This window comes from Fibrella aquatilis (genome assembly GCF_017353255.1).
Classification (GTDB): domain Bacteria; phylum Bacteroidota; class Bacteroidia; order Cytophagales; family Spirosomataceae; genus Fibrella; species Fibrella aquatilis.
On record NZ_JAFMYU010000002.1, the window covers coordinates 1 to 55,982 of the forward strand.

Annotated in this window: 59 protein-coding genes (1 of these 59 running past the window's edge); 33 read left to right on the forward strand and 26 right to left on the reverse strand. The window is 53.6% G+C overall.

Translation table 11 applies throughout. The features are described from left to right. Nucleotides 1–38: 38 nt before the first annotated feature. Both J2I48_RS02305 and J2I48_RS02310 read right to left on the reverse strand, forming a co-directional pair. Nucleotides 39–1,070: an NADP-dependent oxidoreductase gene (locus J2I48_RS02305; RefSeq protein WP_207333775.1), complete on the reverse strand. Its 1,032-nt coding sequence runs from the start codon at nt 1,068–1,070 to the stop codon at nt 39–41. Nucleotides 1,071–1,095: 25 nt separating this feature from the next. Further along, nucleotides 1,096–1,335: a hypothetical protein gene (locus tag J2I48_RS02310; RefSeq protein ID WP_207333776.1), complete on the reverse strand. Its 240-nt coding sequence runs from the start codon at nt 1,333–1,335 to the stop codon at nt 1,096–1,098. A gap of 100 nt (nt 1,336–1,435) precedes the next feature. Here J2I48_RS02310 and J2I48_RS02315 point away from each other — a divergent pair, with 100 nt between their 5' ends. Then, on the forward strand, nt 1,436–3,013 hold the full coding sequence (locus J2I48_RS02315; protein WP_207333777.1) for a S53 family peptidase: 1,578 nt from the start codon (nt 1,436–1,438) through the stop codon (nt 3,011–3,013). Between the two features lie 103 nt (nt 3,014–3,116). Here the strand turns inward: J2I48_RS02315 and J2I48_RS02320 are convergent, their stop codons facing one another. The 5 genes from J2I48_RS02320 to J2I48_RS02340 all read right to left on the reverse strand — a co-directional run bounded on the left by J2I48_RS02320 (nt 3,117) and on the right by J2I48_RS02340 (nt 9,007). Then, nucleotides 3,117–3,677 (reverse strand): acyl-CoA thioesterase, encoded by a 561-nt coding sequence (locus J2I48_RS02320; protein ID WP_207333778.1) that lies wholly within the window; start codon nt 3,675–3,677, stop codon nt 3,117–3,119. Nucleotides 3,678–3,748: 71 nt separating this feature from the next. After that, the gene (locus J2I48_RS02325; protein WP_207333779.1) at nt 3,749–4,540 is read right to left on the reverse strand and encodes a response regulator transcription factor; all 792 of its coding nucleotides are present in this window, start codon (nt 4,538–4,540) and stop codon (nt 3,749–3,751) included. Continuing rightward, the gene (locus tag J2I48_RS02330) at nt 4,537–6,213 is read right to left on the reverse strand and encodes a sensor histidine kinase (RefSeq protein WP_207333780.1); all 1,677 of its coding nucleotides are present in this window, start codon (nt 6,211–6,213) and stop codon (nt 4,537–4,539) included. The genes J2I48_RS02325 and J2I48_RS02330 overlap by 4 nt, the downstream gene beginning before the upstream one ends. Before the next feature lie 115 nt (nt 6,214–6,328). Beyond that, nucleotides 6,329–7,144 carry a LytR/AlgR family response regulator transcription factor gene (locus tag J2I48_RS02335; RefSeq protein WP_207333781.1) on the reverse strand — a complete coding sequence of 272 codons (816 nt, stop codon included), beginning with the start codon at nt 7,142–7,144 and terminating at the stop codon, nt 6,329–6,331. Between the two features lie 12 nt (nt 7,145–7,156). Next, entirely contained in the window at nt 7,157–9,007 is a 1,851-nt protein-coding gene (locus J2I48_RS02340) for a tetratricopeptide repeat-containing sensor histidine kinase (protein WP_207333782.1), read from the reverse strand. A 205-nt stretch (nt 9,008–9,212) separates the two neighbouring features. Between J2I48_RS02340 and J2I48_RS02345 the strand changes: the two genes are divergently transcribed. The 7 genes from J2I48_RS02345 to J2I48_RS02375 all read left to right on the forward strand — a co-directional run bounded on the left by J2I48_RS02345 (nt 9,213) and on the right by J2I48_RS02375 (nt 15,714). Beyond that, nucleotides 9,213–9,401, forward strand: coding sequence for a hypothetical protein (locus J2I48_RS02345; RefSeq protein ID WP_207333783.1), 189 nt, complete (start codon nt 9,213–9,215; stop codon nt 9,399–9,401). A 308-nt stretch (nt 9,402–9,709) separates the two neighbouring features. Then, on the forward strand, nt 9,710–10,093 hold the full coding sequence (locus J2I48_RS02350; protein ID WP_207333784.1) for a hypothetical protein: 384 nt from the start codon (nt 9,710–9,712) through the stop codon (nt 10,091–10,093). A 105-nt stretch (nt 10,094–10,198) separates the two neighbouring features. After that, complete coding sequence (locus J2I48_RS02355; RefSeq protein ID WP_207333785.1) at nt 10,199–10,582, forward strand: hypothetical protein; 384 nt, start codon at nt 10,199–10,201, stop codon at nt 10,580–10,582. Between the two features lie 231 nt (nt 10,583–10,813). Beyond that, complete coding sequence (locus J2I48_RS02360) at nt 10,814–11,899, forward strand: hypothetical protein (RefSeq protein WP_207333786.1); 1,086 nt, start codon at nt 10,814–10,816, stop codon at nt 11,897–11,899. Between the two features lie 78 nt (nt 11,900–11,977). Continuing rightward, entirely contained in the window at nt 11,978–12,685 is a 708-nt protein-coding gene (locus tag J2I48_RS02365) for an outer membrane beta-barrel protein (protein WP_207333787.1), read from the forward strand. Between the two features lie 56 nt (nt 12,686–12,741). Further along, the gene (locus tag J2I48_RS02370; protein WP_229375756.1) at nt 12,742–13,203 is read left to right on the forward strand and encodes a hypothetical protein; all 462 of its coding nucleotides are present in this window, start codon (nt 12,742–12,744) and stop codon (nt 13,201–13,203) included. 18 nt (nt 13,204–13,221) lie between these two features. After that, on the forward strand, nt 13,222–15,714 hold the full coding sequence (locus tag J2I48_RS02375) for a T9SS type A sorting domain-containing protein (protein ID WP_207333788.1): 2,493 nt from the start codon (nt 13,222–13,224) through the stop codon (nt 15,712–15,714). A gap of 350 nt (nt 15,715–16,064) precedes the next feature. Here the strand turns inward: J2I48_RS02375 and J2I48_RS02380 are convergent, their stop codons facing one another. Genes J2I48_RS02380 through J2I48_RS02390 form a run of 3 tightly spaced genes read right to left on the reverse strand, consistent with a single transcriptional unit; the run spans nt 16,065 to nt 19,318 of the window. After that, nucleotides 16,065–16,979, reverse strand: a complete 915-nt coding sequence (locus J2I48_RS02380; RefSeq protein WP_207333789.1) for a WD40 repeat domain-containing protein — start codon at nt 16,977–16,979, stop codon at nt 16,065–16,067. Nucleotides 16,980–17,001: 22 nt separating this feature from the next. Beyond that, a complete protein-coding gene (locus J2I48_RS02385; RefSeq protein WP_207333790.1) occupies nt 17,002–18,387 on the reverse strand; it encodes a WD40 repeat domain-containing protein in 1,386 nt (461 codons plus the stop codon). A 31-nt stretch (nt 18,388–18,418) separates the two neighbouring features. After that, nucleotides 18,419–19,318: a cytochrome-c peroxidase gene (locus J2I48_RS02390; protein WP_207333791.1), complete on the reverse strand. Its 900-nt coding sequence runs from the start codon at nt 19,316–19,318 to the stop codon at nt 18,419–18,421. A gap of 138 nt (nt 19,319–19,456) precedes the next feature. Here J2I48_RS02390 and J2I48_RS02395 point away from each other — a divergent pair, with 138 nt between their 5' ends. The 6 genes from J2I48_RS02395 (at nt 19,457) to J2I48_RS02420 (ending at nt 25,392) form a co-directional block, all read left to right on the forward strand. Continuing rightward, a complete protein-coding gene (locus J2I48_RS02395) occupies nt 19,457–19,924 on the forward strand; it encodes a DinB family protein (protein WP_207333792.1) in 468 nt (155 codons plus the stop codon). A 59-nt stretch (nt 19,925–19,983) separates the two neighbouring features. Beyond that, nucleotides 19,984–21,021, forward strand: a complete 1,038-nt coding sequence (locus J2I48_RS02400) for a methionine synthase (protein ID WP_207333793.1) — start codon at nt 19,984–19,986, stop codon at nt 21,019–21,021. Between the two features lie 352 nt (nt 21,022–21,373). Beyond that, a complete protein-coding gene (locus J2I48_RS02405) occupies nt 21,374–21,871 on the forward strand; it encodes a peptidylprolyl isomerase (protein ID WP_207333794.1) in 498 nt (165 codons plus the stop codon). Nucleotides 21,872–22,019: 148 nt separating this feature from the next. After that, nucleotides 22,020–24,650, forward strand: a complete 2,631-nt coding sequence (gene clpB, locus J2I48_RS02410) for an ATP-dependent chaperone ClpB (protein ID WP_207333795.1) — start codon at nt 22,020–22,022, stop codon at nt 24,648–24,650. Nucleotides 24,651–24,751: 101 nt separating this feature from the next. Further along, a complete protein-coding gene (locus tag J2I48_RS02415; protein ID WP_207333796.1) occupies nt 24,752–24,976 on the forward strand; it encodes a DUF8507 family protein in 225 nt (74 codons plus the stop codon). Continuing rightward, nucleotides 24,973–25,392, forward strand: a complete 420-nt coding sequence (locus J2I48_RS02420; RefSeq protein WP_207333797.1) for a putative toxin-antitoxin system toxin component, PIN family — start codon at nt 24,973–24,975, stop codon at nt 25,390–25,392. The genes J2I48_RS02415 and J2I48_RS02420 overlap by 4 nt, the downstream gene beginning before the upstream one ends. An 83-nt stretch (nt 25,393–25,475) precedes the next feature. Here J2I48_RS02420 and J2I48_RS02425 read toward each other — a convergent pair whose 3' ends face one another. After that, nucleotides 25,476–26,279: an alpha/beta hydrolase gene (locus J2I48_RS02425; protein WP_207333798.1), complete on the reverse strand. Its 804-nt coding sequence runs from the start codon at nt 26,277–26,279 to the stop codon at nt 25,476–25,478. Between the two features lie 10 nt (nt 26,280–26,289). Further along, nucleotides 26,290–27,396, reverse strand: coding sequence for an alcohol dehydrogenase catalytic domain-containing protein (locus tag J2I48_RS02430; RefSeq protein ID WP_207333799.1), 1,107 nt, complete (start codon nt 27,394–27,396; stop codon nt 26,290–26,292). Between the two features lie 352 nt (nt 27,397–27,748). Between J2I48_RS02430 and J2I48_RS02435 the strand changes: the two genes are divergently transcribed. Further along, nucleotides 27,749–28,051 (forward strand): hypothetical protein, encoded by a 303-nt coding sequence (locus tag J2I48_RS02435; RefSeq protein WP_207333800.1) that lies wholly within the window; start codon nt 27,749–27,751, stop codon nt 28,049–28,051. Between the two features lie 108 nt (nt 28,052–28,159). Here the strand turns inward: J2I48_RS02435 and ypfJ are convergent, their stop codons facing one another. Continuing rightward, nucleotides 28,160–29,017 (reverse strand): KPN_02809 family neutral zinc metallopeptidase, encoded by an 858-nt coding sequence (gene ypfJ, locus J2I48_RS02440; RefSeq protein WP_207333801.1) that lies wholly within the window; start codon nt 29,015–29,017, stop codon nt 28,160–28,162. 112 nt (nt 29,018–29,129) lie between these two features. Further along, entirely contained in the window at nt 29,130–30,161 is a 1,032-nt protein-coding gene (locus J2I48_RS02445; RefSeq protein ID WP_207333802.1) for a S66 peptidase family protein, read from the reverse strand. A gap of 275 nt (nt 30,162–30,436) precedes the next feature. On the opposite strand from J2I48_RS02445, the gene J2I48_RS02450 reads away from it, so the two are divergent. The 3 genes from J2I48_RS02450 (at nt 30,437) to J2I48_RS02460 (ending at nt 33,541) form a co-directional block, all read left to right on the forward strand. After that, nucleotides 30,437–31,249 (forward strand): FecR domain-containing protein, encoded by an 813-nt coding sequence (locus tag J2I48_RS02450; RefSeq protein ID WP_207333803.1) that lies wholly within the window; start codon nt 30,437–30,439, stop codon nt 31,247–31,249. A gap of 27 nt (nt 31,250–31,276) precedes the next feature. Beyond that, on the forward strand, nt 31,277–32,692 hold the full coding sequence (locus J2I48_RS02455) for an APC family permease (protein WP_207333804.1): 1,416 nt from the start codon (nt 31,277–31,279) through the stop codon (nt 32,690–32,692). Nucleotides 32,693–32,830: 138 nt separating this feature from the next. Then, nucleotides 32,831–33,541: a hypothetical protein gene (locus J2I48_RS02460; RefSeq protein WP_207333805.1), complete on the forward strand. Its 711-nt coding sequence runs from the start codon at nt 32,831–32,833 to the stop codon at nt 33,539–33,541. 80 nt (nt 33,542–33,621) lie between these two features. Here J2I48_RS02460 and J2I48_RS02465 read toward each other — a convergent pair whose 3' ends face one another. Together J2I48_RS02465 and J2I48_RS02470 are read right to left on the reverse strand one after the other, a co-directional pair. Beyond that, the gene (locus tag J2I48_RS02465; RefSeq protein ID WP_207333806.1) at nt 33,622–33,978 is read right to left on the reverse strand and encodes a DUF5615 family PIN-like protein; all 357 of its coding nucleotides are present in this window, start codon (nt 33,976–33,978) and stop codon (nt 33,622–33,624) included. A gap of 6 nt (nt 33,979–33,984) precedes the next feature. Next, nucleotides 33,985–34,224, reverse strand: a complete 240-nt coding sequence (locus J2I48_RS02470) for a DUF433 domain-containing protein (RefSeq protein WP_207333807.1) — start codon at nt 34,222–34,224, stop codon at nt 33,985–33,987. Nucleotides 34,225–34,468: 244 nt separating this feature from the next. Between J2I48_RS02470 and J2I48_RS02475 the strand changes: the two genes are divergently transcribed. Next, a complete protein-coding gene (locus tag J2I48_RS02475; RefSeq protein ID WP_207333808.1) occupies nt 34,469–34,972 on the forward strand; it encodes a hypothetical protein in 504 nt (167 codons plus the stop codon). 230 nt (nt 34,973–35,202) lie between these two features. Here the strand turns inward: J2I48_RS02475 and J2I48_RS02480 are convergent, their stop codons facing one another. Both J2I48_RS02480 and J2I48_RS02485 read right to left on the reverse strand, forming a co-directional pair. Next, nucleotides 35,203–35,529 carry a nucleotide pyrophosphohydrolase gene (locus J2I48_RS02480; RefSeq protein ID WP_207333809.1) on the reverse strand — a complete coding sequence of 109 codons (327 nt, stop codon included), beginning with the start codon at nt 35,527–35,529 and terminating at the stop codon, nt 35,203–35,205. A gap of 11 nt (nt 35,530–35,540) precedes the next feature. Further along, nucleotides 35,541–36,776 carry a M16 family metallopeptidase gene (locus tag J2I48_RS02485; RefSeq protein WP_207333810.1) on the reverse strand — a complete coding sequence of 412 codons (1,236 nt, stop codon included), beginning with the start codon at nt 36,774–36,776 and terminating at the stop codon, nt 35,541–35,543. Between the two features lie 62 nt (nt 36,777–36,838). On the opposite strand from J2I48_RS02485, the gene J2I48_RS02490 reads away from it, so the two are divergent. Further along, nucleotides 36,839–37,858 carry a glycosyltransferase family 9 protein gene (locus tag J2I48_RS02490; protein ID WP_207333811.1) on the forward strand — a complete coding sequence of 340 codons (1,020 nt, stop codon included), beginning with the start codon at nt 36,839–36,841 and terminating at the stop codon, nt 37,856–37,858. Between the two features lie 54 nt (nt 37,859–37,912). On the opposite strand, the gene J2I48_RS02495 is transcribed toward J2I48_RS02490, so the two are convergent. Both J2I48_RS02495 and J2I48_RS02500 read right to left on the reverse strand, forming a co-directional pair. Further along, the gene (locus J2I48_RS02495; RefSeq protein WP_207333812.1) at nt 37,913–39,040 is read right to left on the reverse strand and encodes a flavin-containing monooxygenase; all 1,128 of its coding nucleotides are present in this window, start codon (nt 39,038–39,040) and stop codon (nt 37,913–37,915) included. Nucleotides 39,041–39,147: 107 nt separating this feature from the next. After that, nucleotides 39,148–39,606 (reverse strand): DUF2147 domain-containing protein, encoded by a 459-nt coding sequence (locus J2I48_RS02500; protein WP_207333813.1) that lies wholly within the window; start codon nt 39,604–39,606, stop codon nt 39,148–39,150. Between the two features lie 115 nt (nt 39,607–39,721). Between J2I48_RS02500 and J2I48_RS02505 the strand changes: the two genes are divergently transcribed. From J2I48_RS02505 to J2I48_RS02525, 5 genes are all read left to right on the forward strand, one after another. Then, nucleotides 39,722–40,162: an SRPBCC family protein gene (locus J2I48_RS02505; RefSeq protein ID WP_207333814.1), complete on the forward strand. Its 441-nt coding sequence runs from the start codon at nt 39,722–39,724 to the stop codon at nt 40,160–40,162. 125 nt (nt 40,163–40,287) lie between these two features. Continuing rightward, complete coding sequence (locus J2I48_RS02510; RefSeq protein WP_207333815.1) at nt 40,288–40,710, forward strand: chromate transporter; 423 nt, start codon at nt 40,288–40,290, stop codon at nt 40,708–40,710. Nucleotides 40,711–40,858: 148 nt separating this feature from the next. Then, nucleotides 40,859–41,770, forward strand: a complete 912-nt coding sequence (locus J2I48_RS02515) for an ABC transporter ATP-binding protein (protein ID WP_207333816.1) — start codon at nt 40,859–40,861, stop codon at nt 41,768–41,770. A gap of 3 nt (nt 41,771–41,773) precedes the next feature. Further along, a complete protein-coding gene (locus tag J2I48_RS02520) occupies nt 41,774–43,099 on the forward strand; it encodes an ABC transporter permease (protein WP_207333817.1) in 1,326 nt (441 codons plus the stop codon). A gap of 110 nt (nt 43,100–43,209) precedes the next feature. After that, nucleotides 43,210–43,440, forward strand: coding sequence for a 4a-hydroxytetrahydrobiopterin dehydratase (locus tag J2I48_RS02525; protein WP_207333818.1), 231 nt, complete (start codon nt 43,210–43,212; stop codon nt 43,438–43,440). A 12-nt stretch (nt 43,441–43,452) separates the two neighbouring features. Here J2I48_RS02525 and J2I48_RS02530 read toward each other — a convergent pair whose 3' ends face one another. Together J2I48_RS02530 and J2I48_RS28610 are read right to left on the reverse strand one after the other, a co-directional pair. Further along, nucleotides 43,453–43,671: a hypothetical protein gene (locus tag J2I48_RS02530; RefSeq protein ID WP_207333819.1), complete on the reverse strand. Its 219-nt coding sequence runs from the start codon at nt 43,669–43,671 to the stop codon at nt 43,453–43,455. After that, entirely contained in the window at nt 43,668–44,171 is a 504-nt protein-coding gene (locus tag J2I48_RS28610; RefSeq protein ID WP_374758145.1) for a DUF6932 family protein, read from the reverse strand. The genes J2I48_RS02530 and J2I48_RS28610 overlap by 4 nt, the downstream gene beginning before the upstream one ends. A 10-nt stretch (nt 44,172–44,181) precedes the next feature. Between J2I48_RS28610 and rsmI the strand changes: the two genes are divergently transcribed. The 3 genes from rsmI to J2I48_RS02545 all read left to right on the forward strand — a co-directional run bounded on the left by rsmI (nt 44,182) and on the right by J2I48_RS02545 (nt 47,345). After that, nucleotides 44,182–44,928, forward strand: a complete 747-nt coding sequence (gene rsmI, locus J2I48_RS02535) for a 16S rRNA (cytidine(1402)-2'-O)-methyltransferase (RefSeq protein ID WP_207333820.1) — start codon at nt 44,182–44,184, stop codon at nt 44,926–44,928. A gap of 172 nt (nt 44,929–45,100) precedes the next feature. Beyond that, nucleotides 45,101–46,276, forward strand: coding sequence for a lipoprotein N-acyltransferase Lnb domain-containing protein (locus J2I48_RS02540; RefSeq protein ID WP_229375761.1), 1,176 nt, complete (start codon nt 45,101–45,103; stop codon nt 46,274–46,276). Between the two features lie 256 nt (nt 46,277–46,532). Next, nucleotides 46,533–47,345, forward strand: coding sequence for an inositol monophosphatase family protein (locus J2I48_RS02545; protein ID WP_207333822.1), 813 nt, complete (start codon nt 46,533–46,535; stop codon nt 47,343–47,345). A gap of 23 nt (nt 47,346–47,368) precedes the next feature. On the opposite strand, the gene J2I48_RS02550 is transcribed toward J2I48_RS02545, so the two are convergent. Next, on the reverse strand, nt 47,369–47,971 hold the full coding sequence (locus J2I48_RS02550; protein ID WP_207333823.1) for an HI_0983 family protein: 603 nt from the start codon (nt 47,969–47,971) through the stop codon (nt 47,369–47,371). 214 nt (nt 47,972–48,185) lie between these two features. On the opposite strand from J2I48_RS02550, the gene J2I48_RS02555 reads away from it, so the two are divergent. The 3 genes from J2I48_RS02555 to J2I48_RS02565 are packed head-to-tail and all read left to right on the forward strand — an operon-like array spanning nt 48,186 to nt 49,395. Further along, nucleotides 48,186–48,680: a GAF domain-containing protein gene (locus J2I48_RS02555; RefSeq protein WP_207333824.1), complete on the forward strand. Its 495-nt coding sequence runs from the start codon at nt 48,186–48,188 to the stop codon at nt 48,678–48,680. A 54-nt stretch (nt 48,681–48,734) separates the two neighbouring features. Beyond that, a complete protein-coding gene (locus J2I48_RS02560; protein ID WP_207333825.1) occupies nt 48,735–48,908 on the forward strand; it encodes a hypothetical protein in 174 nt (57 codons plus the stop codon). After that, nucleotides 48,895–49,395: a DUF6169 family protein gene (locus J2I48_RS02565; RefSeq protein ID WP_207333826.1), complete on the forward strand. Its 501-nt coding sequence runs from the start codon at nt 48,895–48,897 to the stop codon at nt 49,393–49,395. The genes J2I48_RS02560 and J2I48_RS02565 overlap by 14 nt, the downstream gene beginning before the upstream one ends. 3 nt (nt 49,396–49,398) lie before the next feature. Here the strand turns inward: J2I48_RS02565 and J2I48_RS02570 are convergent, their stop codons facing one another. Then, the gene (locus J2I48_RS02570) at nt 49,399–50,091 is read right to left on the reverse strand and encodes a sulfite oxidase-like oxidoreductase (RefSeq protein WP_207333827.1); all 693 of its coding nucleotides are present in this window, start codon (nt 50,089–50,091) and stop codon (nt 49,399–49,401) included. 241 nt (nt 50,092–50,332) lie between these two features. Here J2I48_RS02570 and surE point away from each other — a divergent pair, with 241 nt between their 5' ends. After that, nucleotides 50,333–51,106 (forward strand): 5'/3'-nucleotidase SurE, encoded by a 774-nt coding sequence (gene surE / locus J2I48_RS02575; RefSeq protein WP_207333828.1) that lies wholly within the window; start codon nt 50,333–50,335, stop codon nt 51,104–51,106. Nucleotides 51,107–51,208: 102 nt separating this feature from the next. Next, a complete protein-coding gene (locus tag J2I48_RS02580) occupies nt 51,209–52,762 on the forward strand; it encodes a GH3 family acyl-acid amido synthetase (protein ID WP_207333829.1) in 1,554 nt (517 codons plus the stop codon). Here the strand turns inward: J2I48_RS02580 and J2I48_RS02585 are convergent. Both J2I48_RS02585 and J2I48_RS02590 read right to left on the reverse strand, forming a co-directional pair. Further along, on the reverse strand, nt 52,752–54,980 hold the full coding sequence (locus J2I48_RS02585) for a M12 family metallo-peptidase (protein WP_207333830.1): 2,229 nt from the start codon (nt 54,978–54,980) through the stop codon (nt 52,752–52,754). The two genes, J2I48_RS02580 and J2I48_RS02585, sit on opposite strands and share 11 nt — an antisense overlap. Before the next feature lie 87 nt (nt 54,981–55,067). Next, nucleotides 55,068–55,982, reverse strand: partial view of a chorismate-binding protein gene (locus J2I48_RS02590; RefSeq protein ID WP_207333831.1) — the 3' portion only. It continues 348 nt past the right edge of the window; only the last 915 of its 1,263 coding nucleotides appear in the window; its start codon lies off the right edge, out of view; it ends in the stop codon at nt 55,068–55,070.

Here is a 55,982-nt window from a genome sequence, read left to right on the forward strand (position 1 = left end):
TACCGACCCGTCGGACCGCACTCATCACTTACCGTTATTTACGGCGCTAGCACCAGCTTGCCGAAGTTTTCGCCCGAAAACAGCTTTAGCAGCGTGGGGAGGAAGTTTTCGATGCCGTGTTCCACCTGCACTTTGGGCGTTTTCATCGTGCCTTCCTGAATCCAGCCGGCCATTTCCTGAGCGGCAATGCTGTAGTGAGGGGCGTTGTCGAATACCACAATACCCTCCATCCGGGCGCGGTTGACCAGCAGGGCCAGATAGTTTGATGGCCCTTTTACGGGCGTAGTATTATTGTATTGCGAAATGGCCCCGCAGATCACGATCCGCGCCCGCAGCCGAATCTGGGTCAGCACGTCGTCCAGAATATCGCCCCCCACATTGTCGAAATACACGTCGATGCCTTTGGGGCAGGCTTCGCGGAGAGCAGCGCGGACCGGCTGGGTTTTGTAGTTGATGCAGGCGTCGAAGCCCAGTTCATTCACGCAGTAAGCGCACTTTTCATCGTCGCCGGCAATGCCTACCACGCGGCAGCCTTTGATTTTGGCAATCTGCCCCACCACGCTGCCTACGGCCCCCGCTGCACCCGACACTACCACGGTCTCGCCCGCTTTGGGTTGTCCCGTGTTGATTAACCCGAAATAGGCCGTCATGCCAGGCATACCCAGCGTGGCGAGGTACGTTTCCAGCGGTGCCAGGTTAGTATCAACTTTGAGTAAATACGCCGGACTGGCGGGGTCGCTGGCCACGTTGCCATCGGCAAGAACGTATTGCTGCACGCCCAGCCCGCCCGTAACGTAGTCGCCGACGGCAAAGGCGGGGTGTTTCGATTCGACCACCTGCCCGGCTGCCCCCGCCCGAAACACGTCGCCGATGCCGATGGGAGGGATATAGGATTTGCCCTCGTTCATCCAGCCGCGCATGGCGGGGTCGAGAGAAATAAAGAGGGTTTTCACCAAAATCTGCCCATCCTCCAGGGGCGGTATCTCTACTGTATCAATCTCAAGGTTGGCGGGTTGGGGCATGCCCACTGGTCGCGATGCCAGTTTTACGCGGGTGTTTGAATAGGTCATGTTGTTGGTTATTGGTGGTTAGTAGTCATTCGCTGCGCAGCCGCGCAAGCAGGGCGTCGCGGGTGGGGCGTTCGTTAACCACGTCGTAGCGCAGCCCTTCAAGGTCCAGCGCGTCCACAAAGGTGGCATAATTGTCGACGGTAAATACGACGAGGTTGTCGAAGGGTTCATTAAACGGCTCAACCTCGGTTAGGCTGGCCTGTTTTTGCAAGGCCCGGTACGGCTCAGACCGCAGGTCGTCTTGCTTGAGAATGAAGTACCACATGTATTAATGTACGATTTATTAATTCTACCCAACGCGCACCCAACTATGCCCAACCTGTTGCATCTTGATTGGCCAATAACGTATTAAATCAACTGAATTCATGGCCCGTTTCGACACCCTGGTTCCCCTGCCCGGCAGCGACAAAACTGCCCCCAACAGCGACCCACTTAACACGCTCAAACCTACTGATGTTTTCGACGTAACCGTGCGTGTGAAACGCCGCCAGCCCATTGAATCGCTGGTGAGTACGGAGGCCACAGTGGCGCAGCCGCTTACGCAAAGTCAGTATACTGCGCAGTTTGGCGGCGACCCGGCTACGTTGCGGCTGGTAGAAGATTACCTGCACACACAGGGGCTGAGTACGGTGCTGCTTAGCGCGGCCCGACGCAGTGTGATTGTGCGGGGCACGGTGGCTCAGTTCAGTGCGGCTTTTGGCGTATCACTGGCCAACTACAAAGCACCCGACGGTACCGTTTTTCGAGGGCGTAGTGGCCCTGTGCAGGTACCCGCTGAACTGGTTGACTTACTCGAAGGTGTATTCGGGCTGGATAACCGCCCGGCGGCCACGGCCCATTTCCAGGTGCTGCGGAAAGAGGCGGGCGGCATTGCCAACCCCCGTGCCGTCACCACGTCGTTTAACCCCAATCAACTGGCCAACATTTATAACTACCCCACCGGCGTAACGGGCAAAGGCCAGCGCATTGCCATTATTGAACTGGGGGGTGGTTTCCGGCCCGCCGACATCACGGCCTATTTCAAAAGCCTCGGCCTGAAGGCCCCTGTGGTCAAGGCTGTATCGGTCGATGGTGGGGTCAACAGTCCCAGTACTGCCAACAGTGCCGACGGCGAAGTGATGCTTGATATCGAAGTGGCGGGGGCCGTAGCGCCGGGTGCTCAGCTGATTGTTTACTTCGCGCCTAACACCGACAAAGGATTTCTGGACGCCATCACCACCGCCCTGCACGATACCGTCAATAAGCCGTCGGTGATCTCGATTAGCTGGGGTGCCGCCGAAAAAAACTGGACCGCCCAGTCGCTAACCACGTTCAACCAGGCGTTTCAGGGGGCCGCTGCGCTGGGCATCACCGTCTGTGCGGCGGCGGGCGACACCGGGTCGGGCGATGGCGTAAACGATGGGAAAGCCCACGTCGATTTTCCGGCTTCAAGCCCGTTTGTGCTGGCCTGCGGGGGGACTAATTTGAAGACCAACGGCAACGTAATCATCTCCGAAACCGTCTGGCACGCCAGTAAAGACAGCGCCACCGGCGGGGGCATCAGCGACGCCTTCGACCTGCCCGACTACCAGCAAAAAGCCGGGGTGCCACCTTCCGTTAACGACGGCAAGCGCGTTGGCCGCGGCCTGCCCGACGTATCGGCCGTGGCCGACCCCGCTACAGGCTACAACGTCCGGGTGGATGGGCAGAATATGGTCATTGGGGGTACTAGCGCGGTGTCACCTCTTATGGCGGGGTTGGTAGCCCTGCTTAACCAGCAGCGGGCCAAACCGGTGGGTTTCCTGAATCCCATTCTTTACGCTAACCCCGCCGTTTGCCGCGACATCACCCAGGGCGACAACATCACCGTGGCGGGCAACAAAGGCTACAAAGCCCAACCCGGCTGGGACGCCGCCACCGGCCTTGGCGTAGTGGATGGGCAGAAGCTGGCGAAAGCGATCTGATTTACGAATTACGATGTACGATTTATTGCTGACGCCGAAGTACGCTGGCTTAGCCCAAGTGCGTCAGCAATAAATCGTAAATCGTACATCGTAATTCGTAAATCTAAAACCCTACCACACACCGCTCTCCGGCCAGCGCGGCCATATTTTCTTGCAGGAGCATAGCCGTACGGGCATTGTCGAAATGCTGGCTGTAGGCGGCGCGGAGTTCTTTGCGTTTCATGGCCTCCAGAAAACGGCGGGCGTCGTCGGGGGTTTCCAGCAGCAGGGGAGGCACCTCGGTAGGCTCGCCCGCTTCGTTTTTGGCCACCATCGTGAAGTAGGAGGTGTTGGTATGCTTCACCACGCCCGTCTTCACGTTTTCGGCAATAACCTTGATCCCCACCACCAGCGATGTGCGCCCCACGTAATTGACCGACCCCATCAGCGATACTAACTCGCCTACCTCAACCGGTTGCCGGAAATTGACCCCGTCTACCGACACCGTTACGCAGTATTCGCCCGCGTGTTTGGCGGCACAGGCGTAGGCTACTTTATCCATCAGCGAGAGTAACGTGCCGCCGTGAATTTTGCCGCCAAAGTTGGCGTAGGCCGGAATCATCAGTTCGGTCAGGGTCGTCTGCGAATGACGAACGGCGCGGGGGGCGTGTGTGGAATCGGGCATGAATGGCCGGAGCATATGGGCTGCAAAAATAGGCCACTACAGAGCTGATTCAAGCATTTTCAGCATAACTATCACCGGGTGCGGATGACGTGCAGCCGGTTGAGCAGCGATTTATGTGTGCCACCGGGCAGGGGTAGGGGGGCGCTACAATGCGCCAGCGTGATTTGGTGCGCTTCGACCCGGTCAATGTGCGTTAGGTTGACGATCAGTGATTTCGACAACCGCAGGAAAAGCCGGGGTGATAGGTGGTTTCCCCAATAGCCCAAATTGCCCGTCAGTATCAGTGGTTTTTCTCCTTTTCCTTCTGGTATCAGCCGTTTTGTTGCCGGGGCAGTTAGAAAGACAGACGTGAAATTACCGGCTGCCTGTAGGTACAAAATCTCCGTCTGCTGGACACGCGCATATCCCTTTTCGGTCGGCAAATACACGGGTTCTTCGGTAGCTCCCGCCCTTATCGGTTCACTCTGCTGAAAATTATGCAGGGCCAATTGCACTTGTTGTACCAATTCCCGTGGGCGCAGGGGTTTAGTCAAAAAAGCAAACGGATTGGTTGTTTTGGCCCGCTCAAAGGTGGCCTCGTCGGTGTTGCCAGTGAGGTAAATCAGGGGCATCCACGTATGGCGGAGCAGGGCACGAGCTGTGGCAACGCCATCGAGTTCAGGTAGACAGGTGTCGGCACTGCCTGCCAGGTTAATATCGACCACAGCAGCTTGTGCCGTACTACATGCAATAAGCCGAATCGCGTCCTGGTAAGTACGGGCAATGCCACAAATGCCAAAGCCTGCCCCAACCAGGGCTTCTTCAATGGCCACCGCCATCAGCAACTCATCTTCGACAATCAGAATCTGTAAAGGTTGTTTCATAACGATAAATCAAACGTGAATCCGGGCGGGCCACTAACGGTATAACTGCCTTCTAGTTGCCCTACCTGGATGGCAATGAGATACATTCCAAAACCAGCCTCACCTACCGTTGGGGCGATACCTGGACCGTTGTCTTGAACTCGTAACCGCAACCGGCCTGCCTCCTGCCAGCAACGTATATGAAGCATCGGCGCTGGATTATTGGGGAAAGCATACTTGCAAGAATTCGTAATTAACTCATTGATAATTAGTGCAATAGGAATGGTCTGATTGGGCTGTATAGGTACGTTGGTAAGGTCATAGTCGGGCTGTATACTGTCGTAGCCGTAGCTACGTAGAATCCCCCCCGCCAGGTCGGGAATGATGACAGTCAGGCCCAGGTTCATCAGTTTCTTGGTATCGTAGAGTTTCTGGCTCAGCGCGGCCATAGTATGTACCCGCAACTGACTTTCTTCCATGGCGCGCCTAGCATCAGCATCGACTAGCCGGTTCGATTGCAGGCTGAGCAGGCTTGTAATGTTCTGGTAATGGTTTTTCATCTGGTGGCTTTGCTCGTCTACTAACTGTGCATTTTGCCGACTGATGCGTTTATTGGTTTGGTTGAGCCGGTAAAATACCGTACCAAAAGCAGCAGCCAGAGCCAGCAGCCCCACGGTTGCGAAAGTGTACTGTCGTTGTACTTGCAACCGGCTATCACGTAGCGCCAGTTCGGTGCGTTGACTAGCCAGCATGGCTTCTCGCCGTTCAGTCTCGTACATCACATTTTGTCGGGCGATGTTAGCCCGTTGGTCGGCAGTCAATGTAGCGTGGCTTAGCGAGTCGGCCGTTTTCAGCCGAGTATAAGCCAGTTGCCATTGACCCTTCTTTTGGTGCCAGATAGCCCAGTTGTAATGAACAGTGGTTCGTACGGGGGCATCGACTAGCTTCTGGGTTTGACAAATAGAATCAGCTTTCAACAGATGAGCATAAGACATTGACAACTGTTTGATGGCCATGTAACTGGTAAACAAAGTGTTATGTAAAACAACCTGGTTGTTTGATCCTTTTTCCTGCTCATACATTGCCAGTGCATAGGTGAGGAGCGGAATGGCCTTGCGGGGTTGCCGTACTGACAGCATGCAACCCCAGTTGTAGCGCACGCCCGCCAATTCTTTGGGGTTAGCTAGTGTCAGGGCAATGGCTTCGGCTTTTTCTACGTACAAAAGCGCACTATCGGCAGAAGCCTTCAGCGATTTGTCGACGGAGGTGTCTTGCGCACATTGCCAGTGCAGGCCGCTCAACATAACGTAGCTGCTCATCAGGCTGTGCGGGTGATTCAATTGTCGGCTGTTGGCCAGTGCCCGCCTAGCATAGCCGAAGGCATCACTAAAATTGCCAACCGTGGCCCCATCGCCGGTTAGTTGAACATACACTTTATTGAGGTTGACAGATGGGCCGCGTGGCTCCCAGATTTTAAGAGCGTAGAGGAACCACTTTCGTGAAGTCGCATAATCGCCGGAGGCCCGGAACCGCTTGCCCATCAGGTAGGCAGCGTCGGCCATGGCCAGGGTATCATGTTGCGCCAATGCGTGGCGGTACTGGGCCTGGGCCTGGGCGAGTTTGGGATGTACAGAGGGCTGCGCCAGCAGTGTTGCCGACAGTATCAACAGGGGCAGGACAACAAGATGGCTCATGGGGTGTGGCAGCAACAGAAGCTATCCTATAAACCTACAAACTTGTCTGCATACGATCAATAGCTCAAGCAGTTAGTGGAGGAAAAACGGGCATCGGTAGCGGTGAGAGACGTGATTAAAATGACCCAAGTTGTGTACGCCGTTTAAAGTTTGCTTTGTGCCGGTCTGATACGATGAGTTCGGTGCCGTCGGTCATGATGACGGTCCCACCCCGCCCGTTGATATACTCTTTCAGATACGTTAGGTTGATGAGGCGACTTTCGTGAATCCGGCAAAAGGCAGGATCGTTCAACGACTTCTCAAACTCATCGAGCGTATGCGTGAGTCTGCCGAGTACGTTATCGACCAACTTGATTTCCTTCAAACCTAACTCGTTTTCGACCATCTTTTTTTCCCGAAGGCCATACAGGTTGAGGCAGCCTCGCTCCGTATCGGTCTGACAGTATTCAATGTCGCCTACGGCAATATAGACGCGGCCACTACCAACGGGAATACTGACTTTACCAACCCGACGTTGCTGATTATCAACTGATTGAATTATCTGTTGCCGGTATTCTGTGCGGTCATGCACCGAGCGGGACTGTACTTTTTCGACCGCTTTTCTCAATCGGTCGGGGTCAATGGGTTTCAGCAGGTAATCGACGGCATTGGCCTGAAACGCCCGGAGCGCATAGGTGTCGTAGGCCGTGCTAAACACCACGTCGAAGGTGATATCGGGTACGCCGGCCAGCAGGTCGAAGCCTGTTCTATCGCCGAGGTGAACATCCAGAAAAACCAGGTCGGGCTGTTGCGTGTCAATAGCCAGCAGGGCAGATTCTACGGTCTGGCAACGGCCCACCACCTGCACCGTGGTGGAGCAGTAATGTGCCAGCAGTTTTTCAAGCTTGTCCAGGCTGGGGTTTTCGTCGTCAATAAGCAGGGTTCGGAGCATATCGGTAGGGGACTAGGCAATACTCAGCGGTAGGCCAACGGTTGCTTCGGTACCGTCCGTTCGGTCGGCGAGCGTTACGTACCCATTTGCTTTTTTCAGCCGGTTGATAATCTCGATTCGGGCCTGAGTGATGTTCAGGCCATGCGATTTGCGGGTGGGTTGGGCCTGCTTTTCCTGCGCGGCCCGTTTGCGCCCAATGCCGTTGTCGGTGACGGAACAGACGAGCATGTCGCCCTCTTGCCGCACCCGGATGGTAATCAGGCCGTCTGCTTCTCTCATAGCCAGACCGTGCCAGATGCTATTTTCTACGAATGGTTGAAGCAATAGCGGCGGAATCTGGGTACGTTGCGGGTCGAGGGCTGGGTCAATCTCGATCCGGTAAGTAAACCGATGGTCGAGCCGCAGGCTTTCCAATTCCATGTATAGTTCCAGCGTGGCCATGTCTTCTGCCAGGGGGGTCTCTTTGCGGTCCGAATCATCGAGAATAGCCCGCATCAGGCTGGCGAACTTGGCCAGGTAGCGATCAGCGGTAAAGGGATCGTTGTTCAGTACATAGTTGCTGATCGAATTAAGCGCGTTGAAGATAAAATGCGGGTTGATCTGCGAACGCAGTACGTCGAGTTTGGTATCGGCAATGAGCGTATCGAACCTGACGGCTTTTACCTGCTCATCGGCATCGCGTTTGCGTTTATAGAACAGAAAACTGACCCCCGCCGCCAGCATTAGTGCGCCAGCCCCACCCATGATGGCATTGCGTTTAGTTTGTTGCTGCTGCAATTCGGCAGTGTGTTGTGCGTTCAGGACGGCAGTTCGTTTCTCCTGCTCGAAGCGTTCTTCCAGCCGGGCAATCTCAGCTTTCTTTTCATCGCTCATCAGGCTGTCGCGCAGGGACGTTGCTTTGTCGAGATTTGTGATTGCCAACTGCTTTTTCCCTTGGGCAATGTAGATGTAGCCTAGCAGTTGCGCGATCTGCCGTTGACTTTCCATCATATTTAACTCCTGAGCCAGTTTCATAGCCTGTTTGGCATGTTGCTCGGCTTCATCGAAGCGCTCGAATTCCCAAAGTACATCAGCCACGCCTGCCTCCAGCATCGAAGAAATCTGTCTATCACCTGCCTTTTCAGCGTTGACGATGCCTTTCTTAAACAACTCAATAGATTTTGTTGGCTGTTTGAAGTTCGTGTGGGCAATACCCAAACTGTTCAGCGCATAGGCTGCAACCTGATAATCGTGGTCGGTTTCGGCCTGCGCCAGACTACGGCTGACAAACGTAATGCCTTTCTCGAACGCACGTTTCCGAAAATATGCCTCACCTAAATTGAGCAGCGCGATGCGTTCCTCCCGCCGCAGGTCGGGGCGTTTTAGCCGTTGCACTGTGTTCAGAAACTGCGTGAACGCCACAATCGCCTTATCATAATCCTGCACGTTGAGGTAAATGGTGCCGAGGTTGTTTTGCTCGGTGGCCTCAAATAAAGTACGTTGGTCCGGGCTTTTTATGGCATGGCTTGCGGCAAGCGCTTTGTGATGGTAGTCAACCGCTTTGGCGTATGCACCCGCTGACATCTCGATTTTGCCAAGCTGCCGGTAAGCCGCAGCAACGCCCATCGGCCAGTTTATGGTCTGCGCCAGCCTCAGGCTTTCGTCGGCGTAGCGGATAGCTTCTTTAGGTTCTATGGTGGTCATGGCATCGCCTAGCGTGACCAGCAACTTCACCCGCGTAGTATCTTTTTTCAGATACAGCTTACTCTGTTTTTTCAGGGAATCGAGTTGCTGTGGCGTAACCTGCGCGGAGGCTGAAAACGCAGCAAGCAGACCGGTCAAAAGTAGACAGATATGGTAGTTCATGAGTGGGTGGAGGAACATAGGTGTGATATAATGACTCAAGCTACTCAGCCAAGGTCAGTTACGCAAAGGTAGAGGCAACGCAGTTTCCAGCGGTTTCAACGCATTTCCCAGCCATACCAACACGGTTATGAACTCCCATTTTTTCGCTCATTTTCGCCCCATTATGTTTGATCTATGGTTAGCGGATAATCGTTAACCAGCTCACAAATAACCACTTACAGCAATGAACGAGCCAAGCGAACGAGACAAGGCCATCGAACGGATGGAAGAAAATGGGCGGCACCAGTCGGGTAGCCACGACGACGTGTATAAGCAGGAGGGCAAGAAAGCACTGATGGTCGACAACGACGGATTCGTCAAGGAAATCGGTGAGGGTAGCTGGCGGCGCTATGATGCCCGCGACGACCAGTAACCAGGCCATAAAGTCCGTCTGGGTGGCCTGTCTACCGCCCGGACGAGGCTACTTTTTTGGGCCGAAAATTACGTTTTGCGAAACCCCCGGTTGGTGGAGAAAAAACCGGCGTTGGTGGAGATGTCACCACGAATATGCTCAGGAAAATGTACGTTGGGTGCAGGTTCATCGACTAGCTTCCATGTCGGCGTTTCAGCCGACAGGCAGCGAGCTGTAGGAGTGCGACAGTGTAAGCACCCCAGATTAATAGGTAGTCTTGTTTTATGGTGATTCAACTTTCTACATTCTATACTTAATCAAATCAACCGATGGAATTTGTTAATGGATTTTTCAGCTCTTTATTAGCTGTAGTGTTTTGGGGAGGGTCTATTTATTTCCTTTACAGAACATACACAAAAAACAGAAAATTTGTCGACAATCCCGAGTATTTTCAACAGGCTGGTGTAACAGTCAACTATAACAAAGGAACAATTCAGTTTGGTAAACATATCTATACTGTTTCCCAGGTTAGAGGCATTAAGTCTATCATCGAAGACAGCGGTATAAGTGGTCGAGTAATAGTTAATGTTGAGGTTGCAGACATGACCAAGCCCGTGCATACAATCATCGTCACGAATCAGCAACAGGGCCGTTCTTTCATTAATCGGCTTTCGCTGGCAATCTCGAAAGCTGGTGGCCCAAATTTTGAATAAAAGAGTATTTTACCTGGTGCTGTCACCTGTCGCACGACAGGGTAAGCGCCCACAAAGGTTGAGCATCTTGATTATAGGTCTTTCTCATTTTACCCCCATCTCTACATGGATACCATAATCATACTTGCCATCATTGGCGGAGTAATTTATTTTCTCTACACGGTTAGCAAAAAGCGTAAAACCGTCGTCGTCAATGAAAATTCATTTTACCAAAACGGTGTCAAGGTTGACTTTACCACTGGCATGATAACAATCGGAAAGCACACTTACCCCGTCAGCAAGGTTACGGGTATTAAATCCAATACACTGGTGAAAACTAAAGCATCTATTCTGGCTAATCAGGGCAGCGTGGATATAGAGGTGGATGATTTTGTTAAACCTGTTCACAAAATAAACTTCAACGGATATTCAGTAGACAAAGACACAAAGGAATTTGCTCAACGATTATCCATTGCTTTGAGAAAAGCTGGTGGCCCAAATTTTACTTAACTGCTTGTAGTGTGTGCCATTTGCTCCGCGCTCTCACCTGTTGGGCCACAGGCAGCACGTCCCTGATCCCAAGCGTTTAGCCCATCGAAGACAGGGGTTTAAAGCTGGCAAGTGGATCGAGTTCAGCCAAGTAGTTCGCTTGTTCACCAGCCCCTGTAGGCGATTGGATTTGATGGTCCCTCAACGGTAATACGTACCGATTCTATTACGTCTTTAAAACCTGATACGATGATGAAAACGCTTTACTTTTCTGTTTGCCTCTGTTTTGCTGGCTTTGCGGCCAACGCCCAGGAAGTTCTTACAAACCAGAGCGTTATAGCCATGTATCAGGCGAAGGTAGCCCGCCCGCTGATCGCTGACAAAATAAATGTCGGTCGATCTAAGTTCGACATGACGACCAATGGACTGCTAGAGTTAAAAAGCGCCGATGTGCCCGAATCGATCATGGAAACGATGCTTTCTCTGACGCATCCAACGGACATACTTACCAACGACGATGTGATCCGGCTATACCAGGCAAAACTTGGCCGAAGGCTGATCACGCAGAAAATCCAGGCTGGCCCCACCCGTTTCGATGTCAGCACGGATGGTATGATCCAACTTAAAATGGCTAATGTGCCGGAGGGCATCATCAAAATAATGATGACATCAGGGGGGACAGCACTTACCTCAAAACCAGACACAAAAACGCAGGCCAGAGTAGCGCAGGTCAATTACACAAACCCGTCTACAGAACGTGGCAAAACGGCTATAACAGATTCGGAACGACCGCAGGGGACCAAAAAATCGAACGGACCAACAGCAGACTGCGCAACCTGGAATGACAAGTTCACCAAGAAAACCGTGCGGGCTTCGCGGGTGACACTCCGTGGATGGAAGCCAGGGGCGGTAGCTCTGAACACACTGGTTGGTCAGGGAAGTGCCAACGCTTTCGGGATTGAAGACATGGAAGTAAGCTTGATCTTTCGGGCTGATGGTAATGACCTGACACTGGTACTCTATGCCAGCAAGCCGGGTATTCACACCATGTTTGTCAGTAGTGATAAGCCCTTGATGTTGTTGATGCAGGATGGTTCGGTGTTGCAGTTTCTGCCTGCCGAAAGTTCGGAGTCTGATTACTCCTGGGGTAGTGGCTATTCGATGGACTCCGAGATGCTGATGTACTACAAGCTTTCACCCGAACAGGCACGGCTACTGTCGCAGAAACTCGTAAAAGAATATCGGCTGAACTTCTACAACCGAAAGTTTGCCGAAGACAAAGTCAATGAAAGCCGCGCCCTGCAGGTGCGGGCTGCCGCACAGTGCCTGTTGAATTAACCCGCCGGCGTGATCCATACCGCCGCCTCACGCCTCGATACCGACTGCTTTCTGATTCTGTCCACACCATACTTTTTTATGAAAACGTATCTCCTGTTACTGTTGGGTGCCCTTGGCTGCACCCCTGTTTTCGGCCAGCAATGGCGAATCGCCCCAACAGTGGGCGTGAACTTGGCAACCATTTCTTATTCGAACGCCTATTTAAATCTATTCACCAGCAATGGAAGCCGGGTAAGTCCTGGCTTTGTACCACGATGGCAGGTAGGCGCATTGATTGACTATACGATTAGTGAACAGGTTGGTATCCGATCCGGTCTACTGTACTCAACAAGAGGAAGTAATATTCAGACTAGCGTCACCCGGTCAGGCTATACGGTGACTGCCAGTGGTAGCAATCAAATCAATTACCTCGATGTACCGTTGCTGGTCACGGTTGGGTTGGGAGAGAATGGATTTCGATTGGTAGGTGGTCTTGTGCTGGGTATTGCTCTAAGCGGAACGAGTAAAACTGACGCTTATACGGTTGCGGGCTACAAGTTCGACGGTGAAGAAGCTAAACTACCAATTGGCAATAGTTCCAATGATAGGATTGTGCCCACTGATGTCAGTGTCAGTCTGGGTATACTAAAACAGCTTGACTTAAACCGACGCTTCCTTGAGTTAGGATTTCATATTCAACCCTCCCTATCCAGTTTCGCTACAGGTACAAAACAATACCCTAGTTACACGTCCACGTATTTTCAGTTTGGGCTTAAAGCTTCCTATTTCTTCGACATAGGTCGCTAACCAGATGGCCGGTTTCAGCGGCGGTAAAAGCTTTCCCACTTATCACACCTTTTTTTATGAAAACGACATCTATTCTACGTCTGTGGCCCGTCTGTAGACTAGCCATAACACTTACCATAAGCCTGTTAGCTTGTGGTAAAAAAACCGTTGACCCATCTGTGGCCGATAAGGTTAAACGGGTTTGGACGGCCCAGAGCGTGAAAGAAAACGCCACCGTGGTCTACACCAAAGGCGGGGCCAGCAACGTGCGCAACTACAGCCCCTACCGCCTCGACCTCAGTAGCCCACCCGCCGTGAGCTTCACCGATTACGATGGCATCACCGTCAACGGCCAGTATGCCGTACCGAGCGATACCCGCCTCGTGCTGTCGGGCCTGACCCCGGCACCCACCGGCACAGGCGGCACCATCGAGTTCACGATCAACGCCAGCACTGATACCCAGATAACCCTGACCCGCGTCACAGCCAGCCCCAAAACGGGTAATAGCACCAACCAGTACGTATTGATCAACCCATAGTAAAACCACATTAATACCATGAAAAACATTCTCTACCTCCTTGCAATGATGCTGTTGTGCAGCATCGGCTCTTCTTCAGCGCAGTCGAGTTGTGCCAGTATAATTAAAAATATCGGTTTTGAAAAAAAACGAGGAAATATAGAATATGTAACTAAACTAAACGCCACTGTTGTACTATTCTATGCTGAAGATCAATATTATGGAAAAGAATTGTGGAAAACAGACGGCACATTGCAAGGAACGTCATTGGTTAAAGATATAGCACCGGGCACAAAATCCTCAAGATATGGATATGAGGCTATAACCGGCAATATAACTGTATCTGATATTGCTGGTGATAATAAGCCAGTAGTATTAAATGGAATAATGTACTTTGAAGCAAATGATGGCACTCACGGCTACGAAATATGGAGAAGTGATGGAACAGATAAAGGAACATTTATGATTACAGAGATAAACGAAGGTGCCGCATACGATAGAGAAAAACAATCTTTTAGATCTTTCTTTATTTATAATAATGAGGTTTATTTTTGGGATAATTCAAGAATTATATTTAACAGTACTCCTGTAGTGGTCTGGCGTTTATTTAAAACAAAGGGTAGTATAGAATCGACAACATTGGTTGGAGAATTCCAAAATTTTCAGTCTTTTAAGCCCAAATTATTCAATTATAAAGGATCGCTTAGTTTTTTACTCGGACCATCGTCGTATGAAACTCGAATCGAAGAGTCAAATCGCTTTTACCAAATGAATACTTTAGGGCAAATATCAAAAATAAAATTACACGTAGATGGGATAAATAACATTAGCGCTGCGAACGGACAATTGTATTTTACTAATAAAAAAGGTTTATTTAAGTCAGATGGTACAATGGCTAGTACTATTTTAGTTAGAGAAAGTGGTAGTGTATTCTCTACTAATAGCATCAACACTGACTTTTGGGGTGATGACCGTTTCGTTTATTTCTTACATAACAGTAGTTTGTGGCGTACCGATGGCACTATGACAGGAACATTCTCACTCCAGAACAATGTACGTTTTAGTAATACAGATTTATTTTCCGAAACGAGGGTTTTTATATATAAGAATGAATTATATTTCATAGATTATGGAACAAAAAACAATCTTCTTAAAGGTGTTAAAGTTTGGAAAACAAATGGTACAATAGAAGGAACAATACCAGTTGTAGATGTTGACCCAGAAGGGAAAGGCGAAGCTATTATAAGGCTTGTAACAGAGATAGATGGTAATTTGTATTTTTATGGAAAAGTTAATGGAGTAAGCGCTGATGCAAATACCAAATCAGGAATATGGAAAACTGATGGGACTCAATCAGGAACTAAGGTCTTATGTCCATTAGGGCCTGATTTAGAATGTCGCATGATAAATCCTACATTCAAAGATTATGGATTTCTCTCAATAGATAAAAGTTTAATTTTTTTGGGATTTCCTACAAGCTACGCTAATAATAATTATGATGATACGGAACTCTATCGCACAGACCTTAAAAACTGCCCTAATATTAGTCTTGTTGTTACTGGTTCTCTGGTTTTTTGTCCAAACACTACTACCACATTATCGGCAACGGCGACGGGTGGCATGACTCCGTACACGTATCGCTGGCAGCAGGGTACCACCGCTATAGGGACTGGCTCAGCCAGCCTGACGGTCAACGCGGCGGGGGCGTATACGGTCATAGCAACGGATGCCAACGGTTGTAGTGGGTCGTCGCCGGTCACGGCCACACAACGTACCGCTCCCACCGTGTCACTGCCTGCCGCGGTCTCGTTCTGCGCCGGACAACCGATCACACTCACGGCCACGGCTGCGGGTGGCACCAGCCCTTATACCTATGCCTGGAAACAGGGTACTGCTGTTATTGGTACGTCGGCGGCAACATTATCGGTCAATGCGGGGGGGACATATGTCGTAACCGTGACGGATGCAAGCGGTTGCGCCAGCAGCTCGGCCACCGCTACCGTGACGCAGCGACCCAGCCCCACCGTTACCGTTACAGCCTCTGCACCGGGCTTCACTGCGGGCAACAGCGTGACGCTCACAGCCAATACCGGCACGGGTCTGACCTACCAGTGGACCCGCGACGGACAACCCATTGCCGGAGCCACCCAGGCAACATATGTAGCGCAGCAGCCGGGGGATTACGGCCTCACAGTGTCGCAGGATGGCTGTTCGGCCACGGCAACGGCCACTCAGATCAGCCTGATTACCGCCATTGAAGAACCACAAACCGGCCCCGATTTTACTTTGACGGCCTCGCCAAATCCCAACCCCGGAGCCATTCAGATACGCATTGTGACCCAGCCGGGGCGTACTATTTCGGTTACGCTTACCCTCCACGATCTGACCGGGCGCAGCCTGTGGCAGAAGCAGATCAGCGTGGCGGGGCAACACACCGAACAACTCGACCTAACACCGCAGCCCACCGCTATCTATCTGCTCCGCGCCACTAGCAACGGGCAGCAAGGTGCGTTGCGGTTGCTACGGCAATAGGCCCTTTTATGTCTTCATCATCGTTTCGCCGAGGGGTGGTCATTGTGAACAGGGGTGGTACGCGTATGGGCATTTTTATCAATGACCATGAGTTTATGCACTCCAGTTCAGGAAACCACCACGTAATCAGGAGAGGGTTAGATATACTGACGGCTGTTTTCGGGTATGATTATGTACTCTGGTAGTCGTATTGATACAACACTGAGTCAACCGGCGCGGCGCATTTTACTGTTGAGCTGATAACGGCAGCGAACGGGTCAAGCCAGAATAACTGGAACTGGCATAAATAAAAAATCTGCTGTTGCTTCGCGCAGGTAAGAACGAGCGCGAAGCAACCTTAGACATTAAACTCAACGCAATAGCCATGATTTCGGGGCGGCTTGTCCGTAGTTGGCCAATACCAGCCGTTCGTGGGGGTTTACCACCAATTCCCGCACGGGCGACTTAGCCGTGGAGATGACCGTTTCGGCGCGGGTGTCGAGGTCGTAACGCAGCACCTCGCCGGTGAGTGTCCCTAGCAGCAGGCCCTGTGCACGCTGTTGCGCCACCGACCCAAGAGCTTTGGTGACAGCCAGAATCTGTCCTGGTTCCGAGGCGGCATATTGCCACACAAATAGACCGGGCGTACCGGCGGTAGCCAGCAGACTGTCGGTCCGGAAAGCCAGCGAACGAACGGGCGTACTGAACGGTTTGGCCCGCCGTTGTTGGTGTGTTTTCAGGTCATACACGGTCACGTTGCCATCAACGTAGCCCATGGCTAGTTGCGAACCGTCGGCGTTGAAAACGAGCGAGACAGGCAGCTTGCCGGGGGGCACGGGCAAGGCCAACCGCTTGCCGGAGGCACTGTTGACCAGGTTGGCGGTCTTGGTTGTCAGCACGGCCACCAGCGTTCCGCCTGGTTGTGGTTGCAGCGCCACCACCCGCCCAGGGACCTGCGCCCGGCCCACTATGTTGCCCGTTTTTGGTTGCCAGAACAGCAGCCGTCCGCTGGCATCGCCGCTCGCGATAGTGTCGCGGTCGGGCCAGGAAGCCAAGCTGCCCACTACCTGCCGGTGTCCGCGAAACTCGCTCACCAGCAGGGCCGTACGTCCGTGATAGATACCAATCTGCGACCGCTTGGCCGAGGCTACCAGCACCAGGCGGCCATCGTGGCTATAGGTGGCCCGCCCCGCGTTGGCCGACTGATACCGAAATTCGCGGCGTGGTAGGGTAGCGGGGGCTTCGGCCTGTGCCAGATAACCCGCCAACAGTAATCCCGCTAGCATGCATTGTTTCATAGCCATTGCTCTAGCGGAAAATGGTGTATGTTTTCTGGTAGTCGTCGATCGGAATGGTTACGTCGACGCGCTTGAGCACCACGGTGTTATTTTCCACGTCGAAAGAAGGAATGCCGTAGCTCGTTTTGGCGAAATTATCCCTCACTTTGGCGGCATCACGGGGGGGCACTTTAATGCGGTAGCGGTCGCCAAACATTCTCGATTGCAACAGGTATGTCTCGCTGTCGGCATCGTAGGGGCCAACCACAAAAGCCTGCCAGTCTACAGTGTTGCCAAATTTATTGATGATTTTATCGCGGCATTCGCGGGTTAGCTGGTCGGCCTGTTTTTCTTTTTTGTCCATTCGCCGCTGGAAATCGTCGGTTTTCTCAAACTCACCGCGCACGCTCCACTGCTGCATACCCGTGGTCATGCAGGCTGCCACGCGGTCGTCGGTGGTAGGCATACGCCAGAGCTTCAGTGTTCCGTCGCGACTGACGCTGGCCAGGGATTTGCCGTCGGGCTGAAACATGACGCTTTCCACCTCAGCGCTGTGCAACGTGCCCGATACGTCGGTAATGAGCAGGCCCGTGGCCATGTCCCAAAGCTTTACCTTATGGTCGCCGCCACCCGTGGCAATCAACTGACCATCAGGGCTGAAAGCCACCGTCCAGGTGTCTGACACGTGGGCCGGAAAGGTGTAGATCATTTGCTTCGTTTCGGTATCCCAGACGCGGGCGGTGTTGTCCCAGGCACCGCCCACCACATAGCGGCCATTGGGGCTGTAGCGGGCATCCCATACTTCGTCGGTATGGCCCAGCAGGACGTACTTCTGCTGCCATGTTTTGGTGTCCCACGCCCGGATGCTGCGGTCACCACTGGCGGTGAGTAGTTCAGTGCCTTTGGGGTTAAACGCTACCGAGGTTACGTTGTCGTGGTGAGCATCGATGGTGGCTACCTTGATGCCGCTGAATGTTTCCCAGACAATAGAGCGACCATCCCAACTGGCCGAGGCAATCAGTTTGGAGTCGGGGCTGAAGGCCACGTCGCGCACGTAATCGGTGTGGTCGGTCAGTTTGCGGAGAATATCGCCGGTGATAGCATCCCAGAGAATGAGCGTGTTATCAACGCCGCCGGAAGCAATATAACGCCCATTGGGGCTGTAGCGAACGGTCACGACGTCGTCGGTATGGCCTTTCAATACCAGCATCTGTTCGCCACTGACGGCATCCCAGATGGTGATATTGCGCGACTGTCCGCCCGTGACAATGCGTTTTCCGTCGGGGCTGTAATCGAGCGAAAGAACGGGTGCGCCCGTGTTCACTTCGAGCGTCATTTTAGTGGCCTGTGCTGTTGCAGCAGAGGGCAACAGCAGGGAGGTGCTCAGCAGAGCAGTGAGAAGGTAAATCTTAATCATTTTTCTGTCATTAAATGGATTAATTAACTGGTTAATAACTCCCCCCAACGCGCCGCGTGGGTGCGCCGGGGATATCGGGTAACGCCGAAGGCATCGCGCTGGCCAGACCAGTCGTATCGGCGGGTAAGCTATTGAGAAACAGTACTAAACGCTTTTGGTTAGCTACGTTTACTAGCCGTTGTCGGGCATGAAACGGGCTGGTAAGCACGGCTTCCAGCGTGGGGGCGGTGCCATCGGCAAGGTAGGGCGGCGTGAGGGGCAAATAGCGCAGGCCAGGCGTACGTACCCAACGGCCGGGTGCTACTTCGTGCCGTTTTCCATCGCGGTAAGTGGGGGCGGGATGGCAGGTGCCGCAGCCTGCATCAGCAAAGAGCTGGGCAGCGGCGTTGGTGGCTACCGGTGGTGACTCCACTGCCCGATTACCCGAACTTGCCAGCTGGTTCAGGTAAGCAATCAAGGCCTTGTTGATAGTCTGTTCCGACGGTTTTTGGCTGTATACCTGCTCAAACCACGTTCGGTATGTACGGCTGCTGCTAAGCCGGGCCGTAAGCTGAGCATAGCTGCTGTTTAGCTCTGTCGGGTTGGTCAGCACCGACTGAATCACCAGGGCCAGGCTACCCGCTCTGCCGTCGTGGAAGAACGTTCTCTGGCGGGCAGCACCCAGCAGGGTAGGGGTATTTATAGCCAGATTTTGGGCGAATGCGTAGGCACGCGCTGTAACCCGCTGGTCAGTGAAGGCCTTTTGCGGGCGGTGGCATGAGGCGCAGCTTCGCTTATAATTTCCTGACAGAACAGGGTCGAAAAATAACATACGGCCCAGCTCAACTGCATCTATTTTAGAAGCAGGCTGCGCGGTCAATAGCACCGGAGCAAGGCAAAAGGCCAGCAGCAGTACGTAATGAATGCAGGTATTGACCAGCAAAGTGAACACGCGTAACTAATTAAGTGGTAGTGTAGGTGAATAGTGGCGATTATTAGTTGGACATCAAAAGTAAGCTAGGGTCAATCATTTTTGTAATCGAATACCTGCCGAATAAATAATTTATAAGTCTTTCTGCATCAATAGGCTATGAACCATTCCCGATTTGTCCGGTTCCACAATCAGCTCAACGCGCTCGACGACCTGTTGGCTGGCCTGTCCGTGCAGCAACTACAACAACAGGGTCAGCCTGGTAAGTGGTCAATTTTTGAGCAGATAGCACACCTGGCCCGGTATCAGGTTGTGTTTCAGCAGCGTATCGACCTCATCTGTCAAACCGACCAACCCCATTTCGACCGGTATATAGCCGATGATGACCCCAATTTTGCCCCCTGGCTGGTTCTTACTACTACTGAGCTACTAGCGCAACTGAAACAGGATAGGGCCGCACTTAACCACACGCTGGCTACCCTTACTGATATACAACTGCGCCGGACCGGTACTCACCCTACATTTGGCGCAATGGACCTTGAAGGCTGGACTGAGTTCTTCCTGCTTCACGAAGCGCATCATTTTCTGAGTATTATGCGGTTGGCAGCTTCAGCGAAGAATGGGTAAATTCAGTTATGACATCGTTTATTACACAAACGAAGCTCAGAAGTCAAACCCTATTCGCTGTGCAGCCTGTACCCGTTAAAACTACCGTTGTTGGCTCAATGCCTTTCCCCGGTTGGCTCGAACATGCCACCCAACACCTCGATCAGTTTGGCCCCGCCGACATCAACGAGATGATCGAAGATGCCGTTATCACCGCCATCCACGACCAAACTACGGCTGGTCTCGACGTGATCACTGACGGCGAACAAACCCGGTTCGATTTTAACCTGTCGTTCTACGGCTACATCAAGGGCATCCAAAACAACGATACCGAACTGCGCAAGTTTGGTCCGCCCGCCCACGATCAGCGCGGCAAGCACACCATCACGCAGCCCCTCACGGCCCCGCGTGGCCTGGGTGTGGTGGAGGAATACCAGCGCCTGAAGCGGCTGGCCCCCGCTGGTCAGCACCTGAAGATGTCGATCCCCGGTCCTTATACGCTCAGTGGACGACTACTTCCGGGCGAATTCTACAAAGATCGTTGGGAGGTGACTGAAGCCCTTTTGCCTATGGTGCGCAAAGAAATAGAAGACCTGGTGGCGCTAGGCGTGGAAGAAATCTGCGTCGATGAGCCGTCGATGAGTTGCTACGCCTACCGCGAAGACACGAAACGGTTTGTCGATATTTTCAACCGCACGGTGGCCCCCGGCGTGAGTAAAACGCGGCTATCGATGCACCTCTGTTTTGGTAATTACAAAGGCCGGTCGGTAGGCAAAAAAAGCATCGCGCCCATGCTACCCAATTTTCTGGATATGACCGTCGATGAACTGCATTCGGAGATGACGATTCTTAATTTCTCGGAAGTGCATTTACTGGAGCGTTTCGCCGAAAAATTCGACGTGGCGGTGGGCGTTATTGATGTGAAAAGTTACTACATCGAAACGCCCGACGATGTGGCCGAACGAATTCGTAAATGCCTGCCCTACGTGCCTGCCAATAAACTGGCCGTGGCCCCCGACTGTGGCATGAGTCAAACAGCACGCTGGGCTACCAAACAAAAGCTAACAAATATGGTGGCGGGCGCAAAAATCATCCGGCAGGAGTTGGGGTTGGTGTGAGAGCAACAAGTTGAAGCCCTCACAAACTCCGATAGGGGTCGTTAACAGAAGAAAGGTTGTCGATTCGCCCTATCGTCCCGTCAGGGACGTAATAGCGTAGCGTCGGTAGGGAAGGGGTGCCCCGCAAGCCGTTAAGTCCCGTCAGGGACGAAATAATTTGTAGCTGCTGTTGCGTCCCTGACGGGACTTAACGGCTTGCGGGGCACCCCTTCCCTACCGACGCTACGCTATTACGTCCCTGATGGGACGAGGGATGGATCAGGATTGAGCGAATTGACAAAATGGTAAAATTGAAGCCCTTCTTTCAACGGTTACGCCAATGTTCGGGTCATCTGGAAAATCAGTTTATGCTATGAAAAATGCCCTACTCTGCACGCTGTTATCCTTTCTGGTACTTCACAAGACGAATTCGTTTGGGCAGCAAGGCACACAAGTAGATTCGCTATTTTGGGCATCACAAATGCAATTCAATAAACAAATTCAGGCTGTTGATGGCAAAACAGTAATCGTTCCCATGTATAGTTGGGAGACGAACAACAATAAACGATATACGGATTCGACGGCTAACATAGAAATTCAATCACTGTATAAAATGCTTCAGAATGGGTATAACTTTCATGACCTTGCTGTCGATTATTCGCAGGATCCGGGGTCGTATAGAAATGGGGGTGAGTTAATTCCGAGAAATGCAGATCAATACGTAGATGATTATCGGGATGCCATTTCAAAACTATCAATTGGTGAACTGTCACCGCCATTTAAAACAGAATACGGTTATCATATTGCTCAATTAATTTCGGTCAAGGGCGATGTCTATAAAACCCGTCATATTTTATTACGGGTAGAATAGGGGCTTTCGCTGGTATACTGCCTTGCCATTTTGGCTTAAATATGCCCCCTAATCATATAAAAACTGCCATTTTGGCCTGAAAACAGCTACGGATCGAGATTTGTTTAGATAGGGTTGTGCACCGAACACCGGACACACAACCTGAACCATGAATCTCAACCAATATACCGTTAAGGCGCAGGAGGTGGTACAGTATGCCGCCCAACTGGCGCAGGGCAATAGCCAACAAACCGTTGAAACCGGACATGTGCTAAAGGCCATTCTGGAGGAAGATCCCAACGCTACGGGCTTTCTGGCCAAAGCCGTGGGGACCGATGTGAGCCGCCTTAACCTGGCGCTCGACGCCATCGTGAAGGGCTATCCCAAAGTAGTTATCAGCGGCACAGACCAACAGGGCATCTACCTCAGCAACGACCTTAACGCGGCCATGCAGCGGGCTACCAGCTCGCTCAAAGACTTCGGCGACGAATACGTGAGCGTGGAGTTGCTGCTGCTGGGTTTGCTGGGTGGAAAAGATGCCGTAGCCACGCTGTTGAAAGACGTGGGCTTTACCGAAAAGAACCTTAAAGAAGCCATAAAGACCCTTCGGGGCAAAAACAACGCCGTGAAAAACCCAAATGCCGAAGCGACCTATCAGTCGCTGGAACGCTACTCTGTTAACCTGAACGAACGCGCCCGCACCGGCAAAATTGACCCGGTCATTGGTCGCGACGAAGAAATACGGCGTGTGCTGCAGATCCTGAGCCGCCGCACCAAAAATAACCCCATTTTGCTCGGCGAACCGGGCGTGGGTAAGACCGCCATTGTAGAAGGCCTGGCCCAACGCATCGTGTCGGGCGACGTGCCGGAGAACCTGAAATCGAAGACCATCGTGTCGCTCGATATGGGCTTGCTCATTGCCGGGGCCAAATACAAAGGGGAGTTCGAAGAGCGCCTCAAAGCGGTCATCAAAGAAGTGACCGACTCAGAAGGCGAGATCGTGCTGTTCATCGACGAGATCCACACGCTGATTGGCGCGGGGGGCAGCGGCGAAGGCGCGATGGATGCCGCCAACCTCCTCAAACCGGCCCTGTCGCGTGGGGAGCTGCATACAATTGGGGCAACCACGTTGAAGGAGTACCAGAAGTACATCGAGAAAGACAAAGCGCTGGAACGTCGTTTCCAGGCCGTGATGGTCGATGAACCCAACGTGCCCGACGCCATTTCGATCCTGCGGGGTATCAAGGAAAAATACGAACTCCACCACGGTGTGCGCATCAAAGACGATGCCGTCATTGCCGCCGTGGAACTCTCGAACCGCTACATTTCCGACCGTTTTTTGCCCGACAAAGCTATCGACCTAATGGACGAAGCTGCTGCCAAACTGCGCCTGGAAATGGACTCGGTGCCTGAAGAACTGGACGAACTGAACCGGCGCATTATGCAGTTGGAAATCGAGCGTGAGGCTATTCGTAGGGAGAATGACAAAGAGAAAGAATCGTCGCTGAACCGGCTTATTGCTGATCTCAGCGAAGAGCGTAACGATTTGAAAGCCAAGTGGGAAACCGAAAAAGCGTCGGTCAACGAGGGCCGCACGCTGAAGGAGCAGCTCGATCAGCTGCGGTTTGAAGCCGAGCAGGCCGAACGCGCTGGTGACTATGGCAAAGTGGCCGAAATCCGCTACGGGCGCATTCCCGAACTGGAAGGAAAACTCAACAACCTAGGCACTGCCGAAACTGCCCCCACTACCGACCGGATGTTGCAGGAAGAAGTGACTGCCGAAGACATTGCCGAGGTAGTGGCCAAGTGGACAGGTATTCCGGTGCAGAAGATGCTGCAAAGCGACCGCGACAAACTCCTGAACCTGGAGAAAGAACTGGGCAAGCGGGTGGCCGGTCAGGCTGAAGCCATTGAAGTGGTGGCCGACGCCGTGCGCCGCAGCCGCGCCGGTATGCAGGACCCCAAGCGGCCCATTGGTTCGTTTATCTTCCTGGGAACCACCGGCGTGGGTAAGACCGAAGTGGCCCGCACCCTGGCCGAATACCTCTTCAACGACGAGACCGCGATGGTGCGGATCGATATGAGCGAGTACCAGGAACGCCACGCCGTGAGCCGGTTGATTGGTGCGCCTCCGGGCTACGTAGGCTACGACGAAGGTGGCCAACTGACGGAAGCCGTGCGTCGCAAGCCCTACAGCGTAATCTTGCTCGACGAGATCGAAAAAGCCCACCCCGACGTCTGGAACATTCTGTTGCAGGTGCTGGACGAAGGTCGGCTGACGGATAACAAAGGCCGCGTGGCGAACTTCAAGAACACCATCATCATCATGACCTCCAACCTGGGCAGCCACATCATTCAGGCCAAGTTTGCTGAAGATGAAGGCTGGAACCATACGCTGGTGGTAGAGGAGGCCAAGAATGAGGTGATGGACCTGCTGAAGCAAACCATCCGCCCCGAATTCCTGAACCGGATTGACGAGATCGTGCTGTTCGAGCCGCTGACAAAAGCCAACATCCGGCAGATCGTGAGCATCCAGTTCAAACAAATTCAGCAACGCCTGGCCGAGAGCGGCATTCAACTCGACGCTACCGACGACGCCCTAAATAAGCTGGGCGAAGAAGGGTTTGACCCCACGTTTGGTGCCCGTCCGCTAAAGCGAGTCTTGCAACGCCGTGTGCTCAACGCCCTCTCGAAAGAGATCCTGGCGGGCCACGTCAAGAAAGATAGCATTGTGCTGATGGACGTAGACACCGACGGTGAGGTGACGTTTGAAAACGTGGGTGGCGAGATCGAGATCTAATCCGCATTAACTGCCTTGACCAAGCCCCGGCTGCGTTTAAAGCGGTCGGGGCTTTTGCTATCTTTGTTTACTACATTGGTTGCCACTAACAGTTTGACAATATGGTCGCTCCGACTAAACTAACCAACCTGCAACTGGAACTGCTACAGACGTTTGCCTACTCACTGCCAGACGAACAATTGGTTGAGATTCGTATGCTGTTGGCGCAATATTTTCTGGATAAGACAGATGCCGAGATGGACCGTCTCGTCAACGAAAGCGGTTGGGATCAGTCTACATTCGATACATGGGCGAAAGGCCATGAACGCACAGCGTACCAACCATGACCATGCGGGTTTTGGTTGATACGAATGTTTTATTGGCAGCCTTGCCAAAGCTATCACGCTACAGGCCAATTGTTAACGCTATAGCTACTGGCCACATCGAATTGGTGGTTAGTACGGCCATTTTGTTGGAATATCAGGAAATTCTAACCCAGAAAACCAATAGCACTGTCGCTACTAATTTCCTGGAATTTTTAACTAAGATGCCCCATGTAATTCGCGTAGGAACGCCATTTACCTGGGGCCTTGTTACTGAAGATTTCGATGATAATAAATTTGTTGATGCAGGATTGATTGCTGGCGCAGACTATATTATTACATACGACACAGACTTTAACGTAGTTAAAGAAAACGCCTTTCCCCGTATTGGCGTTGTCAACGCCGATGAATTTCTTGCCTTGCTGGAAGAAAATAGTTAGCTCACCAGTTGACACTTGATTAGATTCGAATCTGTAAACCAAGCCCCGGCTGCGAAAGCGGTCGGGGCTTTTTGTTGTTGTCCCTAGCTTCGGTGGTGGTCAAAGAAAAGGAGCGCATCGGTGAGGTGTTCTTCCCAATACGGCCATTCGTGCCCGCCCGGGTATTCTGCGTAGCCATGCGGAATCTGGGCTTCCGTTAGTTGCTGGTGCAGGGCGCGGTTATGGTCAATGAGCACATCGTCGGTGCCACAATCGAAGCGGAAGGGTGGGAGATGGTCGCGGTTTTTCAGCATCAGGGCCAATACTGATTCGTTGGTGGGGTCGGGTTGGGCATAGTCGCTGCGGGGTTCTTCCACAAACAGCGGCAACTGATCCAGGTGCGTAATAGACGACAACCCATAGGCGGCCCGAAACCGGTGGGGATAGCGAGCCGCCAGCCGGAGCGCCCCAAACCCACCCATCGACAGCCCGGCAATAAACAGATCAGGTGAGAACTGGACGTTGCTGCCTACGGCTTCAGCCACTGCGGGCGGCACGTCGTCGGTAATCCAGCGGTCGAACTGGCGTTGGTGATGAGGGAGGTAACCACTGCCGTCGCCCCACAGGCCGTCTGACGGCATAGCCAGCGCTACGGGGCTTATTTGTCTTTCCCCAATCAGCCGTGCGGCTGTCAGGTGAGCACCGCCTTTGAGTGCCCACGCCCAGTGGCTACCATACACACCATGCAACAGCAGCACCAGCGGAAGTGGCTCTTTTTCGTTTGAGTCAGATGGAAGCCAGAGGGTTATGTCGCCGCGGCCCGCCAGGTTTGGCGTCTTCACGGTGATGTGTCGTAGCCCGTCGTGCTCAAAGCGCGGGTCCGAGATTTCGATGGTACGGAAGGGCATAGTGCAGAGGTTAGTTCATCAGTACGACTCCCTTCGCATTGCGGCCGTTGAGCATGTCGTCGAAGGCTTCATCGAGTTGTGAAAGAGTATACGTGCGGGTGATTAGGTCGTCAAGCAGAAGGTCGCCTTTTTGGTAGAGGTTCAGTAGAATGGGAATGTCGACTTGGGGGCGGCACTTGCCGTAGAGGGGGTTGATGTAGACTTTGTCCCACTCAAACAACCGCATATCGATGGTGATCTCCTGCTCGATACCACTCACCTGACAGGCCACCCCGGCGTTGCGCACCATGGCCAGCGGCACGGCACCCAATTCGGCAATGGCGGTGCATTCAAAGGCATAATCGGCCCCACGACCACCAGTGAGGGCTTTCACCTGCACCACAGCCTGTTGCAACAGGTGATCGGAGCGGTCGGCCAGGATGGTATGGGTGGCCCCGTAGTGGGTGGCCATTGCCAGCCGGTTGGGGTTCACGTCGACGGCGATGATCATGCCTGCCCCGGCAATGCGCGCACCCTGAATCACGTTCAGTCCCACGCCCCCCGTGCCCACCACCACCACCGACCGCCCCGCCTTCACCTGCGCCGCGTTGATCACCGACCCTACGCCCGTCATAACGCCGCAACCCACAATGGCCGCTGCCGGAAACGAAATGGGCACGGTGGTCTTCACCACGGCGGCCTCGCGCACCACTGTGGCTTCTGATAATGTACCTAAACTAAACGACCGCTCAATCGGCCTACCCTGGTAGGTGGTGCGCTCCAGGGCGGCGTGCCCACCACTGACCCGGTTGCCGGCTGTTACAGGCGAATTGATCTCGCAGATGTGCTGATTGCCTTCCAAACATTGGAAACAATGGCCGCAGGGAATAGCCCAGTTGAGAATGACCGCGTCGCCGGGTTGCACACTGCGCACCAGCGGCCCCACGGCCTGTACCACCCCTGCCCCTTCGTGGCCCATGATGATGGTTTTCCCCCATGACAGCGAATCATAATCGGTATGGCAAATGCCGGCGGCCTTCATTAGTACCAACACTTCGTCGCCCTGGGGTTCAGTTACCTGGATAGTATCGATCAGAAATGTCCCGTTTCCGGAGGCAATGGCAGCTTGTATGTGCATAGTACGTGGTGGGTTTAGTGAAGCCCCCTGCGACACTTGTGGGTGGTTGCTTTGGCAAAAGCGAATGCAATGTGCCTTTTACGCCGTCGGTTATCAGATCAAGTGCCGCCCACGCCTATCCTGGCTACTGCCTGACGAGAATTGGTTAAGGCGCCCCCCGATAAACAATGTCGAAAAAGCTTTGGCATAAGGGTTGATAGATAGGTAAGATTTCTACAATTGGGGAATGGGATTCTAAGTATAATTACTCGATTTCATAGTTAATTCATAGATTTAATTCTTTTTTTATCATCATCTGATTTGTTTTCTCATAAGGCCCTCGTACTATTGCCTAACCTAAAGAGAAACGCAGATGAAACCGTACCTGATAACCTATAATTACGGCCAGCAAACGCATTTTGCCTACGCCGATACTGCCGCCGAAGCTCGTGCCTATGCTGCTGATTTGCTGATGAACAACAACATACTAGCCAGTGATTCGCTGTCTATTGTTCGTGTTGATGATGAGCAGATTGTGTTTTTCAAAGCAGGTAACCTTACGCCCGATAGTCTATACGAACAGCCAGGACGCATGAGTCAGGTATTCGACCGCCTGAAAGCATTGATCTATGGTGGCATGACCCCATCCGCTGCTTTGACCCATCAGGCTATTTAGCTCAGCATTGATACCGATTATTGTTCCGTTCCCACCGTCATATACTTGCATAAAAAAGCCCCCTGCTAGCAGGGGGCTTTTTTATGCAAGTAAAACGTTAAGACAGCCTTACTGCAAATTGGCGTCTTCGCGGCTATTGAAGGTATCTCCCTGACTGATGTCGCCGGTTTTCAGGCCTTTCTTGAACCAGTATACCCGCTGCGCCGACGTACCGTGGGTGAAGGCATCAGGCACTACCTGCCCCTGCGTTTCCTGCTGAATACGGTCATCGCCAATAGAGTTGGCGGCGCGTAGTGCGGCTTCCACGTCACTCTCGTCCAGTACGAAACTCTGGTTTTGCGCGTGGTGCGCCCAAACGCCAGCCAAGAAGTCGGCCTGAAGTTCGAGGCGGACCGACAGGCGGTTGTTTTGTACCTCGCTGAGACGCCCGCGGGCAGCATCGACTTTATCCATCGTGCCCATCTGCTTCTGAATATGGTGCCCAATCTCGTGGGCAATCACGTAGGCCATCGCAAAGTCGCCGGGGGCTTTGAAGCGCTGCGCCATCTCGTCGTAAAACGACAGGTCGATGTACACTTTCTGGTCGGCGGGGCAATAGAACGGGCCAGATGCTGCCGACGCACCACCACAACCCGACGACGTTTGCTGCCGAAACATCACCAGCGTGGGGGCAGGATACCGGGCATTTTGTTCGGCAAAAAGCTTGGTCCAGACGTCTTCGGTACTGGCCAATACTTTTTTGGTGAAACTAGCCGCCGCGTCGTCAGGCTGTGGGCCGTCAGGTGCTGAGGCCGAAGTTTGTTGCTGATCAGGGGCGTTTTGTAACACCTGCGAGGGATCGCCGCCCAATAGGTACACCACAAGCGCAATAACGAGGGTGCCAATACCCCCGCCCACGATCATACCCCCGCCGCCACCCCGGCGGTCGTCTACATTGTCACTTTCACGACCTCCTAACCAACGCATTGTCTTGTCTGATTTAATTTTTAGGACCGAAAGAACGCCATATGCCCCCAAAGATGCAAAGTCCCCTACCCATTGGGCCAGCCACCGGACCCGCCAGGCCATACCGCCCAAGTCAACTCACCGCCGACTCCAATAGCCGGATGGTACCCCGCCCCGCGTCGATTTCGGCACCAAGCCCTACTGGCACCGTAAACTTGTCGGTGATGTGGCCGATCATGGCACCCGAAAACGCCGGTATGTTGAGTGGTTTGATGTAAGTATCCAGGATTTCTTCCAGCGTCAGTGAGCCGTAGCCGCCGCCGCTGTCGGGTTCGCAACGGGTGCACTTGCCAAAGACAAACCCCGCCAACTGGCTCAGGATACCCGCCAGTTTCAGCTGTGCCAGCATCCGGTCCATGCGATACACGTCTTCGTGTACGTCTTCCAGGAAGAGTATAGCCTCCTTGAAATCGGGGAGGTAGGGGGTGCCCACCAGGTGGCTCAGCACCGTGAGGTTGCCCCCCACCAGGCGGCCGCGGGTGGTGCCGGGGCGCAGGGTCGTGATACGGTCGGTGGTTTGGGTGAGGGTGTCGCCTTTGGTGGTGGGGTTTTGCAGCGTAACGGCCTCGCCATCCATCAAAATACGCTTCAACCAATTGACCGTGAAGCTATTCCAGGTGGCGGCGCCTTCGGGACCGTGCATGGTGACCAGACCCGTTTTGGCGTTAATGGCCAGCAGTAGGGCCGTAATGTCGCTATAGCCGATGATGATTTTGGGCGTTCGGCCTATCTGCTCATAGTCCAGCAGGGGCAACAGGCGGGCGCAACCCCAGCCGCCGTGCATGGCCATCACCGCCTGCACCGACGAGTCGGCGAAGAGAGCGTTGAGGTCGGCGGCGCGGTCTTCGTCGCGTCCGGCCAGGTAGCCATAGCGGTCGTAGAAATGGGGCGCGAGTTTTGTTTTCAGCCCCAGCGCCTGCAACGATTCGAGGGTGACCTGTACGGTTTCGCGGCTGTAAGCAGGGGCGGCGGGGCAAAACAGGCCCACGGTGTCGCCGGGTTTCAGGCGGGGTGGTTTCAGCAGTGGCGGGGTCAAATTGGCACCCAAGTGGGGAACCACCGGGGCCAGCAGGGCGGTTTTAAGCAAATTGCGGCGGGAGAGCATAGGTTTGTTGTGGCTAGAAAAAAGATTGGCCAATGGCTCAATTACGGCTTTTTTCAGCCGCCAGAAAAGGCTCTTTCTCTTTATTAACCGTTCCAGTAGAAGCCAATTGGCAAAGCCTTTGCAGAGAGAAGATGTTAGACACTGGACGTTGGATACCAGACGTTAGACACTGGATATTGGATGCTAGATAAAAATAGACCAGTCGCTGCCAAATAGCCAACATCCAACATCCAATATCCAGCATCCAACTTCTAACATCCAGTAGCCACCCCCACATGAAGCCCTACGCGCACTATTCAGCGATTGAGCTAGCCATGGACGACATGTTCGTGCGGTGGGTACAAATGCCCGACGACGACGAATTGTCGGCCCACTGGCAGGGTTTTCTGGAGCACCAGCCCCAGTGCGAAGACCTCGTTTATGAGGCCCGGCAACTCGTGAAACAGATTAGTCAGCCCGTTGCTACGCTGCCCGCCCTGCACACCGACGAAGTACATAGCGTTTGGGGTCGCATTCGGGGGTCGTTGCAGGATCTTGACGATGTGCGCCCGCTGCAACCGGCCGTGCGGTCAGCGGTGGGGTGGTGGTACTTTGGCCGGGCCGTAGCTGCCAGCCTCGGCATGATCTTGCTGGTGGGCTGGACCGTTTTTAAACAGTACACCTCCGAAACATCGCGCCTGATTACGACGACCAGCGCCGCCCGGCAAATCGAGCTGCCCGATGGGTCGTCGGTGAAATTACTGCCTCACAGTCAGTTACGTTATACGCCCCGTGGTTTTGCCCGTGAAAGCGCCGCCGACGGTGATGATCAGGCCGAGCTGACCCGTGCCGTTTGGCTTACCGGGGCCGCCGAATTCAAGGTCGTTAACCCTACCGGCCACGGTGCCGCCAATGCGTTCCGGGTGCATACCGACAACCTTACCGCCGAAGCCACCGGCACTCATTTTTCGGTCGATAGTCAGCATGGACAAACCCGCGTAACCCTCCTCGACGGTACGCTCAACCTGCTGTTGGGCCACCGGCAACTCCGCCACCTGAACCCCGGCGAAACCGTGCTGGTAGCTGGTGGCGACATTGGGTCGGATTAACACGTCGTGGCGCGTATCTTAGCCACCATGAACCCTACTCCCTCAACGAGTGCCGTGGCTAGCCGGCCTAAAATTGGTCTGACTTCAGCCATTATTTTTGTCATCAGTGCCGTAATCGGTACGGGCGTTTTCAAAAAAGTGGTGCCCATGTCGGCCGAACTGGGGTCGCCCACGCTGGTGTTGGCGGCCTGGCTGCTGGCGGGGCTAGTGAGCCTGGCCGGTACGCTCAGCAATGCCGAAGTGGCCAGTATGCTGGCCAGCGATGGCGGCGAGTACGCCTACTTCCGCACCATCTACAACCGCTTTTTTGCCTTTCTCTTTGGCTGGACCAACTTCGCCGTGGTGCGTACCTCGTCTATTGCCTCCATTGCCTACGTCTTTGCGCAGTCGGTCAATAGCTTGGTGCCTCTGCCCGCCACCCCAGCCTCGCTGGCCGATATCTCGCTGCTGGGGCTGCACCCGCTCGACAACCTGAGCGTGAAGTTGCTAGCCATTGTGCTGGTCTGGTCGCTTACCTTGTTCAATATCAGGGGATTGCGCACGGGCGAGGCCATCAGCCGGTTTCTGGTGATTATCCTGGTGGTGGTGATGCTGCTGTTTATGCTCACGGCTTTTTTCTCGTCGGCGGGCAGTGTCGAGCACCTGAAACCGGTGGCTACGGGGCTGTCGGGCAATGCGCTGGCAAGTGCGCTGGCCCTAGCGTGTCTGAGTGCGTTCTGGTCGTATGAGGGCTGGAGCAACCTGGGCTACATTGGCGGCGAAATTGAAAAACCAGCGCGGAACCTGCCCTTGGCGCTGGCCATAGGCACGCTCATTATCATGGCGTTTTACCTGCTCATGAACGTGGCCTACCTCTATGTGATGCCCGTAGCCGACCTGGCCGCGTTGACCCAAAAGCCCAACAGCATTGCCGCCATTGAGGTGGCGGGCACCATGGCCGGCAGGGTAGGGGCGCTGGCTATTTCGGGCCTGCTGCTGGTGTCTACATTCAACTGTTGCAGTAGTAGTTTGCTGATGTCGTCGCGGCTGTTTTATGCCATGGCGAAAGACGGCATGTTTTTCAACCGGGTCAATCACCTGCACCCTACGTTCAATACCCCCTCGCGGTCGCTCCGCTTACAGGGTGCCTGGACCACCCTGCTGGTCCTCTCCGGCTCATTCGACGCCCTCACGGACATGCTCATTTTCGCGTCGTTCATTTTCTACGGAGCCACCACCGTAGGCGTCTTCCTGCTCCGCCGCCGCATGCCCGACGCTCCCCGCCCTTACAAAGTCATTGGCTACCCCGTAGTGCCCGGCCTGTTCCTGCTCTTCTGCGGCTACCTGATCGTAAACACGCTCATCAACCGCCCCTACGAAGCCGGCATCGGCCTGCTGCTCATGGCCACGGGGGTACCGTTCTATTTCTACTGGAGCAAACGGAAGGGAAAAACTACAGATTGATAAGGTATAAATACTTTCTGAGTCTCTTATTTGTAATTATTAAATGATAAAATTGATTTTATGTATTAATTATATCATTTGATGATTCAGGATTTAATTGTTTAAAATGATTATTTAATAAATTTATAAACTAATAAAATGATTATAGATTCAATTAACGTTCCGGTGATAGAGAGTTGGCGAAAAGCTATGGATATGAAATCTATTGGTTTCACGCTGATTGAATTTGACTCAGTAAATTCAAGGTATTGTCGTACTTTACCTGTGAATAAAAATATATTTAGTATTGGGTTTGAGGCTCATCCGTACGTTGATGATGTAGTGCGTTACTGCGGGTTTTTGGCCGCTATTGAATTATCTGCTGTCGATATAATACTCCGGCCACTGATTATTAAGTATATAGACTCGCAGCTAGACAATTCAAGGCCTGGAGCTACTCTCACATACGAACCAAATATGCCTGGGCATTCAAGCATATGGAAAAACTTACATCCTTATTATGAGGACAATTTTTACAAAAATGAGACGCTCGTTACCATATTTGCCGAAGAAGTAAGTAGGCAAGTTGGTCTATATTTAGAGCCATTTTGGTCGCAATACGCAGATATTCAATATATAAACGACGAAATTATTAACAAAATACCGCACATAGAACTTCATCAATATTTAGGCGGTATGACACCTGAGAAAAAATTAATAATCATGAAGTTGTGTTCAAACCCAAACTTTGATGTTTATAAAAATTGGCTTCTTAAAGTGACAGAGATAGTATTCTCGGAAAATCCAGATTTTTGGGCGAATAGTCGTGCATTACGATTAGAATTGAGTGATATCTTAGATAAAGTTTAATCAAATTAAATTGATTAGAACTAGCTGTAAATAGTGTAGACGTATTACTGTCATGCTTCGAACGCTTCCTGTTCAATAGATTAATAACTGATAAGTTGCTCTCTACTTAATACAATCATGCCCGCATTCTGATTGATCAGCTCTTGAATTGTGTCCCATCGAGTTTCTAGGAATGCAGTGAGGTCTCTGTTTCGCATATTGCCTAATCGAAGATAAAGTACGCGTGGTGGCGGGCCTTTCAGAAAAAATGAATCCGGAAAGTCGGAATCTTTCGTAACAATAATTCGGTCTTCTGTCAAGGCAATTCTACCGATCTCAGCATCTTGCAACAGATGCCCATCTGGAAAATGGGTGGTATGAATTGCGTCGGAGCCTTTCCACCGAAAGTATGTTGCCAACATGGGCGGCAGTTGCGTGTCGATTATAAACTTCACCACAGCAGATTAAGCTACAAAGGGGAAGGAAACGATTGATCGAGCGTTAGCAATGTGCGCTGCATATAGCAACGCGGCTTGTATATCAGCTTCTTCCAGATAGGGGTAGTCGGCCAGAATTTCTCCGTTGGTCATACCGGCAGCCAATAATTCTAACAGTTGGGCCACCGTAAACCGCATGTTTCGCAGCGTAGGTTTGCCCTGACTAACTGCCGGATTCAGCGTAACACGGGCAAGGAGATTTTCCATGATAGTCCAAGATTGCGTTAACGAACATACAGCTTTAAACGGGATAAAGTTGCCTGTCGCAACATATTGATCAACTACTGGATAGTGTTGCGAAAGACCGTTCAGTAGCTAATGGTGCATCTGGTAACCGGTAGGTAAGTGATATAGTATACCCTGTGTAGCAACTGATAAGTTGCACTGACTGAATGGCCCAACATATGAGGGGAACCGTTAGCCAGTAATCACACAAAACCAACACACGCTTATGTCGCGCACCAGTACCTCACACACCTTGCTCGTGGCCGCTTTATCGGCCATACTCTTTCAGGGTTGTAAAAAAACAACCGACCCCGCCGTTCCCGACAATGTGATCACCGATGCGGGGGGACTTAACCTGACAGTAACCTACGATAAAACCCCCACCACCACCGACCTAGACCTGTATATCTACCGGAAGAGCACCTACAGTGCTGCCTCCAATCCGCAGGGGGGCACCATTGGCCCCAATGACAACGGCACGGTGTCGACAGATATAGCGGCCTCAGCACCCGACGAAGATTATACGATAGTAGTGGCCTACAAAACAGGCATAACGGCTAAGCCCTATACGCTGACGTTTAAAGGGATCAACGACAAAAAGACGTATGTCGTGACGGGTTCTTTCGCGGCTAGCCTCGCCGCTGCCACGGGTGCCAATTATTTCGGCTCTACACGGGGCAACAACGTGACCCTCACCAAGTCAGGTACCAAGTTCACGATTTCGCAGTAGGGAGGGGGGCGTGCGACAGGACTTGCCGCCACCCTGGCCTGTGTCTCCACAGGCCTACGCCTGCGTCAGCTTACGCGTCCAGATTGCTTGCGCGAGCGTAGGCCTGTGGAGACACAGGCCAGGGTGTGGCCAGACATAGGCCATGGTGACGGGAGGATAAGAAGTAAGATCATCAACGTTCTTGTTTCTCACCTCTTATTTCTTATTTCTCACCTCTTATTTCTTATTTCTCACCTCAACTTCTCGTTATCCAGGTGCCGGGTGGCATCGCGGGTGTTTTTCTTTTCCAGATTCTTGGCGAAGGCTTCGGTGAGGTCGATGCCGGTTTGGTTAGCCAGGCAGATCAGCACCCATAGCACGTCGGCCATTTCGTCGCCGAGGTCGCGGTTTTTATCCGATTCTTTTTCGGACTGTTCACCATAGCGACGCGATATGATCCGGGCCAGTTCGCCTACTTCTTCGGTCAGGATCGCCATGTTGGTCAGCTCGCCGAAATAGCGTACTCCCACAGTCTTTATCCACTCATCGACAGTGTCTTGCGCGTTACGAAGGGTCATGTCTTTTATGTTCAGTTTTCCGGCATGAACAGCAACGTGCTGAATTCTTTTTCGTCGAGCATTTCTACGGCTAGGTCTTGTAGTTCGGCGGCGGTGACGGCTTGAATTTCGCTGAAAATATCGGGCAGGGGTTCCACCCGGTTAATGTCGAGCAAGCTCTTGGCCATCATCAGCATAAAGCTGTTGTTACCTTCTTCGGCCATAGCCAGTTGACCGCGCAGTTGCTCTTTTGTATTGTGCAACTGACTGGTTGTCAAGGGTTTTTCGCGAAGCAATTTGAATTCTCGCTGGATGAGCGTCAGGCTCCGGTCAATCTGTTTGGAGTCGGTGCCGAAGTAAATGCCGAGGTAACCCGTGTCCAGATAAGGCGTGTAGCTGGCGTCGATAGAATAGACAAGGCCGCAGCGTTCGCGCAGGTTCATGTTCAGGCGCGAGTTCATGCCGGGCCCACCCAGCAGGTTTACGAGCATGAAAAACGGCAGGCGTTTGGGGTCGGTGAGGCCATAGGCAGTACGGCCAAACGCGCACTGCGCCTGCGTAATGGGCCGCTTCATCTGCTCGGTCAGTGGCACGTAGCCCGTGGGGGCCTGCCGCACCCGTCCCGACCGTTTGGCCGGAATGTCGCGGAGGTACTTCTCGGCCATCTTCACCACCTTCTGAAACGGCATGTTGCTCACCGACGCAAACACGATCCGCTCAGTGTCGATGTTTTCGTCGATAAACTGGCGGAGGCTGTCTTTATTGAATGAATTGACGGTGTCGGCCGTACCCAGGATGTTGTAGCCCAGCGGATGGTTGGGAAATACAAGCTGGTCGAAATCGTCCTGAATGGCGTCTTCCGGCGAGTCGTAATACATCGACATCTCTTCCAGAATCACACCCCGTTCGCGCTCGATCTGGCGTTCGGGAAAGGTGGAATGAAACGTGATGTCGGCCAGGAGTTCAATCGCTTTTTCCACGTGAACGCCCAGCAGCGAGGCGTGGAAGCAGATTTTTTCTTTGGTGGTGTACGCGTTTAGTTCGCCGCCCACGTTTTCCAGGCGGTTGATGATGTGGTGGGCCTGCCGGTGTTCGGTACCCTTAAACGCCATGTGTTCCCAGAAGTGAGCCAGACCCTGCTGATGAGGCTGTTCGTCGCGACTACCCATGTCGAGCATAAGGCCAACGTGGGCAATCTGGGTATGAAGCACCTGTTTATGGGCAATGCGAATGCCGTTCGGCAGGGTGTGCAATTGATAATCGTCCAAAGGCAAATGGTATGAGTACGCAACTAACTTTGCGCGTGTAACTTGTTAAAATAACCTTATCCATGCCGGGCCGGTTCCTCATCATTCAAACCGCATTTATTGGCGACGTTATCCTGGCCAGTGCCCTGCTTGAACAACTGCACGACCACTATCCCAGCGCTACGCTCGACCTATTGGTGCGGCAGGGAAATGAATCGCTATTTACGGATCATCCCTTTCTGAATCAGGTACTTATCTGGAAAAAAAAGAAACGAAAGTACCGAAATCTCTGGCAACTGGGCGCGCAAATCAGGGCTTCCCGCTACGACGTAGTACTGAATCTGCAACGCTTCGGCGCCACGGGTTTGCTCACAGCGTTTTCGGGCGCAGGCACCACCATTGGCTTCGACAAAAACCCGTTTTCGGCTTGGTTTACCCATCGCGTGCCGCACCAGATTGGGGGTAATCCTGATAATAACCTCGGCCCCACCCGCCACGAAGTAGACCGCAACGCCGACCTGCTACGACCGCTTGGTAACTTTGGCACCCGCCAGCCCCGCCCCAAGCTCTACCCACAACCTGCCGATTATGCCGCCGTGAAGCCCTACCAAATGGGTGACTACGTGTGCATTGCTCCTACGTCAGTCTGGTTCACAAAGCAGTTCCCGGCCAATGGCTGGGTGAACGTCATTGCCGGGTTGCGCCATGCCGGGCCGGTGTATCTGCTGGGTGCGCCGCCGGACTTGCCTGCCTGCGAGGCCATTCGGCAACAGTCGGGTAGTGGTCGGGTGGTGAATTTAGCAGGTAAGCTCAGCCTGTTGCAGTCGGCGGCGCTCATGCAGGGGGCGGTGATGAACTACGTCAACGATTCGGCCCCGCTGCACCTGTGTTCGGCCATGAACGCGCCCACCACAGCCATCTTTTGTTCTACCACGCCCGCCTTCGGTTTTGGCCCCCTCGCCGACAATGCCCGCATCGTGGAAGCCCGCGAACTGCTCACCTGCAAACCATGCAACCTCCATGGCCGCCCCACCTGCCCCCTGGGCCACTTCCGGTGTGCGTATGGGATTGAAATAGAAGAAGTGGTAAGTGATGAGCGGTAAGCGATGAGTTTGCTGCCGCCAGCGTATCTGCTCTAGCGGCAGCAAACTCATCGCTTACCGCTCATCACTTACCACTGCTTTGACCACTCGCTCCGAATCGAGCCGGATGCCTCTCAGAATGCCGGTGAGGGGGGTGGCGAAGCCGAGGAAATAAAGGCCTTTCAGGGCGGGGTTGGTGTCCCAGAGGCCGCGGGGGTGGCCTTTCTCGTTCAGAATTTTGCGGCTCAACGCTTCACCCAGAATCTCCGAGAGGCCGCTGCGGTAGCCCGTGGCCAGCACAATGGCGTCGAACACATCGTGGCGACCGTCGGTGAAGGTGACACCCAGTTCGTGGATTTGGTCAATGCCGGGGCGGACGGCAATAGTCCCCGCTTTGATCTGTGCCACCGTACCCTGGTCGATCACCGGAATCTTGCCCAGCACCCGAATCATGTAGGAGGGCGGATGCGGTGGTGTCTGAATCCCATAGGCCGAGAGGTCGTCGGTATTCATTTTCTGCGACAGCCCGGCCATGAAATCGTAGAACCAGTGGGGGAATTTGTTCAGGAAAATAGCCAGCGGCTGTGCGGGACGGCCAAATACTTCGCGCTTGACAATGCTCACCGGACCCCTCACCGAGATGGTGGGTTGGGCACCCTGTTCGGCTAGGTCGAGGGCAATTTCGGCCCCGGTATTGCCCATACCTACCACCAGTACGTTCTGCCCGGCAAAGGCAGCGCCGCTACGGTACGACTGACTGTGTAGCACCGTGCCCGTGAATGAATCCAGCCCCGGCAGGTTGGGTTGGTTGGCCACGCGGTTATAGCCGGTGCAGACCACTACGTTGTCGGCAATGAAGGTGTCGGTGTTGGTGCGTACCAGCCAGTGCCCCTTGTCGGCCCGGCGGATGCCCGTAACGCGCTCGTTGACCACCGGTTTAATGCCGAAATGGGCTACGTACTGCTCCAGGTAGGCCACAAACGCATCGCGTGAGACGTAGTTAGGGTAGTGGTCGGGGAAGGGCAGGTGGGGCAGGCACGACTCCGATTTGATGGTGTGGAGGTGCAGCCGGTCGTAGTGATTCCGCCAGGCCGCGCCTACAGTTGGGGCCGCTTCGAGCAGCGTAAACGGCAGGCCCAGCTTAGTCAGCCGCCCCGCCACCGCCAACCCCGCCGGCCCGGCTCCGATGATGATTGTTTGCATGGGTTGAAAGAATGTACAATGAATAATGGACAATGTACAATAGTTCCGCGCTGGAATACTAATAGCGCGAAGCCATTGTACATTGTCCATTATTCATTGTACATTCTTTACTTTATCCGCGTCCAGGTTTGTGATTTGCCCAGCATTTTGATGCCTACGTAGCCTCTGACAATCAGGGTGTTGGGGTTATTGAGTTTCATATAGCAGCTGTAGGTTTTGCCATCTTCGGGGTTGTAGATCTTGCCGTCTTCCCACTGATCGTCGCCGTCGAAGACGAAGTCGTTCATCAGGTTGAGGTTCAGCAGGGGGCGGCTGCGGAGCTTGGCATCGGGGTTTTTGCTGTCTACTTTGGGTTTACCGGCTGCGTCGTTGGGTTCGGTCAGGAAGGCCAGCTTACCGAAGTATTTGTTGCCCTGTTTGTAGATCTGGATATGCCCTTTTTTAGTGCCGTTGAGCCAGGTGCCTATCACAGCGTCGGGGTTTTCGGCCAGCCGGGTTTTGGTGGTAAATGATGTAGTGATGAAGGCAAGCAGCAGAAGCGGCAGGATGAAACGAAGCGTTGTCATGCGTTGTGTTAAACAAGGTTAGTTTATGAAATAAGACAGAAAACAAAGATAAGCGATCCGTTCGCCTTTCTGCCCTGTTAGAGCCATTATGGGCTATAACGTTTAACTTACCCCAATGAAACTCACGATTCGCACCCCGGTGCAGGCACCTTTGGAAGCCGTATGGGCAGGCTTTGACCGGCAACTTTTCGACCAGCTCAGCCCGCCGTTTCCGCCCGTGACCGTGCTGCGCTTCGATGGCTGTCTGACCGGCGATGTGGTTTCGCTGGAGTTGAATTTTATCCTCTTCAAGCAGGTCTGGAACAGCGATATCATTGATCAGCAGACCACCGATGCCGAAATTTTCTTTATTGATCAGGGTACCAAACTGCCGTTTTTTCTAAAAGCCTGGCACCACAAACACCGCCTCATAGAACAAGGTACGGGCACGGTCATCGCCGACGAGATCACGTTTCAAACCCCCAATCGGCTATTCGATTACCTGTTTTATCCGTTGCTGTGGGCGCAGTTTATGTACCGAAAACCAATTTATAGACGCGTATTCGGTAGAGGATAGGGCGGTTTCAACCGTTAAATAAACTTTATGCTCAGGCGGCTCAAAAGTGTAGCGGCCAAATGACACAGTGTCAATACTTTGCGGCGTATCTTCCTACACAAAAACCCCTTAAACCTGCCTGTCCTATGACCCAGCCTGCCGTTTTAGAAAATGAATTGGCGCCAATATTCACAACCAAAGCGCCGTTTCAGTTGCCCGAAGAAGCCAAGGATCTGATTGTAAAGATCATGCCCTACATCGCGGTTGTGTTGTTGCCGCTGTCGATTCTGGCCATATTGTTTGGCGGTGGTCTGGCACTGCTGAGCTTCTTCACCCTGCACCTCGGCGCTAGCCTGGCATTGATCATCATGATTATCGCCATTGTGGTTGGCCTGATGGCCATTCCCGGTTTGTTCAGCCGCAGCCGCGACGGCTGGTCGAAGACCTACCTGTCGCAATTGATCTGGATCGTGTCGATGCTGGTTGAGTTTCATATTCTTTCGGCCGTCATCTCGTTTCTGCTGGGCATGTACCTGCTGTTTCAGATCCGCGACCGCTACGTGAACTAACAACCCCCTAGCTTACTCATCAAGAGCCATCCCTGTGCAGGGGTGGCTCTTTTTTTGCCGTTTGTCGGGCTGGGGGGCTATTAGTCCTAATTTTGATTCGGTTTGCCCGCCGACCGTTACTTTTAAGGCCTCACTCTTTTTTGTTCGCATGGCTATTCTTCAAACACGCCACATTGTAAAACAGTACGCTCAGCACCGGGCCTTAGACGACGTAAGTCTGGAGGTGCCCACGGGCCAGATTTTTGGCTTGCTTGGTCCCAACGGCGCGGGTAAAACGTCGCTCATTCGCATCATCAACCAGATCACCGGCCCCGATTCGGGCGAGGTGTTGTTTGACGGTAAGCCGCTGGGTCCCGAACACATCCGCCACATTGGCTACCTGCCCGAAGAGCGGGGGTTGTATAAGAAGATGAAGGTGGGCGAACAACTGCTGTATCTGGCTCAGCTAAAGGGCCTTAACGAACGGCAGGCCATGGACAAGCTGAAGATATGGTTCGAGAAGTTCGACATCAAAACCTGGTGGGCCAAGAATGTGGAAGACCTCTCGAAAGGTATGCAACAGAAAATTCAGTTTGTGGCCACGGTGCTTCACCAACCTGCCCTGTTGATTCTGGATGAGCCTTTTTCGGGCTTCGATCCTATCAACGCCAACCTCATCCGCGACGAGATTCTGGAACTGAAACAGCAGGGTACGACCATCATTTTCTCGACCCACCGTATGGAAACCGTCGAAGAACTCTGCGACCATATTGCGCTTATCCACCAGTCGCACAAGGTGCTCGACGGGTCGAAGCGGGCCATTAAGGAGCAGTTCAAAACGCACACCTACCGCGTTGAATACCAGGGTACTGTGGGTGAACTGCCCGCTGCGTTTGCCACTACCATAGTAGGCCCCACCGACGATGCTTTCGAGCGGATGGACATCAAGATTCCGCCCGATGCCGCCGTCAACGACCTCATCCGCCTCCTCCTCGACCGCGTGTCGATCCGGTCGTTTGGCGAAAATATTCCTACTATGAATGACATCTTTATTAAAGCCGTTGGCTCTGCCAACGATTGATTCATGAACATCATCCTGACCATTATTAAGCGCGAATACCTGGTTCGTGTGCGCAAGAAGTCGTTTATCGTGATGACGCTGCTGGCCCCGCTTCTGCTAACGGCCTTCTATGGGGGCATTGGCTGGCTGGCGGTTGGCTCCGTTTCGCAGAAAAAAGTGGCCGTAGTAGATCAGACAGGGCAGTTTGCCGGAAATTTCAAAACCGACAAAGAGACTAAGTTTACCTCGCTTTCTACTACCGTGGCGCAGGCCAAAGCACGGTTTGTAGAAGACGGCTACGATGCCCTGGTGATCATTCCCAAAGACGTAATCGAGCACCCGAAAACGGTGCAGATTTTCGCCGAAAAGAGTATTGGCGGCAACCTGAAAGGCAACATCGAACAGGCTATTTCCAAAGAAATTGAAATACAGAAGCTGACCAAACTGGGCATTACGCAGCAGGTCATTGCCGATGCCAAAGTAAACGTGGATGCCGAGACCATCAGCCTCAGCGAACTGGGCGAAAAGAAAACCTCGACCCTCACCACGAGCATCATCGGCGGCTTGTGTGCCATGCTGATCTACATCTCGGTGCTGCTCTACGGTACGCAGGTGATGCGTAGTGTGCTGGAAGAAAAAACCAGCCGCATCATCGAAGTCATTATCTCGTCGGTGAAGCCGTTTCAGCTGATGATGGGTAAGATTGTGGGCGTTGGGCTGGTGGGGTTAACGCAGTTTCTGCTCTGGATCATGCTCACCGTGGGCCTCATCTGGGGTGGTTCTGCTATTCTGGGAAGAGATATGGCCCGCAATGCTGCCAAGGCCCGCATGTCGACCACGATGAGCGCCAAAAAGGCCGATGAGATGGTGAAAGCTGCCGAAAAACCGGGCATGATGGCGGGGGCCGTGGCAGCGCTGAAGACGCTGAACCTGACCCTGATTATTGGCTGTTTCCTGTTCTATTTTCTGGGTGGCTACCTGCTCTACAGCTCACTCTACGGGGCTATTGGCGCTGCCGTCGACAGCGAAACCGACACGCAGCAGTTTATGCTGCCTGTAACCTTGCCCATCATTGCCTGCATCACGCTGGCTCAGTTTATCATCAGCGACCCCGACGGCCCGCTGGCGTTCTGGATGTCGATGATCCCGTTTACGTCGCCTATTATTATGATGGTACGCATTCCGTTTGGCGTGCCGGGCTGGCAGCTGGCCCTCTCGATGCTGCTGCTGGTGCTGGGTTTTGTGGGTACAACCTGGCTCGCCGCCCGCATCTACCGCGTGGGTATCCTGATGTACGGCAAGAAGCCAACGTACAGAGAATTGTCGAAATGGATTTTTTATAAAGCGTAAAAAAAGGAGGAACGGGAGGAACGGAGGAAGGGGAGGAAAGAAATTGCTTTCGCCCGTAACGCTGACGCGTCAGCTCTCCTTTCCTCCCCTTCCTCCGTTTCTCCTTTCTTATGTGGCACGAAAGCGATAATAAACTTACCCGGCAGTTTACGTTTGCCGATTTTTCGGAGGCGTTTGCCTTCATGACCCGCGTGGCCCTGCTGGCGGAAAAAATGGATCACCACCCGTTCTGGACCAATGTCTACAACAAAGTGACCATTGAACTCACCACCCACGACGCCGGTAATACCGTAACGGAGAAGGACCGTGCGCTAGCCGCCGCGATAGATGGGGTGTTGTAAAGGGGGTAAACGTCAGGCGGCCTCAGATGGGCGACTTGTGACGAGCAATGGCTGTGTAGTTGTGCCTAACAAGTCCGTCAGTTGGGCAATATATTGCTGCTTTTGCCGCTCATATTGAACTTGTTGAAACGAATCAGCTTGCGTAGCTGGGTGAGCCAGAATACGATTCACGTCAGCTAACAAGCCCAGTACGGCATTTATTTTTTGGAGGTGTGTTTTCTGCTCGTTCATAGCGTTATAGACAAAAAACCTTTCAATGCTGTATACTCTCGCTGACTGCTAAACGTCTTTTCCCAGTACTGACGGCGATCTACATACAGACTGTGTAACGTATGGCTTTCTGGATAAACAGGACATATGTAAGCGTCTAGTCCGTTGTCATACAGTGAAAACGTACTGTAGTAGTCTATTAGTTGCGAGGCGATTGGCTCATAGATGTAGTGCGGCAAAAACGTGACCAAATCAATGTCGCCGGGATTGGGCTTATTCGTTACGAAACTCCCATCGACCCATTGCGTCAACTTTTCTCCACCAACGAACAGGCTCAAGCGGCTATTGTATGCTTGCCAGGCCTTAAACAGTTGCAGACGTTTCGCACTTGCAAACGGTTTGACGAAGCAGTTAAATAGGTCAGCCGCTGAACACGGATGATATCCCGGTTCCAATAGTCCGGTTGGTTGAAGCGTAAGCACAAAACAAAAGTAATTGTTTGCGTCCTTTGTACCGAACACACAACCGACCTTGAAACTCTACCTCGTTCCTACGCCTATTGGTAATCTGGATGACATCACGTTGCGGGCCGTGAAGGTGCTGCAAAGCGTAGATGGCATTTTGGCCGAAGACACCCGCACGTCGGGGTTTTTGCTCAAGCACCTGGGCATCAGCAAACCCCTGCACAGCTACCATATCTTCAACGAACACGGCACGATTCAGAAAGTGGTGGCGCAACTGAAGGCGGGTAAAACGCTGGCGCTGGTGTCCGATGCCGGTACGCCCGCCATATCAGACCCTGGCTTTTTGCTGGTTCGCGCCTGCATTGAGGCGGGCATTGCGGTGGAGTGTTTGCCCGGTGCCACAGCCTTTGTGCCCGCGCTGGTGAACTCGGGCCTGCCCAACGACCGGTTTACGTTTGAGGGGTTTTTGCCGCACAAAAAAGGCCGACAAACGCGCCTGCTGGCCCTGGCCGACGAAACGCGGACGATGATTTTCTACGAATCGCCGCACCGGCTGCTGAAGTTTCTGGAGCAATTAATGGAAGTACTCGGCCCCGACCGGCCCGTGAGCGTGTCGCGCGAATTGACCAAACTCTTTGAGGAAACTGCGCGGGGAACCCTGACCGAGGTTCACGCGTATTTTGCCGACAAGCCTATCAAAGGCGAAATCGTGGTTTGTGTGGGTGGAAAAGAGGAGAAAGTAGGAACGGAGAAACGGAACAAAAAAGGTGATGACTATTACAAACAGCGGGTTGACGATGATGAGGATGAGTAGCTGGTCAGCATTTGCAATGTTGACCTTACTAACCGCGCGTTTGCAACGTGCCTTACTGCCTAAAGCGAACAAGGCGCGTTGCAAACGCGCGGTTAGCAAGGTCAACATTGCAAATGCTGACCAGCTACACCAGCTAGGTCTATTGACCACTTTCCTCATCATACATTGTTCATTGTTTATTGTACATTCCTCCGAAGCTCAGGCACTCTCTCCCGCCGCCCGTGTTAGCCTGATTACATACGGCCCCGGTCAGGATGATATATCGTCGGTGTTTGGGCATACTGAAATTCGCATTAGTGACCCCATGACGGGCTTCGACCGAGATTATAGTTACGGCGGGTTCGACTACAGGGCCGATTTGTTTGTGCTGAAATTTCTGCGCGGTACGCTGCCTTATTTTATTGCGTCGCACCAGCTAAATCAGGTGGCGTGGTACTACCAGCAAAACAACCGCAGCATTCGGGAGCAGGTACTGAACTTGTCGGCGTCGCAACGGCAACGCTTGCTTACGGCGTTGGAAACCAATCTGTTGCCCCAGAACCGCGAGTACCGCTACAAATTTTACTACGACAATTGCGCCACCCGCCCCCGCGACATGATTGATGCAGCCATGGGCGACAGCCTGGTTTGGTCACCCACCGTGAAGCAGCCTACCAAGTCGTACCGGGCCTGGATGAACGATTACCTGGGTGCCAAACCTTGGGAGCGGCTAGGTATGAACCTCGCCATTGGTCGCCCGGCCGACAAAGTAACTACCGGCTGGGAGTCCATGTACCTGCCCGACAATGTGTTTGACCAACTGGCCAACGCGCAGGTCCGCACCACCGACGGGCGACTGCTGCCGCTGGTGACGCAGACGCAGACCCTGTTTGAGGGGCAACGACTGTTTAAAGACACCCTGCCGCTGGTGCTCTACCCCGACTTTGTGATGCTTGTGTTGCTGGTGCTGGTGGCGTTGCTTACCTGGCAGCAATGGAATAGCAACCGGCTTGGGCTGGTGACCAAAGGCCGCTGGCTCGACCGCCTGTTGTTTGGCTTTGCGGGCATCTGGGGCTGGTTTTTGTTCCTGCTCTGGTTTGCCACCGACCACGGCGTGACCACCTGGAATACTACCTTGCTCTGGATGATGCCCCTGCACATTCCCGGCGTGTTCTGGGCTACGTCGGCCAAACGGCATCCGTATCAGGCGGGTATGTATTTCCGCATCACTGCCCTGCTGCTGTTTATATCGCTTTTTCTGGCCCCCGCCCCCGGCTTCGCTGATGAACTGTTTATTGGCATTCTGCTGGTACGTGCCCTATACCGGTCGTGGGTGCGAACGGATAGCAGGCAACTAGTGGCAATGTAAAGTCAGTTTTGAGTTTAGCGTTTTCAGTTGCTTGGCGCTTTGGTAGAGCTTCGCGCGGTAGGTGGCTGTCGCCTGGCCCCTCGACTGCGCTCGGGGTGACAACGACCTTGAATCAACTCAAGAACTTGTTATAATGCCCTGTCACCCCGAGCGCAGTCGAGGGGCCGCAAGCGCGAAGCCCACTATAGCGCGTAGCCACCGCATGCAAAGCAACTGAAAACGGTAAACGGTAAACTGAAAACTGTAAAATTCAACGATGATTTTTCCTTCAACTTTCCGGTCAGACCTCAACGCCATTGCCCGCGAGGCGGGGGCTTTTCTGCTGGCCGAACGCCAGAAATTCAACCGCGACGCCATTGAATACAAGGGCCTCAACGACCTTGTTTCGTACGTAGATAAGGAGTGCGAAAAAATGCTGGTGCCCAAGCTCCATGCGCTCCTGCCCGAAGCGGGTTTTATTACCGAAGAAGGCACCACTGAACAGGCTGACCGTAAGGGCCTAAACTGGATTATCGACCCGCTGGATGGCACAACCAACTTCATTCACGGACTGCCCATCTACGCCGTTAGTCTTGGCCTGGCGCAAGGCAGCAGACCCATTGCGGGCGTGGTGTATGATCCCAACCGCGACGAATGTTTCTCGGCTGCCGAGGGACAAGGAGCGTGGCTGAGCGTAGGCGGTAGGGCCGAACAACCCCTGCGCGTGAGCACGGCCCCGCACCTGGCCGACGGCCTGATTGCTACGGGGTTTCCGTATTACCAATTCGAGCAAATGCAGCCGTATCTACACATCTTGGAGCAATTGATGCAGCGCAGCCACGGGCTGCGGCGGATGGGGTCGGCGGCGATAGACCTGGCCTATGTGGCGGCGGGACGATTCGAGGCGTTTTACGAATACAACCTTAAGTCGTGGGACATGGCTGCGGGCATTTGCCTCGTGCACGAAGCCGGGGGCATCGTCACCGATTTTCAGGGGCATGACACCATGCTTTTTGGCGGCGACGTGATCGCGGGCTGCGCGTCGCAACCAGAATTACTGGCGCTGATTGGCGAATACTGGCCGAAGTAGCGTAAGCGTTTCGGCGTCAGGCTTCACTGATTACTCAGCACCGCTACCGGCGTTTTGAACGTTGCTAACGACTGGAGAATCTGCGGGCGTTCGGTGCGGAAGGCCTCCAGGAACGCCACGATCTCACTGCCGTAGGCACGGCGGCGGTTGCCTGCCATGAGTACGCCCTTCTGGCCGGTGGGGCTGGTGTAGGGTTCAAATCGGTAGGCGTTCCACTCCATAATGGGGTTGGTGTCGTCGCTGTTGGCACGCCAGACAAAATCGAGCGTGGCGGTGCCGGTCAACGAGTCCTTGCGGACGCGATAATGTACCGTGAGGTCTTCTTCCTGAATATCGGTCAGCCGCTGCACCTGCGTGGCCACAGTCTGGTCGATGGTTTGGCCGTTGGTAATCACCGACAGCATAAACAGATTGTGGTAGCCGTCGGCGGGTTCGTTGGTGGGTAGGTACTCCTGCCGCACGTAGGTGGGCGTGGGCTGGGCACTCGTGCTGAGCCGGAACGTTTGGCCGTTGAACGCAATCGGGCCTTGCAGGTGGAGGTGGTCTACGGGTGGGGCAGGTTGGGTGATGAGCGGGGCGGGGCCGAAAATAAAGGGCAACAAGAGGCCGAAAAGGAGCGTTTTCATACGGGAACGTGAGCGTTGAGTGGTACTAAAAGCTTTCTGGGAAAGCCATAATTGCCTAACTCAACGCACAGTAAGGAGGCTGATTTACTGAGGTTATGGTCTGATAACGTGCCGATTAGCCTATGGCCAACGGCATCAGTATAACCCTAGCAAGTTTGGGGCCAATGTCACCACCGGTTAATAAACACTACTTGATCTAACGATTAACTCAATTATGAATACCATTGAAGCAAAGGCCACGGCCCAGATTACTCTCCAGAAAGCCGTTGAAAAAATAGGCCGCTACCTCGGTGCCGACCGCTGTTTTCTCTACGTCCGCCAGCCAAGCCTGCAGCAGGGCCGCACGGCATTTCAGTGGCGGCGCAACGAAACCATCCCCGACGTGATTCAGCCCGACTGGCAACCCGACACCACCAGCCTGCCCAAAGAAGACCCCCTTATTCGGGCGGGGCTGGCTATGCAGCCGTCCGTCTATGTGTCTGATGTGAACACCGCCAGCCCCGACGTGCTGAACCGCGACTTTGAGCGGCGGACATTTGGTCACAGTGCGCTGGTCCACGCCCACATCCAGGCCGAGGGTGAACTGTGGGGCATTCTCCAACCCTGCGTTTTTGGTCGCCCGCGCCAGTGGTCGCCGAGTGAACGGGCCTATATCGAGAAGCAACTCCCCGGCCTGCTGGGGCCAATTCGGGCGTTTGTGGGGGAGTGAAGGTGAACGAAATGGCTTGTAGCCGCGTATATTTACCTGTAAATCAGTATGACTATGGAAACGCAGGCCAAGCCTATGACGGGCAAAGAAAAGCTCCGCCGGTTGATTGATACAAAGAAGCAAGCCCAACAAGAGGCTCGTGACCGCTATACTAATGATGCTGAGTATAGAGCTGTTTTTGAAAAGTTGAGGGAACAAATGCAACAGGAGCAGCATGGAGCAAAATAGCTACCGCTTTACGTATATCGGTGGCTACAGCAATGTCTACGCATTTACTACTAGTCAATTAGTTGACTATGAAGTCAGATTTGCTCCATCCGACTATTTATTTGAGCATGTATCGGAACTGGGTATAGCAACCTTCGAGATGATCGTTGTTATGACAGGAACAGCCGAACACACGAAGACTCCTGCCGACTCGACAATAGCACCTACCATTGCGGCTATATTCACCCACTTTTTCGACACCCATGAAAAAGTTATAGTTTACGTTTGCGATACATCCGATAATCGTCAGCGTGCGCGTGCTTGTAAATTCACAGCCTGGTTTTATCGAGGACTACTAAATAGCAATTTGCCACTGGCAAAAGTAGATCGTCAGATGATTGCTGACGACGGTGAACAGATTTTGCTTTCCATGTTCATCCATCTTCAGCATCCTAATCGGTTGTCTGCAATTGACGCCTTCATGTCTATGGGCAGCGACGAAAAATAGCCCTCAACTATAGCGGTCATTGCGCCAGGGGTAGGCGGTGTCGGAGTAGCCACGCTCTTCCCAGAAGCCCAGGCGGTTGCCCGCCATAAACTCAATCCGCTTAATCCATTTAGAGCCTTTCCAGGCGTAGAGTTGCGGCGTAATCATCCGTAGCGGACCCCCGTGTTCGCGACTAAGGGGTTGACCATCAGCCGTGTGTACCAGCAGTACGTCGGGCTTTAGGGCCTCTTCCAGCGATACATTGGTAGCGTAGCCGTCGTAGCCGTAGCACATTACGTGCGTGGCCGTGCCTTTGGGATCGACCAGGGCGGCGAGGTCCATGAAACGCACCCCTACCCACGGCACGTCGAGGCGCGACCAGGTGGTGACGCAGTGGAAATCGCTGGTGTCTTCTACCTGCGGTAAGGCCATCAGGTCTTCCCATTTCAGGCGCACGGGGTGGTTCACCTCGCCGTCAATGTTCAGTTGCCACTTATCAAGCGGAATCTCCGGCTGGTAGCCCAGGTCCAGCACCGGCCATTTGGTAGTAACGGTCTGACCAATAGGCACCTGCGGCATACCGTGGCGGTTGGTTGGTCCCTTACCACGTGGTTTTTCGTCGGAGAGCGACGGGCTGCTGGCCATTTTTTCGTCGAAACGGCGCTTCAGCTTCATCCGCGCTTCCACAATCCGGTCGAGTTTGTCGTTGGCTTCCATAAGGTTGTCCTTTACGTACTAACCAGATGGATTTGCTGCTTGTTCAGTTGGATGCTGGATGTTAGACGTTGGACACTGGATATTGGAAGTTTGTTGTCAGTATCCAGTATCCAGTGTCCAACGTCCAGTGTCCAGCATCCAGCATCCAGCACCCCAATATGAAGGCATTGTTACCCACCCATTGGGCAAGCGTTCTGGTTGTACCTTTGCCATTAGTAAAACGCCCCTTTATTTTCTCTGTATGAGTGACCACAAACCGCTGATTTTAGTAACCAATGACGACGGCATCACTGCCCGTGGCATCGCTTTTCTGGTTGATTGCATGCAGGAAATTGGCCACGTAGTGGTGGTAGCCCCCAACAGTCCACAGTCAGGCATGGGTCATGCCATCACCATTGCCACGCCCCTGCGGCTTTACCCGACCACTATTTTTCCCGAACTGCCCGCCTACGAATGCTCCGGCACCCCCGCCGACTGCGTGAAATTGGGTAAGCACCACGTGCTGAAAGATCGCGCCCCCGACCTGGTGGTGAGCGGCGTAAACCACGGCAGCAATACGGCCATCAGCGTACTCTATTCGGGCACGATGTCAGCGGCTATCGAAGCGGCCATTGAAGGTATTCCGGCCATTGGGTTTTCGCTGGGCGACTTCAGCCGTGAACCCGACTTTTCGCATATCCGCCAACACGTGCTGAGCATTGCCCGGAATGTGCTGGAGCGGGGTATGCCCAAGGGCGTTGCCCTGAACGTAAACTTCCCCGCCAAGGCCACTGAACCCCTGAAAGGCATCAAAATCTGTCGGCAGGCCAACGCCAAATGGCAGGAGATTTTCGACGAGCGCCGCGATCCACATGGCCGCCGCTATTTCTGGCTCGACGGCGAGTTTGTGAACAACGACACGGGCACAGATACCGACGAATATGCACTGTCACAGAACTATACATCCATTGTTCCCTGCCAGTTCGACCTCACTGCGTATAGCGTGATGGAAGAAATGGAAGGGTGGAATTTATAACGGTAAGTGGTGAGTGGTAAACGGTGAGTTTGCTTACGCCAGAGCAAGTACGCTAGCGTAAGCAAACTCACCGTTTACCACTCACCACTTACCACTAAAATCATGGCAATCCTAGGCTCACTATTAAAACGGGGTATCCGGCTGACGAACGCGGTGCAACGGCGGAAGAAACTCAACCCGTTTAAGTCGCAGAAGAAGACGCTGCTGAAGCTGGTCGAAAAGGCCCGCTACACGCAGTTTGGGGTCAAATATGGCTTCGACGAGGTGCTGCGTGACGGTCATTTTGGGGGTGAGCGGGCTGTGTATGAAGCCTACAAACGCCACGTACCCATCTACGATTATAACAAGATCTTTGCCGAGTGGTGGCACCGGTCGCTGGAGGGCGAGAAGAACGTGACTTGGCCGGGTCGGGTGACATACTTTGCGCTCAGTTCAGGCACGTCGGAGGCGGCCTCGAAGTATATTCCGGTGACGAAGGCCATGAGTAAGGCTATCCAAAAGACCAGCATCCGGCAGATCATTACGCTGGGCAAATACCGCCATCTGCCCGCATCGCTCTACGAGAAAGGATACCTCATGCTGGGCGGCAGCACGCAGCTCAACGCCCGTGAAGGTCATTTCGAGGGCGATCTTAGCGGCATTACGGCCAGCCAGATTCCGTTCTGGTTTCAGCGGTTCTACAAGCCCGGTCCCGAAATTGCCTCCGAGCGCGACTGGGGCACCAAACTCGACGAGATCACGCAGCAAGCCGTCGACTGGGACATTGGCTATGTAGTGGGCGTACCGGCCTGGATTCAGTTGCTGATGGAAAAGATCATTGCCCACTACAAGGTCAAGACCATCCACGATATCTGGCCTAACCTGGCTGTTTTCTGCCACGGCGGCGTGTCGTTCGAGCCATATAAGCAGGGGTTCGAGAAGCTGCTGGCCCATCCCATTACCTATATCGAAACCTACCTGGCTTCGGAGGGATTCATCGCCTACCAGACCCACCCTGAAGCCGAGGGTATGCAGTTGGTGCTCAATAATGGCATTTTCCACGAGTTTATCCCCTTCACCGACGCCAACTTCGATGCCGACGGTGTGATGGTGGCCCGGCCCGAAACGCTGATGATCGACGAGGTGGAGGAAGGCAAAGAGTACGCGCTGCTGCTCTCGACCTGCTCCGGTGCGTGGCGCTACCTCATTGGCGACACTATCAAATTTGTCTCGAAGAAAAAGGCTGAAATCGTCATTACGGGCCGTACAAAGCATTTTTTAAGTCTTTGCGGCGAACACCTGTCTGTCGACAACATGAACAAGGCGGTGGAACTGTCGGCGCGGGAAATGAATATTGACGTGCGGGAGTTTACCGTGGCGGGCGTTAACCACGACCCCCTGTTTGCGCACCACTGGTACATTGGCACCGACAACGAACAGGTAGATGCCGATGCCCTACGCGACCGTATCGACGCACATTTAAAAGAATTGAACGACGACTACGCCACCGAACGCGCCCATGCCCTGAAGAACGTATTTCTGACGGTACTCCCCGCCCAGCGCTTCTACGACTGGATGGCCGCCAAAGGCAAAATGGGTGGCCAACATAAATTTCCCCGCGTCCTAAAAAAAGACCAGATCAGGGAGTGGAAAGCGTTTGTAGATACTACGGACTAATCTTAAGTTGGGCATTGGACAAATAACGAAGTTGTCCCCGCATCTGCAACGAACGGACAGTGGCCTGATAGTTCGCAGGTAGGGTAATCACGTCGCCGCTACGGATCGTGAGCGCGGTTGTAGCCGAGGGTAGACTCTGACACGACCAAGTGGCGGGGTCGTTCCAACTGCCGCTCTTCACCGACGTCATCGTTGGGCCGCAGGGGGGCACCACATACACCAGGTAATCTTCGGTTTCGCCATAGCCGAGGGCTGCGCAGGGAGCCGTCACCGACGACGAAAACTGATTCCTGATCCGCATCCGGTACGTCTGCCCCGCCTGCGTCCCAACAGGTAGCGTAAACGTGCTGCTCACTGGAGCCGTAGCTGACGTTGGTGTGCCATATACACGCTCACCCGGCTCAAATTCAAAACTTTGGTTGACATCAATCCAGATGGCGAACTGCTGCGCGTTGAATGTACCCAGGAACTCGACCGTAAACGTATTTGCCGCCGATAATGATACGCTCGCTACGGGGGTGGGGTAGTAGGTGTAGTAGTTGGCCGCGCAGCCTGAATTAGCAGTGAGGGTGGTTCCGTTGACCACCACCCGCTTCAGGCCAATGCCGAAGCCACAGCCGTTGTTGGTGTAAACGGGGGTACAATAGGCGCCAACGCCAGTGGTAAAGCTGGACTCGGCAGAGTATGTGCCCGAACATTCGCCCGTGACCCGCCACGTGTAGGCGGTGGTGGTTTGCAGGCCGGTGAGGTCGTATTGCGGACCGGCAATTGGCCCTACGGTGGTCCAGCTGGAGCCACTGCTGAGGCGGTATTGCAGCGTAAACTGCGTACTGCCCGCGTTAGAGACCCAATAGAGCGTGGTGGCGGTGGCGCGTGGCGTTTTGTTGGCCAGGCTGGTGGGTACATCGTTGGCAACCGACAGCGATGAGCAACTCGTAACCCGGTCGCGGAGGCGGTTACCGGGTAATGGCCCAAAGCCATTGGCGAAGTTGATCCCCGCGCTTGTGAGGTGGCAATAACTCATGATGGTGCCGCCGTTGGTCGGCGCGGGGCCGGGCGCACAACCGCCTTCGGTGGTGTAGCAGTTGTCAATAGCTCCACCCGGCCATGTGCAACTGTGCGTGTGCGGCGACCCGAAATTATGGCCCAACTCGTGTGTCACGACCATTACTTCCCACGAGTAGTTTGGAAACTCCGTGTAGGTTGTTGTCAGGCTCGCGCTGACGCCGTACCGATAAGAAGAGCCGCAGAGCACGTCGAGGTAGGCAATGCCACCACCCAACGACCGCCCCGACAGAAAGTGCGACAGGTTGCTGCTGATGCCCGGCGGTGGGCTGCTGTTTTGGTTTGTTCGGAAAGCTGATAAGACATCGCTTGTAGTGGTGAGACTGGTATACGGGTCGGGAGTGGCCCATACCTTGAGGCCCGCCACCCGGACCGCGATGTTTTCGCGGGCATACAGTACCGCCACCTGATTGAAGAGATTCGCGACGTAGTTAGCCGTTTGGGTGGTGTTCGAGCCGTTGTCCTGATAGAGTTTATAATCGGCCTCGAAGTAAATGTTCGCCACCCGGCAATTAATTGACAGCGGGGCTTCTACGTTGCTGATAGCCGCGCGGGTGGTGTCGGGCGTGTCGCAGGTAAAGGCGCGTTGTGCAGCGAGGTTGCGGTCGTTGTAGAACAGGTACGTACTGGGGTTGTTTTTCAACGCATTGAGTGAATAGTTACCGGTTTCGTCGGCAATTAGCCCGGCCAGCGTACCGTCGGTGATGCTCACGGCCACCACTGAGTTAGGCTTGCCTTTCACCACGCCCTGATAATGCAGCCCTCGCTCGAAAGGCAGTTCGATTGTACCACCCGACGTACCTACAAGCAGTTTGCCAGTTGCCGAAAATAGCTCAACCGGTACTAATTCGAGAACAATGGCCTCGGTTTCAGTGGGGATCGCAAACGAGAGCAACGCGGGGCGTTCGTTGGTGAGTTGCGCGAGTTGCTGCTGGTCGAGTTGCAGTACTTGCGGCGATTGATTGGCCCGAAACGCCGCTGAAGGTACCCCACCACCGCGATTTGATCGGCTAAAAAGGGGTGTTAAGCTATCTGTAGCCGGGCGTTTGGCCGCATCGACCCGCTGCTGTAACTGATTAATGGGGCTTTGCGCTGCCAACGGCAATTTGCCTAAACAGAGCAGAAGCGAGAGGGTAAACAGTAGAGATCTCATTGACCAACAGCGGGATAAAATCGCCGTAAGTCAAAGATAGGAAACGGGTCGTTTGAAAACAGGGTGAACGTAGCAAGCGGTTGTATGTTACCGCATTCCCCGGACGAGCGTCTGGCATTTCATTTCAGTCTCGAGCCACTCTTTTTGGGGGTCCGAGTCTTCGGTGAGGCCCGCCCCAGCGTAGAGCGTAGCGGTTTGACCGGCTAGTTTCAGGCAGCGGATATGCACGAACAAGCTGCTGGCAGCGTCGATGTTGACGGGGCCGAGGAAGCCCGCGTAGAACCCTCGATTATGGCGTTCGTGGGCTTGAATGAAGGCTAGCGCTTCGGGGCGGGGCATGCCACACACGGCCGAGGTAGGGTGCAACAAGCGCAGCATCACTGTGCCCAGTTGTGGAAAATTAACGGCCCTGGTGTCCACCGAATATTGGCTGCACAAGTGCATCAGGTTGCCCGCCTGTGCCGTTTTGGGGCCTTCTTCGTGGTATTCGCGCAGGCGTATTTTCTTGAAACAGCCAATGATATAGCGGCTCACGAGGGCCTGTTCTTCAATCTCTTTCTGCGACCAAAGTGCGTCGGCGGTGCGTTTCAGGGTGCCGTCGGGGTAATAGGCTGACTGGGTGCCCGCCAGGGCCACGGTTTTGAACAAGCCGTTGGCGTCTACGCTCACGAGGCGTTCAGGCGTGGCCGAGAGCCAGATTTGCGCAGGCTGTCCACCTGTGCCCTCCGGCAAAAATACCGCCGACACAAACGCCGCCGGGTAAGCCGCACAAAGCCGGTCGAACAGGACGGTAACGTCGGGTTGTTGGCCGAAGTCGAGGGTTTTGGTGCGCGAGATGACCACTTTCCAGAAATTGCCTGCCTTCATTTCCGTCACGGCTTCGGCCACGGTCGCCTCGAAATTGGCCTGCGCCTCGGGATCGGGCACCTCCGCAAATGAGGTGGCTGCTGAGGCCGGGCTGTCCTGTTGCATTACCCGCCAAACGGCTTGCTCAAAGGCCTC

Bases quoted from the DNA above. Each gene is read 5' to 3' on its own strand.
- J2I48_RS02580 (WP_207333829.1), top strand. From the start codon at position 51,209: ATGGCAATCCTAGGCTCACTATTAAAACGGGGTATCCGGCTGACGAAC.
- J2I48_RS02450 (WP_207333803.1), top strand. From the start codon at position 30,437: ATGAAGCCCTACGCGCACTATTCAGCGATTGAGCTAGCCATGGACGAC.
- J2I48_RS02395 (WP_207333792.1), top strand. From the start codon at position 19,457: ATGAACCATTCCCGATTTGTCCGGTTCCACAATCAGCTCAACGCGCTC.
- J2I48_RS02425 (WP_207333798.1), bottom strand. From the start codon at position 26,279: ATGCCCTTCCGTACCATCGAAATCTCGGACCCGCGCTTTGAGCACGAC.
- J2I48_RS02355 (WP_207333785.1), top strand. From the start codon at position 10,199: ATGGATACCATAATCATACTTGCCATCATTGGCGGAGTAATTTATTTT.
- J2I48_RS02345 (WP_207333783.1), top strand. From the start codon at position 9,213: ATGAACGAGCCAAGCGAACGAGACAAGGCCATCGAACGGATGGAAGAA.
- J2I48_RS02495 (WP_207333812.1), bottom strand. From the start codon at position 39,040: ATGCAAACAATCATCATCGGAGCCGGGCCGGCGGGGTTGGCGGTGGCG.
- J2I48_RS02335 (WP_207333781.1), bottom strand. From the start codon at position 7,144: ATGCTCCGAACCCTGCTTATTGACGACGAAAACCCCAGCCTGGACAAG.
- J2I48_RS02500 (WP_207333813.1), bottom strand. From the start codon at position 39,606: ATGACAACGCTTCGTTTCATCCTGCCGCTTCTGCTGCTTGCCTTCATC.
- J2I48_RS02420 (WP_207333797.1), top strand. From the start codon at position 24,973: ATGACCATGCGGGTTTTGGTTGATACGAATGTTTTATTGGCAGCCTTG.
- J2I48_RS02545 (WP_207333822.1), top strand. From the start codon at position 46,533: ATGATTTTTCCTTCAACTTTCCGGTCAGACCTCAACGCCATTGCCCGC.
- J2I48_RS02365 (WP_207333787.1), top strand. From the start codon at position 11,978: ATGAAAACGTATCTCCTGTTACTGTTGGGTGCCCTTGGCTGCACCCCT.
- J2I48_RS02455 (WP_207333804.1), top strand. From the start codon at position 31,277: ATGAACCCTACTCCCTCAACGAGTGCCGTGGCTAGCCGGCCTAAAATT.
- J2I48_RS02555 (WP_207333824.1), top strand. From the start codon at position 48,186: ATGAATACCATTGAAGCAAAGGCCACGGCCCAGATTACTCTCCAGAAA.
- J2I48_RS02310 (WP_207333776.1), bottom strand. From the start codon at position 1,335: ATGTGGTACTTCATTCTCAAGCAAGACGACCTGCGGTCTGAGCCGTAC.
- J2I48_RS02510 (WP_207333815.1), top strand. From the start codon at position 40,288: ATGACCCAGCCTGCCGTTTTAGAAAATGAATTGGCGCCAATATTCACA.
- J2I48_RS02515 (WP_207333816.1), top strand. From the start codon at position 40,859: ATGGCTATTCTTCAAACACGCCACATTGTAAAACAGTACGCTCAGCAC.
- J2I48_RS02525 (WP_207333818.1), top strand. From the start codon at position 43,210: ATGTGGCACGAAAGCGATAATAAACTTACCCGGCAGTTTACGTTTGCC.
- J2I48_RS02405 (WP_207333794.1), top strand. From the start codon at position 21,374: ATGAAAAATGCCCTACTCTGCACGCTGTTATCCTTTCTGGTACTTCAC.
- ypfJ (WP_207333801.1), bottom strand. From the start codon at position 29,017: ATGCGTTGGTTAGGAGGTCGTGAAAGTGACAATGTAGACGACCGCCGG.
- J2I48_RS02505 (WP_207333814.1), top strand. From the start codon at position 39,722: ATGAAACTCACGATTCGCACCCCGGTGCAGGCACCTTTGGAAGCCGTA.
- surE (WP_207333828.1), top strand. From the start codon at position 50,333: ATGAGTGACCACAAACCGCTGATTTTAGTAACCAATGACGACGGCATC.
- J2I48_RS02565 (WP_207333826.1), top strand. From the start codon at position 48,895: ATGGAGCAAAATAGCTACCGCTTTACGTATATCGGTGGCTACAGCAAT.
- J2I48_RS02375 (WP_207333788.1), top strand. From the start codon at position 13,222: ATGAAAAACATTCTCTACCTCCTTGCAATGATGCTGTTGTGCAGCATC.
- clpB (WP_207333795.1), top strand. From the start codon at position 22,020: ATGAATCTCAACCAATATACCGTTAAGGCGCAGGAGGTGGTACAGTAT.
- J2I48_RS02330 (WP_207333780.1), bottom strand. From the start codon at position 6,213: ATGAGCCATCTTGTTGTCCTGCCCCTGTTGATACTGTCGGCAACACTG.
- J2I48_RS02490 (WP_207333811.1), top strand. From the start codon at position 36,839: ATGCCGGGCCGGTTCCTCATCATTCAAACCGCATTTATTGGCGACGTT.
- J2I48_RS02475 (WP_207333808.1), top strand. From the start codon at position 34,469: ATGTCGCGCACCAGTACCTCACACACCTTGCTCGTGGCCGCTTTATCG.
- J2I48_RS02520 (WP_207333817.1), top strand. From the start codon at position 41,774: ATGAACATCATCCTGACCATTATTAAGCGCGAATACCTGGTTCGTGTG.
- J2I48_RS02320 (WP_207333778.1), bottom strand. From the start codon at position 3,677: ATGCCCGATTCCACACACGCCCCCCGCGCCGTTCGTCATTCGCAGACG.
- J2I48_RS02305 (WP_207333775.1), bottom strand. From the start codon at position 1,070: ATGACCTATTCAAACACCCGCGTAAAACTGGCATCGCGACCAGTGGGC.
- J2I48_RS02325 (WP_207333779.1), bottom strand. From the start codon at position 4,540: ATGAAACAACCTTTACAGATTCTGATTGTCGAAGATGAGTTGCTGATG.
- J2I48_RS02570 (WP_207333827.1), bottom strand. From the start codon at position 50,091: ATGGAAGCCAACGACAAACTCGACCGGATTGTGGAAGCGCGGATGAAG.
- J2I48_RS02550 (WP_207333823.1), bottom strand. From the start codon at position 47,971: ATGAAAACGCTCCTTTTCGGCCTCTTGTTGCCCTTTATTTTCGGCCCC.
- J2I48_RS02530 (WP_207333819.1), bottom strand. From the start codon at position 43,671: ATGAACGAGCAGAAAACACACCTCCAAAAAATAAATGCCGTACTGGGC.
- J2I48_RS02415 (WP_207333796.1), top strand. From the start codon at position 24,752: ATGGTCGCTCCGACTAAACTAACCAACCTGCAACTGGAACTGCTACAG.
- J2I48_RS02430 (WP_207333799.1), bottom strand. From the start codon at position 27,396: ATGCACATACAAGCTGCCATTGCCTCCGGAAACGGGACATTTCTGATC.
- J2I48_RS02445 (WP_207333802.1), bottom strand. From the start codon at position 30,161: ATGCTCTCCCGCCGCAATTTGCTTAAAACCGCCCTGCTGGCCCCGGTG.
- J2I48_RS02380 (WP_207333789.1), bottom strand. From the start codon at position 16,979: ATGCTAGCGGGATTACTGTTGGCGGGTTATCTGGCACAGGCCGAAGCC.
- J2I48_RS02385 (WP_207333790.1), bottom strand. From the start codon at position 18,387: ATGATTAAGATTTACCTTCTCACTGCTCTGCTGAGCACCTCCCTGCTG.
- J2I48_RS02585 (WP_207333830.1), bottom strand. From the start codon at position 54,980: ATGAGATCTCTACTGTTTACCCTCTCGCTTCTGCTCTGTTTAGGCAAA.
- J2I48_RS02460 (WP_207333805.1), top strand. From the start codon at position 32,831: ATGATTATAGATTCAATTAACGTTCCGGTGATAGAGAGTTGGCGAAAA.
- J2I48_RS02480 (WP_207333809.1), bottom strand. From the start codon at position 35,529: ATGACCCTTCGTAACGCGCAAGACACTGTCGATGAGTGGATAAAGACT.
- J2I48_RS02340 (WP_207333782.1), bottom strand. From the start codon at position 9,007: ATGTTCCTCCACCCACTCATGAACTACCATATCTGTCTACTTTTGACC.
- J2I48_RS02370 (WP_229375756.1), top strand. From the start codon at position 12,742: ATGAAAACGACATCTATTCTACGTCTGTGGCCCGTCTGTAGACTAGCC.
- J2I48_RS02435 (WP_207333800.1), top strand. From the start codon at position 27,749: ATGAAACCGTACCTGATAACCTATAATTACGGCCAGCAAACGCATTTT.
- J2I48_RS02315 (WP_207333777.1), top strand. From the start codon at position 1,436: ATGGCCCGTTTCGACACCCTGGTTCCCCTGCCCGGCAGCGACAAAACT.
- J2I48_RS02470 (WP_207333807.1), bottom strand. From the start codon at position 34,224: ATGGAAAATCTCCTTGCCCGTGTTACGCTGAATCCGGCAGTTAGTCAG.
- J2I48_RS02360 (WP_207333786.1), top strand. From the start codon at position 10,814: ATGAAAACGCTTTACTTTTCTGTTTGCCTCTGTTTTGCTGGCTTTGCG.
- J2I48_RS02350 (WP_207333784.1), top strand. From the start codon at position 9,710: ATGGAATTTGTTAATGGATTTTTCAGCTCTTTATTAGCTGTAGTGTTT.
- J2I48_RS02560 (WP_207333825.1), top strand. From the start codon at position 48,735: ATGGAAACGCAGGCCAAGCCTATGACGGGCAAAGAAAAGCTCCGCCGG.